We start from the raw sequence: 46,391 nt of genomic DNA on the forward strand, positions 1-46,391 counted from the left end.
AGCACCATCTGTCCCTTTTCAGCAAGAATGATCCTGTCGCCGCCGCCACTCTGGTGATCAAAGATCATCACCTGGTGAATGGTCTGGTTGTCCTTATCTTTCTGCGCTACCTTGATGGTATAACCGGGAATATCTTTATAAAACACGCCGGCCTTGATATTAAAGGCGGGTTTGGAATTGGTAATGTCGTAAAGCAGTGATTTGGCCTGGAGGTTGGCCACCGGGATCACATAGTTGGCAAACAGGAAAGCGAGGAAAGCAATAATAGAGCATACTACCAGCAACGGGCGTATGAAACGTAACAGGGAAATACCGGAAGATTTTAATGCTACCAGCTCAAAGCTCTCTCCCAGGTTACCAAAGGTCATGATAGACGACAGCAGCACTGCGAGCGGCAGGGCCAGCGTTACCAGCGTGGCGCTGGTATAGGCAATGAGCTGGATAATGACACCCGTATCAAGGCCTTTACCCACCAGGTCGTCCACATATTTCCAGAGGAACTGCATTACCAGTACAAATAAGGTAACAAAGAAAGTGGCTACAAAGGGACCCAGAAAGGTTTTTATAATTAGCTTGTCGAGTTTTTTCACTGATAATGCGGTATTAAAAAAATGGAATCCCGATCTTCGTATTCTACTGGTCAGGATACTCCTAAACGGTAAAGTTAGTACGATTTCACAAAGGAGTGTTAAGGAGAACCTGAAAATACCGTTAAAATTATATGGAAAGTTTTGAATTAACGCCGGAAGAAGCAGCCGTTATAGCAAGTACTCATTTTATTCTCCTGAAAAACAGTGCAATAGAAAAGGTGATGGGATTAATGGGTGAACTGCAGGAAGCGCTGGCTGCGTACGACCGTGACAGTGACTTTCCCTTTAAACCGGAATGGTTGCTGCAGGGAGGGAAAATATCGAAGGGAGAACAGTATAAAGGGTTACCCTGGGTAATGCTCGACTATCCGCGTTACTTCAGTAAAACAGGCGTTTTTGCTTTCCGCACCATGTTCTGGTGGGGACATTACTTCAGCGCTACCCTGCACCTGGGCGGCAATGTAAAGCAACATTACGAAGCAGTGCTGGAAAGCAGTTTCACGAAGCTGGCGCAGACCGGATTTCAGGTGTATGTTCAGGAAGATCCCTGGGAGCACGATTTCGAAAATGGAAACTATCGTTTCATAGATACCCTACATTTAGATGAGTGGAAAACGCTGATCAGCCGGAACGATTTTGTTAAAATAGCTAAACCTTTCGTGATCGGTCATTGGGGCAGAATCATAACTGAGGTAGTGGACGCTTATGCTACGCTACTCAATGTACTTGATAAAAAGGCTTAACTGCCTATGCGGTGGAAGAGGTCTTTCACCTGGTATTCCCAGAGCTGACTTTGGTCCTTCACTTCTTTCTTCTCTGCGAAATCTTTTACTACCAGGATAGTTTCATTCGTTACTTCAGAAATTTGTATGCGGAACTCAAAATATTCGTCTTTGGGAGCATGCGTCCAGTGCAGCCGGATGTACTCATCTTCCTCCTGTTCCAGCACTTCCGCTTCTTCAGCAGTACCGTTCCATGAAAAGGAGAAAACATTATCCCTGAAATCAACCCTATCGGCAAACCACTCCTGTAAACCAGCAGGGGTCGATAAGAATTCATACAGGATACCGGGCGAGCACCTTACCGGAAATTCTAACTCATAAAGCACTTTCTTAGACATCTCTCAAATAATTAGTAAATCAATATCATCCAGTTGCAATTATAGAAAATATTTTACTCTGTCAAAATAATTTATGGTTTTTTTTTATAGAATAGATAAAAACTTTAATACGCCTTAATAAAACCATATATATTACATTTATAATAAATATTAAAATGGTGCATGTGATAGCGCCGGCTGCTTCGCCCCCATAGTGGCGAATTTCCGCGACAATTGCAAGCCCTTAATGATCAATCGATTTTATTTGGAAATGATTTAAAAAGAACAGATTTTTTTTGGTCGCTTTCTAAAAAAAGTTATTTTTGTCAGGCATTCATCAAATCTTAACTTTTTATTAACCTGTAACTGTTCCGACTCTATGTCAATGCGCCAACTTAAAATCACTAAATCCATTACCAACAGGGAATCACAATCCCTGGAGAAGTATCTGCAGGAGATTGGGAAAGTGGATTTAATTACGCCGGAAGAAGAGGTAAACCTCGCTATCCGGATCAAGCAGGGCGATCAGAGAGCGTTGGAGAAGCTTACCAAAGCAAACCTCCGCTTTGTGGTATCCGTTGCGAAACAGTACCAGAACCAGGGCCTGTCGCTCAGTGACCTGATCAACGAGGGGAACCTCGGGTTAATTAAAGCTGCTCAACGTTTTGATGAAACGCGCGGTTTTAAATTCATTTCCTATGCCGTTTGGTGGATCCGCCAGTCTATCCTGCAGGCGCTGGCAGAGCAATCCAGGATTGTTCGCCTCCCGCTGAATAAGGTAGGCCTGAGCAACAAGATCAGCAAGGCGTATTCCCAGCTGGAACAGGAATATGAAAGAGAGCCATCTCCCGACGAACTGGCTACCATCCTGGAAATCAATACGGAAGAAGTGGAAGCAACCCTCGGTGTTGCTGCCCGTCACGTATCAATGGATGCGCCGTTTATTGACGGGGAAGACAACTCCCTGCTGGATGTGCTTGAAAATCCCAACGCGGTAAGCGCCGACGAGGAACTGGATCATCACGATTCCCTCCGCCGCGAGATCGAGCGCTCCCTCTCCACGTTAACAGACCGTCAGAAAGATGTGATCATGCTGTACTTCGGCATCGCCGTTGAACACCCCATGTCGCTCGAAGATATCGGCGAAAAATTTGGCCTGACCCGCGAACGCGTACGCCAGATCAAAGACAAAGCCATTACCAAATTAAGAACTACCTCCCGGAGCAAGTTGCTGCGCAACTACCTCGGATAGACCGCGAATGTTGTCTTACTCAGGATGACGGAATTATGCTGATCTCCTGGGTTTTTAGTTGATTTTGTAAAGATTTTTAAAGATTAGCGAAGCATGTTGTGGTAACACCCGCAACGTTCTTCGCTGATTTTTTTTACGCGGATTTTGTCTGACTCAGGATTCCCGGGATTTTACTGATTTATCTGATTGGATCACTTTTGATTTTTAAAGGATTGATAAAAGATTCAGGGAGATATAAACGAGTATCCGCTTATATCTCCCCGAATCAATTTAAATCAAACATTATCCAATCAGATAAATCAGTAAAATCCCGGGAATCCTGAGTCAGACAATTTCCACGTTAATCCGCAAAAAAATATACTTTTGCAGTCCGTTTAAAATACCAACAATGTTTGAATCATTATCAGAGAGACTAGACTCCGCGTTTAAACAGCTTAAAGGGGAAGGCCGGATTTCCGAAATAAATATAGCCTCTACCGTTAAAGAGATCCGTCGTGCATTGGTGGATGCGGATGTGAACTATAAAATAGCGAAGGAATTTACAGATAAAGTAAAGGATAAAGCGCTGGGAGAGAAGGTGTTGACATCTATTTCCCCCGGACAGCTCATGGTGAAGATCGTAAAAGACGAACTGGCCGAACTGATGGGCGGAACAGAAGCCGAATTCGATGTCAAATCCAATCTCTCCATCGTACTGATCGCAGGTTTGCAGGGTTCCGGTAAAACTACCTTTTCCGGTAAGCTCGGTAACTTCCTGAAATCAAAGAAAAATAAGAAACCCCTGCTGGTAGCGGCAGATATTTACCGCCCTGCAGCGATAGACCAGCTGAAAGTACTGGGAGAACAGATAGGAGTGGAGGTTTACAGTGAACCGGAAAATAAAAATGCGGTCCAGATCGCTGAAAATGCCATCAAACACGCCAAAGCCAATAACTTCAACGTTATTATCATCGATACCGCCGGCCGCCTGGCCGTGGATGAGGCCATGATGACAGAAGTAGCCGCTGTGAAAGCCGCTGTGAAGCCACAGGAAATCCTTTTCGTGGTAGATTCCATGACCGGCCAGGATGCGGTAAACACCGCCAAAGCCTTCAACGAACGCCTCGACTTTACCGGGGTAGTGCTTACCAAACTGGACGGCGATACCCGCGGCGGTGCTGCACTTACCATCAAATACTCGGTGGAAAAACCCATCAAGTTCGTAAGTATGGGCGAAAAACTCGATACACTCGATGTTTTCTACCCTGAACGTATGGCACAGCGTATCCTCGGGATGGGTGATATCACCACCCTCGTGGAACGGGCCCAGGCGCAGTTCAACGAGGAACAGGCCAAAAAGCTCGAAAAGAAGATCCGCCAGAACCAGTTCGATTTCGACGATTTCAAGGAACAACTCCAGCAGATCAAGAAAATGGGTAACCTGAAAGACCTGATGGGCATGATCCCGGGTGTTGGAAAAGCAGTGAAAGACCTGGACATCAGCGATGATGCTTTTAAGGGCATTGAAGCCATGATCAACTCCATGACGAAGGCTGAACGGGCCGACCCGGATATGATCGATGGAAGCCGCCGCAAACGCATTGCAAAGGGCGCCGGGAAAACCATACAGGACGTAAACCAGTTCATGAAGCAGTTTGAGCAAATGCGCCAGATGATGAAAATGATGAATAAATTTGGCGGCGGTGGCAAGGGTTTGAAAGGAATGGTGAGATAAACCGATCAGATTGACATAAATATATTTTGCAAATATCAACTTACTGATTACATTTGCATCCCTAATTAAACAATATTTCCTAACTCGCAAAAAATAACTCGACTTATTTATGCCAGTAAAAATCAGACTGCAGAGACATGGCGCGAAAAAAAGGCCCTTCTATTTTATCGTAGTAGCCGACGCCCGCGCACCAAGGGATGGTAAATTCATCCAGAAAATTGGTACCTACAATCCTTTAACAGTTCCGGCTTCCATCAACATTGATACCGAAAAGGCATTACGTTGGTTGCAGAAAGGTGCACAACCTACCGACACTGTTAGAAGAATCTTGTCATTCAAAGGTGTATTGTATTTGAAACACCTGTTAAGAGGTGTTACTTTGAACCTGTTCGACGAACCTACTGCTTACCAGAAGTTCGCTCAATGGCAGGCTGAACACGAACAAAAAGTATCTGCCCGCCGCGACGGTCACAAGAAAGCAAGAGTTGCTGCGCCTATCGTAAGAAAGGTAGAAGACACTCCGGCTGCTCCTGCAACTGAAGCTCCGGCAGCAGAAGAAGGTAACGAAGCATAAAACGGCAACGTTTTAACAATACCTGAAAAAGGAAATATTTGCAGCCGCAAATATTTCCTTTTTTAATTTTTGTGAACAGCCCGCCGGTAACCAGTCCCGGCCTCACTAAATTATATGAGTAATTATTTTAGCATAGGTAAGCTCGCTTCTGCCCATGGTTTGCAGGGCGACCTGGTGCTAAGGCACAGCCTGGGCAAAAGGTCTGCCCTGAAAGGAGTAACCGTTATATTCCTGGAAGAACGCAGGAACAGCTTTATTCCCTACTTTGTTCAGCAGGTATCTGTAAAAGACAGCGAGAGTGTATATATCAAACTGGAAGGAATAGATACAAAAGAAGCCGCACACAAACTGATGCCGGCACAGGTATACCTGCAGGAAGAAGACTTTAAACAGCAAACCGCCTCCTCCGCCCCCCTGGCTTTACTGGGATTTATGGCGGAAGACCAGCAGTATGGCCCCCTTGGCACCGTGGAAGAAGTGATTGAAATGCCTATGCAGGTGCTCATAAAAGTATTCATAAAGGGGAAGGAAGCACTGCTGCCGGTGAATGAACAATCACTGGTAAAAATAGACAGGAAAAAACAGACCGTATTCCTTAACCTGCCGGATGGCCTGATTGAATTATACACCGGTTAAGCTACCTGATAATCATGCGAATAGATATAATAACCGTATTGCCGGAACTGCTCGAAAGCCCGCTGTCACATTCTATCATGAAAAGGGCACAGGCCAAAGGATTGCTGGAAATACACGTGCATCCGCTCAGGCAGTATTCCAACCTGAAACACAGCCAGGTCGACGATTACCAGTTTGGCGGTGGCGCAGGCATGGTAATGATGCTGGAGCCCATTGTAAATGCTATTGAGTCGCTCCAGGCAAAAGTGCAGTACGATGAGGTGATTTACCTCACCCCCGACGGTGAAACGCTGAACCAGAAAATGGCCAACCAGTTATCGCTGAAAGGGAACCTGCTCCTGCTCTGCGGCCACTATAAGGGTATTGATCAGCGTATCCGCGATCACTTTATCACAAAGGAGATTTCCATTGGCGACTATGTGCTGAGCGGAGGAGAGCTGGGCGCTGCCGTACTGGTAGACGCCATCGGCCGCCTGTTGCCAGGTGTGCTGAATAATGAAACCAGCGCCCTTACAGACTCCTTCCAGGATAATTTACTGGCGCCCCCGGTATATACCCGCCCGGAAGAGTTCCGCGGCTGGAAGGTACCGGAAATCCTCCTCAGCGGCGATCACAAGAAAATTGAGGAATGGCGGCACCAGGAATCAATAGAAAGAACAAAACAACGCAGGCCCGACCTGTTATAACTGAATGATATATAGGTCATATAGATCGCTTTACTATTTGAAAGAGATAATTTCTTGGTTTTTAATTTGGTAAATGCTATTTCTTGACTTACTTTTGCACTCCCATAAATATTTGAAAGATGAACGCAATTTCGTTTGTTCACGAACAACTGACAGCTAACAAACAGTACCCGAAGTTTAAAGCAGGCGACAACGTCACTGTCAACTATAAAATCGTGGAAGGTAATAAAGAAAGGATCCAGTCCTTTAAAGGTGATGTGTTGAAAATCCAGGGTACAGGATCAACAATGTCTTTCACTGTTAGAAAAATTTCTGATGGCATTGGTGTGGAAAGACTGTTTCCGCTTTACTCTCCTCATATCGATGGTATCGTGTTGAACAAGGTGGGTAAGGTAAGAAGAGCTAAGCTTTACTACCTGCGCGAACGTGCTGGTAAGAAAGCCCGTATCAAAGAAAAAAGGGTTTAGTATACATACAGGGAAATTTGTTAAAAGCGGGACCATCACCGGTGCCGCTTTTTTCGTGTGCTTAAAATGGTATTAAAACTACAGCAGGATAGCCTGTAAACGGTAAAAAAGCCGATTATATCTGCTATCTTTGTTGACTGAACTTATAAATACTTGAGAAGATGACTGCTGTTTTTTTTAAATCATCATTTTTGATCCTTCAGGATATTGGTATGTCTGAACTGTTGCTGATTGCCGTAGTGGTACTGCTGCTTTTCGGAGGAAAAAAGATCCCCGAATTAATGCGTGGCCTCGGTAAAGGTATCCGCGAGTTCAACGACGCAAAGAACAATGTGCGCCAGGAAATCGAAGAAGGAATGAGGGAAAAACCTGTTCAGGCAGCGCCAGCTACTACAGATGCACCTCATACCAGCACTGAAGACGCAACACTGCCCAAAGCATAAACTGTAGCCAACTCCCTGGGGAGTTATCCTGATTAATTTTAATTTTAACTGGTTTAGTCTTGTCTGAATTCAGCAGTATAATCACTTTCCATAAAGCATTATACGCCGGCAGCACAAGCTGTACGGAGAGAGTACGCTATTACCTCAACCGTATAGCTCAGTTAAAACATTTGAATGCCTTCCTGGAAGTGTATGAAGAGGAAGCCCTGGAAAAAGCACGCGAGCTTGATACCCGACTTAAAAACGGGGAAAGGCTGGGCGCGCTTGCAGGCGTGGTGGTAGGCATTAAAGATGTGATCTGCTATAAAGGCCATAATGTAAGTGCCGCTTCCCATATACTGGAAGGGTTTAATTCCCTGTTTTCTGCCACTGCTGTTGAAAGACTGCTGGCGGAAGATGCCATTATCATCGGTAATCTCAACTGCGATGAATTCGCAATGGGATCAACCAACGAGAACTCTGCCTATGGCCCCACCCTGAACGCACTGGATAATACCCGCGTTCCCGGTGGCTCTTCCGGCGGCTCAGCCGTTGCTGTACAGGCCGATCTTTGTCAGGTAAGCCTCGGCAGTGATACCGGCGGCTCCGTTCGCCAGCCGGCAGACTTCTGCGGAATCGTTGGCCTGAAACCCACCTATGGCCGGATCTCACGCTACGGGCTCATCGCTTATGCGTCTTCCTTTGACCAGATTGGCATTTTTGGCAAGGATATTGCCGATGTGGCGGCTGTTCTACAGGTAATTGCTGGTCCGGATGAGTTCGACAGTACCGCATCCCAGAAAGAAGTACCGGATTATAAAGCGCTCCTGGAAGACAATAAAACATTCAAATTTGCGTATTTAAGGGATGCACAGTACCACGAGGGACTGGACGCAGAAATGAAGAACGGCTATATTGATTTCTTTGAAAATTTACAATCCCTCGGTCATACGGTATCAGGAAAAAGTTTTGAATACCTTGACCATGTAGTGCCGGCATATTATGTACTCACTACAGCAGAAGCCTCCTCTAATTTATCCCGTTATGATGGGGTAAAATTTGGACACAGAACCTCCCAAAAAAACCTGGATCTGACAGAATTTTACAAAAAAAGTAGATCAGAAGGGTTCGGAAAAGAGGTAAAACGTCGTATATTACTGGGGACTTTTGTGCTGAGTGCAGGCTATTATGACGCCTACTATACTAAGGCACAACAGGTTAGGCGTCTTGTAACCGAAAAACTCAACGATATATTAGAAGAATACGACGCCATTTTAATGCCAACTGTGCCAACCACAGCATTTAAACTAGGGGAGAAAACAGACGACCCTATTGCCATGTACCTGGCTGATATTTATACAGTACTGGCAAATCTGGCAGGGGTTCCGGCCATATCCGTTCCCTTGTACCGGCATTCAAACGGAATGCCATATGGTGTACAGATCATCACAAAGAAGTTTAGCGAAGCAAACTTGTTACACATAGCGCATCAGTTGATGGCTAAGGAACAGGTTACTGTTGTTTAAAATAAATTGTATGAGAAAAATCTTTTTACTACTGCTGTTGCCAGCAACAAGTTTAGTGAGTGTGAGTGCAATGGGAGGCAATAGCAATCCTAAAGAGATGGCGTATCCGCCGGTATTTTCCCCGGATACCTCTGTAGTAAAGCTGAATCACAAGGTACGCTTACCAAAAGATACAGCTGTACTGCCATCACCAACATCCGTGGCAGTGAAAAAAGCCGCTCAAAGCCTGCCTAATACCATTCGCAGCGCGAAGGTGTATGAACAGATCAACAATAACCTGGTTGCCGGTTACGTGAGTAACTATGCCACCCGGTATAGCCAGCATCTGCAAATCATGATCGATAAAGGACAACCTTATTTCAATATGATTGAAAAGGTGTTCCGCGATAATGGTATCCCGGAGGAAATGAAATACCTCGCCGTCATCGAATCCAGCTTTAATACCAATGCCCGTTCAAGGGTAGGTGCAGTAGGCGCCTGGCAGTTTATGGCAGGAACCGCCCGCATTTTTGGTTTAAGCGTAGGTAAGAAAATAGACGAAAGAAAGGATTTCTATAAATCTACCCTGGCTGCCGCCCAGTTCCTCAACCAGTTGTATGCACAGTTCGACGACTGGTTACTGGTAGTAGCTGCTTATAACTGCGGCGCAGGTGGCGTACAACGCGCTATCAAAGCCAGCGGACGTACCGATTTCTGGGGCATGCAATATTTCCTGCCGGCAGAATCACGTAATCATGTGTATAAATTCATCGCTACCGGTTATATTCTCGACAGGTTCAATAACTTCTTTGGTGTAAGCGACGATAACTCCATCACCGTAAACGTACCTGTAGCAGATAACCTTTCCGCCCCTGTTGCAAGAGGCCCGTTAACAGAAGATGAAATTTTCAGCACGGTTGAAATCAATGTAACCGGCAAATACCGCCTGGAAGCCATTGCAAAGAAACTGGACATGAACCTGGCCGAGTTGGACCGTTTCAACCCGGGCTTTGCCAAAGCAATGGCCAGTGCCGAAAATAATTACGACCTGCGCATCCCAAAAGAAAAGATGAAGCAGTTCATGGCAGAAAAAGACGAAATGCTGAAAGAATCAGTACAGATGACACTGGACGATAAAGCAGTGGGTGTGGATAAATCCAAATTCCCGCCACCGGTGAAAATGGCTGATAAGAGCGCTGCTGCAAAGAAAACCACTACTACCAGCGCCAAAAAGCATTATACTTCCAAAAAGCACCATTATACTGCTAAGAAGAAGACTGCTGCTAAGAAAAGAACTACCAAAAAATAATCACCCCCAAGGGTATACGAAATAAAAAAGAGACCGCTGATCATCAGCGGTCTCTTTTTTTAATGATATCTCAGGTAGTGAGCAAGCCCCTCCGTTTTTCACTGAGAGCGACCAGGTCGAGCAACGGCCCCGTCATAAAGGTGGTAGCCAGCGCCATCAATACCAGCATAGCAAATATTTCCGGGGATAAAATGCCAAGATCAAACCCTATATTCAATACCACCAGCTCCATGAGCCCGCGGGTATTCATCAATGCTCCTATGGAAACAGACTGTCGCCAGCTCTGGCCCATTAACCGCGCTGTAATAGTGCTGCCGCCAAGTTTCCCCGCTACCGCTACCAACATGATCATTCCGGCTACTATCCACAGATCTCCCTGGTTCAGCAACCCGATATGTGTTCTTAAACCGGTAAATACAAAAAATATAGGCAGTAACAGCAGCACGCTTACATCTTCCAGTCTATCTGTCAGCAATTGCCTGATAGGAGTATCATGAGGCATGATCACTCCTGCAAGGAAAGCGCCAAACAAAGCGTGTATACCAATCACTTCCGCTATCCAGGCAGATATCAGCAGGATGAAGAATACCAGCGATACCGCTGCCTTCTGGTTGCCTTTCGCCATCTGCAGCTGTATAACCCGGTTCATCCAGGGCCTCACCAGCACCAGCATCACGGTTACAAATACAATCGCCAGCAAAATGGTGGCCAATGCACTGATAATGCCGCCTGCATTTACGATGGCTACCACCACGGCCAGGATGCACCATGCGGTAACATCATCTGCTGCTGCGCAGGTAATGGCCATAATGCCAAGAGGGGTATGGGTCAGTTTGCGTTCCTGTACAATGCGTGCCAGCACCGGGAAAGCGGTGATACTCATTGCAATGCCCATAAACAATGCGAAAGATAAAAAGCTCACATTGGCAGGCGCAAAGCGGGTGAAGAGGAAATAGGCCAGCCAAACGCCAAGGAAAAACGGAATGATAATACTTGCATGACTGATCATTACGGCATCGTGCGCTTTATTCCTGATTTTACTCAGATCAAGCTCCATCCCTACAATAAACATAAAGAAGGCAAGCCCTATCTGGCTAAGGAATTGCAGGCTTTTCAACGATTCTGCCGGGAATAAAAAGCCGGAAAAAGAAGGGGCTACCCAACCCAGCAGGGAAGGGCCCAGTAATACACCGGCAATGATTTCACCTACTACTGCAGGCTGCCTCAGCTTATTGGCCAGGATCCCGAATGCGCGTGCAGCCAGCATGATCAGGATGATTTGCAGCAACAACAACCCCAGCGGGTGCTTCAGGTTGTCGAGATAGCGCCACCAGCTGTCAGCCACCGTACCCACCGCTGTTGGCGCAGGCTGAACAACAGCATGCGTGGTCATCGGCAGTGATTGCCCCTTCTGCAGTATCAGCCAGATCAGGGCCCCGAAAACGCCAATGATTGCCGGGTACCATAAAAAGCGTTTATTCATGACAGGAAATATGAATGGTTAACTGCAAGATATAAAAAAGCAAAAAGCTATTACAGGGATGGCCCGCTGTGGCAGTTAAATCTTCGCACGCGATAGCCGCTGTAATAGCTTTTTTAATAAATATCAGCTGGTTGCTTAACCGATAGCTGCAATACCAGGCAGTTCTTTTCCTTCAAAGAACTCCAGTAATGCGCCACCACCGGTAGAAACATAACTTACTTTATCTGCAATGCCAAACTGGTTTACAGCAGCAACGGAGTCGCCGCCGCCTACCAGGGAAAACGCGCCCTGGGCAGTGGCTGTTACAATGGCTTCAGCTACGCCTTTGGTACCTGACTGGAATGCAGCCATTTCAAATACGCCCATAGGTCCGTTCCATAAAATAGTTTTGGAAGCGGCAATGGTTTCTCCAAAAAGCGCTACAGACTTAGGTCCTATGTCCAGGCCCATCCATCCCGCGGGGATATTGTCGTTGGAAACCACCTGTGTATTGGCATCAGCGGCGAATTTATCTGCAGCCACAGAGTCTACAGGCAGCAACAATTGCACGCCCTTTTCTTTGGCTTTGGCCACCAGTTCATTGGCCAGGTCCAGTTTATCATTTTCGCAGAGGGAGCTACCGATTTCCTTGCCCTGGGCTTTCAGGAAAGTGTAAGCCATACCACCGCCAATGATCAGGTTATTGGCACGGTCCATCAGGGTTTCGATGATCAGGATCTTATCGCTCACTTTAGCGCCGCCCAGTATAGCGGTAAACGGAGAGGCGGCATCGTTGAGCACCTTCTGTGCGCTGTTTACTTCCGCTTCCATCAGCAAACCGAACATACGGTTTTCAGGAGCAAAATATTGTGCGATTACGGCGGTAGAAGCGTGGGCGCGGTGGGCCGTACCAAAAGCGTCGTTTACATAAACATCGCCCAGTTTTGACAGTTGTTCTGCAAATGCAGCGTCGCCTTTTTCTTCCGCTTTATGGAAACGAAGGTTTTCCAGCAGCAATACTTCTCCCATTTGCAGGTCGGCCGCCGCTTTTTCAGCCACAGGGCCAACGCAGTCTTCCGCAAACTTCACGGTAGCGCCGTTCAGTAAGGAAATGAGGTGGTATACCAGGTGTTTTAAGGAATATTTATCGGTAGGACCGTCTTTCGGGCGGCCCAGGTGCGACATGAGGATAACGGCGCCGCCATCTTTCAGGATTTTCTGGATAGTAGGCACGGCAGCGCGCATGCGGGTATCATCGGTGATTTCGAACTTATCGTTCAGGGGAACGTTGAAATCCACGCGGATCAAGGCTTTGCGGCCATTGAAGTTATAGTCGGAAAATTTACTCATAATGTATCGATTTAAGATAACGGGGAGTGGTAAATTAAAAAACCGCGGTCCAACAGCACAAAGCGGGTATATAGCCGGATAACCTGGCCAATCGCTGCTATGGTGTAGTTCCGCGGAATTAAAGACTCCCGGCCTGCACCGGGAGTACTGTATATAATTATTTGCTGATCAAACCGGCAAAGTACTTCACAGTACGAACCAGCTGAGATACATAGCTCATTTCGTTATCGTACCAGGAAACGGTTTTAACCATCTGGTGATCGCCTACAGTGAGAACCCTGGTTTGAGTGGCATCAAACAGGGAACCGAAATGGATACCGATGATGTCGGAGCTTACAATTTCATCTTCGGTATAACCGAAAGATTCGTTGGAAGCAGCTTTCATAGCAGCGTTCACTTCGTCGGCAGTTACTTTTTTATTGAGAATGGTAGTCAGCTCAGTTAAGGAACCAGTGATGGTAGGAACACGCTGTGCGCTACCATCCAGTTTGCCTTTCAGTTCAGGCAATACCAGGCCGATGGCTTTTGCAGCACCGGTACTGTTAGGTACGATGTTGGCCGCAGCAGCACGTGCACGGCGCAGGTCACCTTTCGGATGAGGAGCATCCAGGGTGTTCTGGTCGTTGGTGTAAGCGTGAACAGTGGTCATTAAACCGGTAGCAATACCGAATTTGTCCTGCAGTACCTTAGCCATAGGAGCCAGGCAGTTAGTGGTGCAGGAAGCGCAGGAGATAACAGTTTCGCTGCCATCCAGGATTTCGTGGTTAACGTTGAAAACGATCGTTTTCAGATCACCGGTAGCCGGAGCGGAAATAACAACACGTTTAGCGCCTGCGGTCAGGTGGGCTGAAGCTTTATCCTTGTCAGCAAAGAATCCTGTACATTCGATCACCACATCAATGTCGTGCTCTTTCCAGGGAATTTGAGACGGATCTCTCTGTGCATATATTTTCACATCTTCACCGTTCACATTGATTGCGTTTTCAGAATGCTTAACGTCTGCATCGAATCTACCCTGTGCTGAATCATATTTCAGCAAATGCGCCAGCACATTGGGGCTGGTGAGGTCATTGATAGCTACCACATCAATGCCGGGCATTTTGTAAATCTGGCGGTATACCAAACGGCCGATACGACCGAAACCATTAATACCAATTTTGAGAGTAGTTCCCATTTTACATCGTGATTTGAGTATGAAAAAATCGAGAGCGAATTTACAATCAATACCCTTATTAATCAATATAATTTTAGGTTATGAAAATATTTTTTGGAAATATCAAATAAGATCCTACTTTTGCAATCCCAAAATGATGCGCCGCGTTGGTCAAGGGGTTAAGACGCCTCCCTTTCACGGAGGAGTCACGGGTTCGATTCCCGTACGTGGTACAAGGCAAAAAGCCGTAATAATTTTCCAGGGTTCATCGATTTCGATGAACCCTTATTTTTTGAGCCTCAAGGTATTAGGCTTTAATGTGGGTCATGCGCTACCTATGTGCCAACATATAGTTTATATGGATTAGCGCAACAATAGGTGGCCGGGAATTATCAATTCACTTTTATTAATTCCACCCGGCGGTTTTTTGCTTTGTTTGCTTCATTATCGTTAGCTACCAAAGGTCGTTCGGCTCCAAATCCTTTAGCAGTCAGGCGTGATTTTTCTATTCCGTCTGCAATCAGTGCATTCATTACCGCATTGGCCCTATCGTCCGACAATTTCTTATTATGAGCACCATCGCCGGTATTATCAGTATGGCCTTCAATAAGGATTTTCAAACTTGTTTCCCTTTTTAAAGCAGCAGCAATTTGCTCAACAACTTCTTTGCCCGCTGTGGTAACAGTAGACTTATCAGTATCGAAATTGATATATAAAATGGACTTTCCATTTTCCGTAAGGTCTTTGGCAATTTTATCGGCTGTAACTTTAGTAATGGTTTGCTGGAAACCCTTTTCCTGGAGAATATTTAATTTGCCGGAAGCATTGTTCGCGGAAAATTGGATATAAATATTGCCTTTATCTTTTGAACGGATCACATAAAATTTGATGACTTCGTCGGCATAACCAATATCACCTTCGCCTCCTTTATTAGGATCTTGTTTGTTATAGCGATCGTATTCTTCCTGGGTGATCTCTCCATCGAACACTTTAACAGCCCCAATAGATTGCAGATAATCCTCCAGACTTTTTTCAAAATAACGTTGGGAGAATTCCTCTCCGGTTTCTGCTACTACGTTTGTTTTATATAACTTGCCTTCGACAGGTATCATGATCCCTTTAACAGGAAAAAAGCAAACATCAAAATTCTTTTGTAAAGGTTTATTCTGTTCCTTTAATCCCTTGGGTAAGGTAAAGAAAGGGAAATCACCCAGATTGGCTTCTGAAAATGGAATGTTCTCTATTTTAAAATTAACAGAGGTATCACCAGTGGGCTTTTGAGCGTTATTTGTTTGTTCAGGAATTTCAGTTGAAGTGTCGGCTTTTTCAGGCTGTTTTACTTTTGGGTTACACGAGACAGCCAGGATCACTGTTGCAAATAAAAGGGTTGTTTTCTTCATATTCTTAGAAGTATTGTAATAGTAAAGATAGGTTGTAAAGGTCCTAAAAACAACTTTTAGAGGGGTTACCAGTTAGTTAAAAAGAATTGGTTCCCACTGTAATAACATTTTCTTACCCCCCTTTCCTGTAAAAATCTTAAATTAATAGCAGACTTTGACCATCATCCTCATGAGCCACTACAAACTGGTATCCCTGTTCATCTTATCCCTGTTCTTCTGCTCTCTGGGAAACAGTGCACTGGCACAATCCTCAACAATCAGGAAAGAACAGGGCGATTTGCTTGCTATCAAAGACAGTGCTGCGTTTGCCGACAAGCTTAATCGCATAGGTATTCTTTTTTATCTGAAAGATGTTGACAGTTGCTTTTATTATGGTACAAAGGCAAAAGCGCTCTCGGCCCGGTTACGATACACCAGGGGCGAAACCGATGCCGATAACGTAATCGCCGCTGCGCTCTATTTTAAAGGGCTTTATAAGGAAGCGCTGGAACTGTTCAGTAAGTGCCTTACTGCGTACCGGGAATTGGGAGATTCCGCCAATGTTGCCCAGGTGCTCTCTAATATGTCAACCGTGTACACTGATATGGCCGACACCGAAAAAGCCGTCAGCTTTGCCCGTCAGGGTTTTGAACTGGGGCAGCAACTGGAGGGCGACAGCATCCAGACCCTGCTCTATCTTAACTATTGTTTAGATCATCCGGAACTGCCGGAAGATACCATCAGGCATTACCTGGCCAAAGCAAGGGCCATTGCAGACAAATATAACGACCGGCCCATGCAGTCGCTGGCCATGCTCATGCTTCCCACCTACATGGTGGCCAATAACCGCAGGCGGGAAGCGCTACCGCTGATCAGGGCTGCACTTGAGCACTCCCGCAGTACCGGAATGGAATACATGGAAATCAGCACACTGATGTTATATGGAGATTGCATGGAGAATATGCCGGATAGCGCATTGGCATACTACACGCTTGCACACAAAATTGCAGAGAAAAATGGCTATAAAAACTTCAACCTGCAATTGCTGGATGTTATCCTGAAAAATACAGAAAAGACTGGTAACAAAGATCAGATCATACGTGTGCAAAAAATGTTGACATCCGCGCTGGCGGCAGACAACAGCAACCTGAAGAAGTTTATCGGCGACTATACCGTTTACAATGCCATCAGGGAAAAAAACGATTTGCTGGAAGCCGGCAACCAGAGCAAACTAGCCAAAATATGGATGCTGGCAGGCATCTGTTTCGCTACTATACTGTTGCTCGCTTTCATTTATTACCAGTACCGGCGATCCCGCCAGAAGAATGAAATTATTTCAGACCAGAACCATCAGTTGCAAAACACACTGGCCGCACTTGAACAAAGCCAGGCAGACAATACCCAGATGCTCAGAGTAGTGGCGCATGACCTCCGTAGCCCCATAGGCGCCATGACGTCTATCGCCAACCTGATGCTGGGCGAAGGACCACGTAACGACAATGACCGCGTGTTGCTGGACCTGCTCAAAACCTCGGGGGAAAATTCCCTCGAGCTGGTGAATGACCTGTTGCTCATGCATACCCGCGCGGAAGAGCTTACAAAGGAGCCTGTAGACATGCACCAGTTACTCCAATATTGTGTGGAGCTACTGCATTTCAAAGCAAAGGAAAAAATGCAACAGATATCCCTGATGGCAGCGCACGTGATTGTTCATGTTAACCGGGAAAAGATCTGGCGCGTGATGAGCAACCTTATTACCAATGCCATCAAGTTCAGCCCCATAGGCGCCCACATCACGGTGCGGCTGGAAGAAAAGGACGGCAAGGTGCAAATCAGCGTGGAGGACCAGGGAATCGGTATACCCGAAGATATTAAAGACAATATCTTCGATATGTTTACCGTGTCCCGAAGGGCAGGTACAGCCGGGGAGCAGTCATTTGGTCTCGGGTTATCCATTTCCCGGCAGATTGTAGAAGCTCATGGTGGCGCTATCTGGTATAAAAGCACTCCCGGCAACGGCAGTACATTCTTTGTTGAACTGGAAGCGGTTTGAATGCCTCGCCAGGCCTTTCTGTGTTGATTGCGCAGCTGTTGTCTCCCTGCAACAGCGAATGCCTCCTATTTATACCCCGGTTCATCTTCTACCAGCCAACTCAGGCTACTTACTATCACCGGTTTTTAATGCCAGTTTTCACGGATAATATTGAATATATTTCAATAATAATATGTATTTTATTTCATGTAAAATATTTATCCCGTATTATTCATTTTGTGCATTTTTTATCACCTTTTCTTCCTGTTCATTTTATTCATTCCTCCCTGGAATCCGCCAGAACACTGATTATTACAATACTTTAGCCATACCGAACCAGAATCCCGATATACTAAGCGACTAAGTATCCTTATGCGAATCCCTTTGCGTGCCTTGTATGCAGTTATCAATTCCCTGTTACCTGGATCTTCCGGACGGATATGGTATGCTACACTGATATGCTTGCTTTATTTCCCCCTTCAGTTACATGCACAAACGGGATGCCCCGCGCCCAAAATAAGAAAGTATGCTTCCGGCCAGAGAACAGCTGCATTACTGGGATGGGTAGACAATGAAACACTGGCAGTAGATGGAGCACCCGCAACCTTCTCTACACTCAATGCACCTGTTCCCCTGCTCGGGCTTACTTTTGCCACACAATACCTCAGTTTCGATGCACAGGTAACCGCCGGTACACCGCTCAGCATAAAGATCATTTATCCCACCAGCCTCCTGGGAGTGGGATCTTCCGCTTTAGTACAGCCTTTCATATATGATAAAGGCGTTGAAAAAGCAGCAGGGATATCCTTTCCTGTGGGCGACCTGTTATCACTCATCAATGGCGCCGGCGATATGGAACTTAACCTCACGCCGAAAGATGCCTCCGGCAACCCTGTAGCCTACGATGGCGTGTGGATAAGGCTTTCCGGCGTAGCCGGGCTGGCGCTGAGCATGAGCGTATACGATGCATGGATCATGCAGGACCCTCCGGGCAATATTAACTGCAACCAGGCTATCGATGTACTGGCAGGTGTTCGTGCCGGTGGTATCAGTCTCCTTAACGCCACCGGTGGCGTAGTAAATAAATGGAATGCCATCGACAATGACCCTTCACTTACTACTTACGCACAACTAAATACCGGCGTACAGGTACTGAGCCAGGTGTTTGAAACCGTGGTATTCAATACGCCGGCAAAAGCAGGTGATTCTGTATACCTCGTATTGCAGGACCCCGGCAGCGCCCTGCTGGATCTCAGCCTGCTTACAGGTTTTACTATACAAGGTTACATGGGAACAACCCCTGTGGGAAGCCCCATTACCAATACAGGCACATTACTTAATCTCCGACTGTTAAGCGGACCGGGAAATAAGTATGTGCTCAGTGCCGCTATCCCCGCGGCTTTCGACCGGATAGATATCCAGATGGGCGGCCTCGTGGGCGCACTCTCTTCCCTGCGCATCTATGATGTAAAAGTAGTAACACCTGCGCCTGCGTATTCACTGACCATCGATGGTAATCTTACTGCTGGTCCTGTTTGCATTAAAGACGCAGGCAAACTGAAGTTCAATATTACCAATGCGGATCCCTGCGCTGTATATAACTGGTACGATACCAACAACACATTGCTGCATACCGGTACCGGTTATACGCCTGCAATTACCAGTGCAGGAAATTATACCTGGTATGTGGAAGCGGTAAGGAACGGGTGCAACGGCGTTGTAAGCAATCGTGTGCCCGTACACGTTATAGTGGAACCACGTCCTGGAAAACCATTGCTCACCATTCAATTAAACCCTTGACATATGAAAATTGCTACTTTCGGAATGCGCCGGCCTTTCCATCCAGTTTTAATGATCCCTGTTTTACGCCATCCCGCTATGAAATACCTGCTGGCAGCGTTTTTATTGCTATGTGCCATCGGGGTTCATGCACAAACCACCACACTCATCAAAACGCCGGCACAATTGTCTGATAACGATGACCCGTCAAAAGGTACTTCTACCTCCACTGGTACTACCTTGTTCTGCACTGATCAATCTGCATTCAGGCTCACTTCCAGTTTAACGGATCCTACTGCTACGGGAACACCAGTACCCTATACCAGCTGGAAGTGGGAGGAGATCGATGAAAACGGTACCCCCGGCCCGCTGCCGGCAACGGCAGTTCCTGATAAGGAAAAACTGAACGTGGCTTCTGCCACACCGGGATGGCATACCTACCAGGTAACTGCTGCCACCGGCGTTTCTGAGTGCCCGGCCGATCCGGTTATTTTCACAGTATACGTATTGCCAAACCTTACCATCAAGGCAGATGTAGATCCTGCAAATAATCCTGATCTCACTTATTGCGCCGCCAATGGTGCGCCAACAGGCCCTAAGGCTATCAACCTGAAAAGCACGGTTACCTTTACTATCCCGCCCCGCAAGATCGCAGGCATGAAAGATTATGCAGTGAGCGATTTTGAATTGAAATATGTGTGGTCTAAAGAAGAAGTAGGTGTGCCTGCCTCAAAAACAGATGTGGGCACAGGCGCTGATTACACGATAGTGGAGCCTGCTGTAACCACGGCAGGTGTGGAGAAAAAGTATAACTACAGCGTGAAAGTAGTGTACACGGTAAAATCATGTGGCGACTATACCGCTATTGCACAATCCGGTGGTCAGAACGCTGTGATCACAGTTACGCCTAAACCAGGTAAACCGGTTATTACTATCCAGTAAAGGATATGGGTAAAAAAATAACTGTTATCATCTTATTCCTCGGCTGGTGGGCGACTTTCGCGTTGGCGCAGTCCCCGCCGGTCAGGTATATCATGCCCGGTCAGCAGGTGAAACTCACAGCTGCCGCCGTCAATGCGCTGCACTACCTGTGGTACCGCGATGGCATGCCCATTGCAGGGGCAACACAGGCGGAGTACATCACCGCCACACCGGGCAGGTATACCGTAGAGGCATATAACGGTAACGACTGTATGTCGGAACTGTCAGATCCGGTTATTATTGCTGAAATAACCGGTAGGGGCCCGGATGCGGATATGCAGATCGGCAAAACCGCCGATAAGGGAACTATTCGTTTGAACACTTCTTTCAACTACTATCTGACAGTGGTCAACAACGGCCCTGCAAATGCTACCGGTATCGTAATAACCGATAAGCTGCCCCGTTACCTGGCAATGGACCTGTTGTCCGTACCTACTACAGGTACTGCCACCTATGAAGCAAATGCTCATACTGTATTATGGAAAATGAATAGCCTGCAAACAGGCGCCACCGCTTCTTTATCTATCAGGGTGAAAGTGCTGGAACCCGGGCTGATCACCAATACGGCCACTGTTACCGCCAATGAAAATGATAACGTATTGCAGAACAATACCAGTACGCATCAGCTGAAAGTATTGGCGCTGCACATTCCTAACGCTATCACCCCTAACGGCGATGGTGTGAATGAAACATTTATTATCGGCGGCTTAGAGCTTTACCCCGAAAATGAACTTACTATCCTCAACAGGTGGGGCAATCATGTATTTGAACAAAAAGGATATACACAAAACTGGAGCGGGAAAGGATTGAATGCAGGCACCTACTTTTATTTACTGCGGGTGAAGGATGAAAACGGCCACTGGCAGGAATTTAAAGGTTATATCACTTTACTGAAGCCATAACCAATTACTATGTGTATAAAGAGATATTTTGTTTTCCTGGTAAGTTTTCTTTGCGGCCTGCAATCTTTGCAGGCGCAACAGGATGCGCAATTCAGCCAGTATATCTTTAACGGCATCTATATAAATCCCGCGTATGCCGGCTACCGGCAGGAACTGAATGCACATGCTTTTTACAGGAACCAGTGGGTAGGCGTTCCAGGCGCGCCGGAAACCATGTCGCTGGCAATTGATGGCAATGTAAATAACGACCGGGTAGGATTGGCACTGCAGGTATCGCACGATAAAATCGGTGCACAGAGCCAGTTGGCAGCTTATGGTAATTATGCATACCGTATACCGCTGGGGGGTGAAACCGGCCGGCTGGCGCTTGGTATAGGCGCTGGTATTGTACAACAGGGGCTCAATCCCAATGAGCTGGAATTCACCAATCCCAATGAGCCTAACCTGGGTGGCGCTGCACAGCACATGTTGCTGTTCGATATTCGCGCGGGCGCTTATTATACTACTGAAAACTGGTTTGTTGGTTTTTCGGCAGATAATCTGACGGCGCAGTACCAGGCAAAAAATAAACCATTGGGTCATTTTATCCCGGCGCCCAAACCACACTTTTATTTCACCGGGGGGGCATTGCTCAGGATGAATGACGACGTATTCCTGAAACCGTCTTTCCTGTTGAAAGACGATAGGGCAGGGCCTACCAGCCTGGATCTGAATATGTTTGTACTACTAAAGGAACTGGTATGGCTAGGTGGTGGATACCGCACCGCAGTAAACCTGTACAACAAACCGGCGCTACAGGCGGGGCTTACCAGGTCGAGCGCGGTAGTAGCAATGGCCGAGGTATTTGTGCTCCCGGAATTGAGGATAGGATATGCATTTGACTATGCGTTAAATAAATATCGCAATTACAACAACGGTACACACGAAATATCTGTTGGATTTTATTTTAAAAAAATGGATGATGCAAGACGTACATCCCTTCGCCAGGTAAGATGTTCCTATTTTTAATTCAGGTAAATACATGAACTAAACAGGGAATAATTTTAAAATGAGACAATTACTCAAGGGGGCTCTTCAACTAATGAGGGTATGCTGAAACAGATAAATAGAATGACCTGAATAAATAATTTCCGATCGGGATAAGGATGCTTTGAAAATGAAGGGTATCTTTAATAATAAGTCTTCTTGTATGAGAAAAAAGAAAGTTGCTTCCCTGTTTGTGCGTATGCACCCTTTACAGCGCGTATTAGTGAGTTTGGGATTTACCGTTTTGATATATATAGTACTTCTATTACTGAAGATAGAAGTACATCCGCTGGTGTTATCTGCCATGCTATGGGATATCTTCGCTATTTCCTACATTGCTACCGGCTGGATTGTATTTTTTAACCGAACTACAGACGAGATCCGCACCTGGGCAAGAATAGATGATGGCAGCCGTACTTTTGTTACGCTTACAGTGGTCGTAGCTTCTGTGGCAAGCCTGGTACTGGTGTTGCTAATGATGTTGTCTAAAGAGCTGACGGGGCTTTCAAAAGTCCTGTATCTGCCGGTAGCTGTTTCGGGGATGCTGGCCTCATGGACAATGGTACATACTATTCTCACTTTTCATTATACCCATCTCTATTACGACGATGATGAAAATGATAGTACCAAACATGCAGGCGGTCTGGAATTTCCACAGGAAAAGAAACCTGATTATATTGATTTCGCTTATTTTGCCTTCGTGATCGGTATGACCTTCCAGGTATCGGATGTGGATATCACCGGCAGGATGATCCGCCGTACCGCATTAGCGCATGGTTTACTCTCCTTTTTGCTGAATACATTTGTAGTGGCATTAACTATCAACCTGATCGCTGGTCTGAAGGAGTAGACCGTCTCAACAGCAGTTTTTTTTCATAATCTTCTTACCTTTGGTAAAGATTCGAAAAAAAGTTTTGGTTTGTAAAACATTTTCCTATCTTTGCAATCCCAAACGAAACGCCGCGTTGGTCAAGGGGTTAAGACGCCTCCCTTTCACGGAGGAATCACGGGTTCGAATCCCGTACGTGGTACAAAGAAATACTTCTATTTTCATTAAGCTGCTCTTCCCAGAGCAGCTTTTTTTATGGGTTGAAATGCACCCCCCTGTAGTTTTAAACCAACAGGGGACGCAGCACCATATGAATTTATAACAACAGGGAGTGCACATACCCTCGGTTGTTGATTACTTTAATGACATGGATTGATTTATAACATCCGGGAGTACACCTACTCCCTGTTATTGATTTCTTTAAAGATATCACTAACGAAGTGGGCGCGGCGTAATAAGCATCCCCTTTCTCTGTAAAAAATTGATGCTGTCCTTTGTGAAAAGAGTCGCCCCAACCATAAATCCGGAGCTGGCATACATCACCCGTAAAACAGCGTTCCGATCGGGGGTAAAATAAAAGTCTGTGGGAAATCCCGGAAATCCATCAGTATCACAAACGCCTGCTAACTGAAGACGGTCGTATGCAACCAGTGGTTTCCAGCCATCTGCCCTGAGATGGATAGCGGAATTTACTGGTTACGCAATATAACCCGGTTGGCGGTAACGATCTTACAAAAATGAATGCTCCCCCTTTTATCACCCCTCCTGCATCAAATTCACAACAACATTTAGTACATTTATCTGACAGCACTACTTCCCCTGAACTTGAAATGAGTAATAGTCATATAAAGGCACATGCCCAACAATGGCAAACTGTAGCCAGGTATGGTTTTTACCTGCTGTGGATATTGTTATCCCTTACCACGGCTACTGCCCAGAAAAGGGAAACACCTACCTATAATTTCTCCCATCTCGATATCAGCAACGGATTGGCCAGTAACCACGTATCAGCTATACTGCAAGACAGGAAAGGATTTATATGGATCGCCAGCACCGCCCTGCAACGCTATGATGGCGCTAACCTGGTAACGGTGGCCAGCTTCGACAGGGTGCCAGGCTCCATTTATTACGACGATATCTGCCTCTGCGAAGATAAAAAAGGCCGTATCTGGATGGGCACTCCGGATAACATTCGTGTGTACGACCCCATTACAGATAAGGTAAAAGCCCTTCTGGTGGCCGATCGCAACGTTCGCCCCGAAGGATTGCAGTGCAGCCAGATCCTCGAAGACCACGAAGGCGTGATCTGGGCCACCACCCACGACGGCCTCCTGCGGTTCAACGAAAAAGACCTTAACTTCCGGAAAGCAGACGTTATCCCGGAAGCAGACCGCATCCAGATGATGGATGCCATCATGGAAGATGAAAGCGGGAACCTCTGGATCAGTGGTAAACACGGTGTATACATACTGGACCGCCAACGAAAAAATCTGTACAACTCTTCCAACAACCCGCAACAACTGCCGGTGCTCAACATCGATAACACCTTCAGAAAAATATTTACAGACAGTGAACACCAGATATGGATGGCCGGCCGTCACGGTATCCTGTACAATTATGATCCCCGTTCCCGGCAACTTGCCCACTATACCTTTGAACCACCCGGCGGAAAAGAAAGCGATGAAGATTATGACGCCATCTTCGACCTGGTAACCGACAGCGACAAAAATCTATGGATAGCCACAGAAAAAGGAGGAATACTACGTTTTAACCGCGCCCTGAAAAAATTTGATCTGAATATCATTGCTAATAACGCAGACGAAAAAGGGTTTCATTACACCTACGAAGCCAATTGCTTCCTGAGCGACCGTGAAGGCCACCTCTGGATAGGCACCGACCTCGGTGTGAATATCCTCAGCCTCCATAACAAAACATTCCGCCTCCTCGATAACAGAACCGTTTTCCCCAATACTTCCCAACACCTGCCTGCAACGGAAGTAACGGGCATCTTCCAGTCGTCCGGGGGCGATGTGTATGTAGGCTACTGGGGAAAAGGCTTCAGCCGCTTAAACAAAAACCTGGAACTGGTCCGCAACTATGTACACGACAACGGGGAACCGGCATATACACTTCCCGAAGAGCGCGGACTGGTATGGACTTTCGCAGAACTGAAAAATGGAGATATCCTCGTGGGGCAGGAAAACGCCTATATCTCAGTGTTTAATCCGGCCACCGGGAAATTTATCAAACATCTCACCTCTCCCGTTCTCTATGAACAAACAATCCTGAACCTGCATCCGCAAAACGATACTGCCGTTTGGATAGGCTTATACAAAAGAGGGCTGGCCCGCTGGAACCCACAACAAAATACTTTTCAACACTATCATGAAATAATAGATTCATTAAAACGCCCGGTTTCGGTAATGGATATTGTGCCCGATGGAGATTCCCTGCTGTGGCTCGGTTCCAGCAGCGCCGGCCTTATTCAGTTCAACATCCGTTCCCGGCGTATTGTACACCGGCAAACATTTGAATGGAATACAAAGGTATACAGCAATATCACCAGTCTTCACCGCTTTAATGATACGACTTTACTGGCAGGTACCGATCACGGTTTGTGGATCTGTAATCCACGCATGCATACCTATAAGCCGCTTCTCACCAACACCAAATTGTTTGATCAATGGGTGCTGAGTATGGAAGAAGACGGCCCCGGCAGGATATGGTTCACCACACAATACGGATTTTACCGCTATCACGTAGCGGATAACCGGCTGGAAACCTTTATCCAGGGAGATGATATTATTGATAATACCCGCAAGGTGAGACGCCGGATCGTGAAACTGGCAGATGGAAACCTGGTCGTAGGCGCCTCCGATCATATTGTTGCTTTCGATCCCGCCAGCCTTAGCGCCGCACCGCCACCGCCGGATGTAACCATCCTGAACCTGAAAGCGCTCGACAGTATCATCCTGATCCAATCAGCGCTGCGCGACAGTACGCCGGTTACCCTCAGCCACAAACAGAATTTTATCAGCATTGAATTCAAAAGCCTGCAGTACCACGACGAAAGGATCCGCTACTATTACCAGCTGGAAGGGGTAGACGAGAACTGGGTGCTCACAGATAATATCCTGATGGCAAAATATACTAACCTGCCCCCGGGAAATTATACATTCCGCGTGCGCGCTGTAAACACTGCCGGTACCTTTTCACAACACATCAGCACGCTGAAGATCTTTATTAAACCCGCCTTCTGGCAAACTACCTGGTTCCGGCTGTTATGCCTGCTGCTGGCTGCTTCCCTGGTATATCTCTACTACCGCCTCCGTATTGCCGGTATTAAAAAAGAAGCAAAACAACGCGAAGCCATACAGCAACAAATTGCCCAGCTGGAAATGAAAGCGCTGCGTGCACAAATGAACCCGCATTTTATTTTCAACGCGCTGAACTCTATACAAACCTTCATGATGAAAAGTGAAACGGAACAGGCGCTGGCCTACCTGAGCCGCTTTGCAAAACTGATCCGCAATGTGCTGGATAATTCACAACTCAATAATACTACAGTGGCACAGGAAATCGGTGTGTTGGAAAACTACATGGAACTTGAAAAACTCCGCTTCACTGATGAATTTGAATACGAGATCATTGTTGATCCTTCTCTTGACGCCCATATGGTAGATGTGCCCACCATGGTAATTCAACCCTTCGTGGAAAACGCCATCTGGCACGGGTTGCTGCACGATAAAGGAAAAGGGAAGGTTACCATTACCTTTAAAAAGGTAGATGACCGCATCCTGTGCACGATTGAAGATAACGGTATAGGCCGGGAAAAATCAGCAGCCATGAAAAGGATGAATAAACCCCGTCACCAGTCGCGCGGACTGCAGATTACCCGCGATCGTCTTTCGCTGTACAACAGCCGCTTTAATGTAGATGCCAGCTTTGATATTGAAGACCTGGTAGATGAAGAAGGGAAAGCGCTGGGAACAAGGGTGAACTTATGGTTCCCGTTTGTGGAAGAGTAGCAAATGGAAAGACCATGCCCGGCCTCTCCATTTGCGGGAATATTATTTATGCAAGGCCAATCTCATAATGACGGTCCGGGATCTCAATATCCAGGAAACCTTTTTTAAACAGCCATGCCTTAAAGATCTGCTGCACATCGTATTCGCCATGTACCAGGAAAAGTTTTTTTATTTCTTTGGGATCCTGGCAGGCAAGCCACTGGCTCAGGTCTTCATAGTCGCCATGCGCGCTCATGGAACGGATCACGCCTACCTCCGCATTTACATGAAAGCGGGTGCCGTAAATAGATACCTCTTTCGCACCGCGCATCAGCTTACCGCCCAGCGACTGTGGTTCGCAATAACCCACAATCAGGATGGTATTGCGGGCATTATCGATGTTATTTGCAATATGATGTTTCACACGTCCTGCTTCGGCCATGCCTGATGCAGAAATGATCACGCAGGGCTCCTGTCGGAAGTTCAGCGCTTTGGATTCATCTACTGTTTTGATATAACGTAAACCGGGAAAGTCGAACGGATCATCATCCTTTTTCAGGATATTGGCTACATCCCGGTTAAATACTTCAGGATGCGCTTTGGTAACCGCCGTAGCTTCCGTGGAAAGAGGGCTGTCTACAAAAATATCCACCTTTGGCAGCTTACCCGCCAGTTGTGCGTTGTTCAGTGCATACAACAGCTCCTGTGTACGTCCTACGCTGAAGGCAGGAATGATCAGTTTCCCTTTTTTTCCTACGCAGGTTTCCCGGATATGCCGTAGCAGCTCATCGTCGGCAGGAGCGGCATCTGCATGCAGGGTACTGCCATAGGTGGATTCTATCAGGATATAATCCGCCTGCGGAAATACCTGCGGCGATTTCAGGATCGCATCGTTATAACGGCCAATATCGCCGCTGAAAGAAACCTGTTCTGTTTTACCGTTCTCGGTGATGCGCAGGTGCACGGATGCCGCGCCCACAATGTGCCCCGCGTCGGTAAACATCAGTTGTATATCCGGGTCAATATTGGTCCAGGTATTATACCCCATCGGTTTCAAACGGTCAATAGCCAGTTTGGCATCGTCTATAGTGTACAACGGCTCTATAAAAGGCAGCCCTTCTTTGGCCATTTTTTTATTGGTGAATTTCGCATCATCGCGTTGTATTTCCGCGGAATCGAGCAGCAGTATCTCCGCCAGGTCGCGGGTAGCAGGCGTGCAGAAAATACTGCCCCTGAAACCCAGTTTCACCAGTCGCGGTATAAGACCGGAGTGGTCAATATGCGCGTGGGATAACACCATGTACGTTACTTCCTGCGGGTCAAACCCAAACTCCCTGTTAAGGGAATCTGTTTCATGGCCCATGCCCTGGAACATACCGCAATCCAATAAAACCTTTTTGCCATTCTTAAGTGTGATCAGGTGTTTTGATCCTGTAACAGTGCGCGCAGCGCCATGAAATGCAATTTTCATATCTGAAATTTAGGGCGAACATGGTTCACCATTTTACGATTTACATTTAAACGACCAGGTGATGGCGAAAGAGGCAATTAATATGCCGTCTTTATCCCTGCCTTCACTATGAAGGGTAACTGTTTCTGCGGAATTATCGTTCAGTGCACGTTCTATGGCGGCTCTCAGCAGTGGCAGCTCAGCGCAGGTGAAGATGGTAATACCGGTAGCCTTCTTTACAAAAGAAGATTCCATCCCGGTAACAAGCATGGATACACGACGCGGCGCACTGCGCACATACATCATGGCGGGCAAACCGGTGCTTAACTCAGCGGCCATGGCCAGGCAGGCGAAGTACGTGGAACGGAAAGGGTTTTGCGATAACCAGCGGAAGGGAACAGTGGTTACACAGGTATTGGTTTCCAGCGATTTTAACCGCACGCCCGAAAGCCACGCTGCCGGTAGCTTCCAGAACAGGTAGGCTGAAAACTTAAACGGATGCCGTGCAAACTTTTGAAAAGATTGCACAGCATCCGTGTTGAAAGTGGTAATGCCGTTATCCATAACGAGTTTATTCGTTGATGTAATGGGAAGGCTGCAAGGCAGCGGGTGACCATTGTTTCAGGAATTCCTGCACTTTCTTCCTATCATAGGAATCCGCCGATTCCAGCAACCCTGAATTCTGCGTATGCAGCCGGTTGCCTTTGGCATCCAGTATCACCAGCACCGGGAACCCGAAACGCTGCGGATAGCCCAGCTCTTTCAGGATAGGCAGGTTCTTGTTTTCTTTGCTGTAGTTAAGATGATACACCACATAATTATCATTCAGTGTGGCTTTCAATTCAGCATCATCTTCTACAAACTTATATAGTCTTTTACACCAGATACACCAGTTGCCGCCGATCTGCAGCAATACGTGCTTGTTTTCTTTAGCAGCCTTTTTTTCTGCAGCAGCGATATCTGCCTTCGCATCGGCAGATGGGTTGTAAATATGTTCCAGGTCATGTGTTTGCGCCTGTGTGGCAGGAATCGCAAAGACTATACTCAATAACAACGTCCAAACAAACTTCTTCATAAAAAACGATTAATCAGGATATCTAATTTACACTATATTTTGCACATACGCCTGGATGGCCAGCTGGGCTTTACCAGGGTCTTTCAGCTGTAACTGTACAATATCTTTCAGTTGTTGCTGAAGCACGGGATCATACACCGGCACACATACCTCTATCCTGCGGTGCAGGTTACGGTTCATCCAGTCGGCGGAGCCCATATATACTTCTTCCTGGTTATTATTATGGAAGATGAATACCCGCGCATGTTCCAGGTACCTGTCTACTATACGGGTAATGCGGATATTTTTGCTTTCAGGAATATCTGCCACCAGGCAGTTAATGCTGCGAACAACCAGGTCTATCTGTACCCCCGCCTGGCTGGCTTCATACAGCTTGCTGATCATTCCTCTTTCCTGCAGATTATTTATTTTGATGATGATCCTGCCCGGCTTCCCTTCTTTTACGTTCACAATTTCCCGGTTGATCAACCCGGCAAAGCGCTCCGTCATATTGAACTGCGCTACCAGCAAATGCTGGAACTGTAAAAACTGGTAACCAACCGGTTGTTCCCTGCTTTGCAGGTAAAGGAACAGCAGTTCCATCTCCCGGGTAATATCCTTATGACTGGTAAACAGTACATGATCGGTATAAAAACGCGCTGTGCTTTCGTTGAAATTACCTGTGGCAATCAGGCCGCAATAATCCCATTGATAGCCGCGGTTACGCTTTACCAGCGCTGTTTTGGCATGCACTTTCATACCGGGTATACTGTAAATGAGCTTTACGCCGGCATCCTTCATTTTCTTTGCCCAGCGGATATTATTGGCTTCGTCAAAACGGGCCTTCAGTTCTACGAACACCGTTACTTTTTTCCCGTTCTTCGCTGCACTGATCAGCGCCTGCGCTATCTGTGAGCCGGAAGCGATACGGTACAGTGTTACATATATCTCCGCAACATCAGGATCGGCAGCGGCTTCATTGAAAAAGCGAAGGATATAATCATAACGCTGGTAGGGAAGATGTACCAGCAGGTCCCGTTGCAGCACCAGGTCCAGCAACCGGTCGGTAGCAGCAATGGATTTGTTTTCCGACGGAATAACTTTTGGATAATCCACCTGCTGTAATCCCGCCGGCGCCGGCAGGTTAGCCAGGTCTTTCAGGTTGTGGTAACGGCCGCCCATCACCTGTTCGTCTTCCTGCACATCAAACTGGATAGCCAGGAAATGCAGTAGCGACCGGGGAATGGTGGCATCGTAAAGGAAACGGGTAGGTACGCCCAGTTCCCGTTTGCGGATCAGCGTTTCCACTTCTTCCAGGATATCGCCTTTCATTTCATCCATATCCATTTCGGCGTTACGGGTAAGCTTTATGCTATGGCAGCTTTCCACGGTATAGCCGGGGAACAGGTAGGAGAGATGGGCGCGTATAATATCGTCGAGGAAAGCAATGTAATGCACTCCATCCAGCGAGGGCAGCTGTTGAAAACGCGGGAGTGCGGAAGGTATATTTACAATCACGTACTCCTGTATACCGGTATTTTGTTCCGGTACCAGTGTTACGGCGAGGTATAACTGGTTGTTTTCAAGAAACAGCTTTCCCTGTTTCCCGTTGAGCCATACCGGTTGCAGGTAGGCCAGCAGGGTAGTAAGAAAATAGTTTTTGGTAAAGGGTAGATGGGCGGCTTGAAAGGGCTGGTTATAATACAATTGCACGCCCCGGGCCTGCAGATCCGGTAACACGCTACCGGTAAAGATCTGCCCGTATTCCTGCTGCTGCCGGTTTATTTCCTGCAACACCTGTTGTAATGTATCACTGCTGATGGATTCATTTTCGCCGGCATCCGGATCATTCTCCAGCACTCTATTGATAGTAAGAATGGCTGGCATCCTTACCCGGAAAAATTCATCCAGGTTGGAAGAAAAAATGGAAAGGAATTTAATCCTTTCGTATAGCGGTACCTGTTTGTCGGCCGCCATCAACAACACCCGGTAATTAAACGATAACCAGCTCAGATCGCGGTTATATAAAGGAACACCCATGAATCATTATGCTTTTACCGGGAAGAAAATGGCTGCGATCAGGAAAGCAAATACTGAAATGATCAGGCCAAACATGAAAATGTTATAGGAAATACGCAGCAGTTTATATTTATGGCCAAGCACTACGCCGAGGTAGTAAATGTCTCTGGTCATGCTGCTGTACAGGAAATCTGAATCGTCCATCATCTGTTTTATTCCCCACTGGTATTCTTCCAGGTGCATCTTATAAAAGTTGCCAAAGAACAAAAGGTTGGCATCTTTCTTTTCAATATCTGCTTTGGTAAAAATACCACTGGTTACATTCGGGCGGGTGGCCAGTACGGAGAAGATGACGGTGAGCACCGCGGTGAACAGGAAAATAATGGAAGGGATCACCATATTGGGATAATCTTCCAGCCGCCTTACCAGCACGCTCAATATCACTGATATGATAATGGAATTCACCGAAATCATGATATGCGCTTTGCTGTCGGCCATGGAACTGAGCCTGATATGATTGGTGGAAGTGGTTCTGAACATGGTTTCCACGCCGCGTTCCGATTTGCCGCTTTTCTCTTTGTCCTTGTTTTTTTTCTTTTTCTCCGTGGCAGTTGCGGGAACGCCTTCGGCGCCTGGTGTAACCGCGGCGGCGGCAACAGAAGTAAGATGTTCTTCGTCAGCCTCTTTTGTTTTCTTCTCCAGCTTCTTTTTCAGCTTTTCCAGGTTATCATCCTTCTGTTGCTTGAACAGGGTTTGAGCGTAGTCGGTCCAGTAATGATGCTCCGTCAGGAACTTGATATTGTTGTTCAGCCATTTGATACCGGGGATGTCTATCTGGTAGGTAAGCTCCATTTCCTGCCGGAGCAATTTGTTCCGGTCGGTAAATTCTTTGGAGCCCAGGTGGGAGAGGTCGGCATCACAAACAATCTGTTCTACCAGGTTCTGGGGCGACTGTGGCATTTTGGTAGCCAGGATAGCGCCCTTTACCATCAACTGAACATTTTCAGGCACCTGTTGTTGCTGTAAGAACTGCAATGCCTCTTTGGCGCCGTTTTCTTCGTGCGCGCTGCCTTCGCCCAGCAGGTAGCCGGCATCATGGAACCAGGCAGCTACATAAACGGCCGCTAATTCATCGTCCTGCAAACGGTAATGGGCAGCAATCTGCCCCGCAGCCTGCACTACCTGTTGTGTATGTACGAGATTATGATAAACCAGGTTAGGGCGCGGATGTTGCTGATACTGGGCTATAACATAGTCCCGGGCTGCATCTATAATAGCATTGTTTTGCATAAGGAAGACGAAAATTAAGATAAGGAACTGCGAAATACGTTTTATTACTTTGCACTTTATGGTACTAATAACGGTATGTTCGCTATTTCGCGTATTACAAATCGCAAATTGAACCTAAGTTACTGCATTTTTGAGTTAAATTTATGCTATAAAGTTACACTATGGATGTCCGGATCGGGTTAATCTTTCTCCTTTTCTTACTGTCATGTAATCTGAGCGACAGGGAACAAAAAGTATATGCTTCCCCCCAGGGATATGACCTGAAAGAGCCGGTACGCTACCGGGTCAGGGAATCCATGCAGGAAATTTCCGGCATCGAATTATTCCCCGATGAGCACAAAATTATGGCCATCAACGATGAGGAAGGCCGCATTTACCAGTTGGATGTACTGGCAAAAGAACCTTATCCCCATTTTAAATTTGCAAAGGATGGCGATTATGAAGATATATGCCATACCGACAGCGGATGGTTTGTGCTTAAAAGTAATGGCTCCCTGTTCCATGTGCACGGCCTGTTCACCGACAGCGTATACAGCGATCATTATAAAATGGAAAAGCCGGGGAAAAAGGAGTTTGAAACCACTTATTACGACCGCGACAACAACGGTATTGTAATGATCTGTAAGAATTGTGAAGATGATAAAAAGCTGGGTGTTACCAGCGCCTACCGCTTCAACCTGGCCAGCAAAACATTTGATACCACGGCCATCTACCGGTTCAGTAACCAGGAAATTGCCCGCCTGGCCGGATCAGATATGCGCTTTTTCAAACCATCGGCAGCAGCCATTCACCCTATCGAAAAACGGTTGTATATCGTTGCTTCGGTAAACGGGCTGCTCGTGATCGCCGATCTCCAGGGCCACGTACAGGAAGCCTACAACCTGAAACACCGCTTGTTCCTTCAGCCGGAAGGCCTGGCCTTTGCTCCGAACGGCGATATGTATATTTCCAATGAAGGCGGCTACGACGGTACTGCCAATATTCTTAAATTTAGTTATAAGTCCAGATGATCAGATCAACCATAATCTATATTGCCTTACTCATTTTTGCCTGCACCACCGGTTATGCACAGTCGCCACAGGTAGTGAAACGCGTGATCCTTATCGGTGATGCCGGGGAGCTGCACGATAATGGCAAAAATTCCGTTGTGGACGCTGTCCGCAATACTTTCGACCTGCAGGACAACCGGAATACCATCCTGTTCCTGGGCGATAACGTATACCCGAGAGGGTTACCCGACTCCGGCAGCAGCAAATTTCCCAAAGCAAAGGAAATCATCGATTACCAGATCAACCTGGTACGCGGCACCAATGCAGAGGGGTATATTATTCCCGGTAACCACGACTGGGACAAAAGTAAACCCGATGGATGGGACATTATCCGTAACCAGCAACATTACGTGGATTCCCAGCACCTGGCCAATGTGCACTTTGAGCCAAAGGAAGGTTGCCCCGGCCCTACGGAAGTAAAGATCTCCGATAATATTACCCTCATCATCATGGACAGTGAATGGTGGGTGTTCCCCTATCAGAAACCGGGCATCGAATCGTCCTGCGATTGTAAAGACAACGACGAGGTGCTCAACAGGCTGTCGGAAATAGTAGCCATGAACCGCAACAAGCTGATCATATTTGCTACCCACCATCCTTTCCGCAGTTATGGCATCCATGGCGGATATTATACTATCAAACAACATATCTTCCCGCTTACCGACCTGCGCCCGGCCCTGTTTATACCATTGCCGGTGATAGGCTCTATCTATCCCATTGCCCGTGGTGTTTTTGGTACCCCGGAAGATATCCCCAACCCTAAATACCAGCAGATGATCAAAGGAGTGGAAACAGCCCTGAAGCCACATGGCCCCGTGGTATTTGTTTCCGGCCATGATCATACGCTCCAGCTCATAAAAGATAACCAGAACGCCTATGTGGTAAGTGGCAGCGGCGCAAAAAATAACCGCGTAAAGAAAGGGGCCAAATCATTGTTCGCCAGCACCGCCAACGGTTTCAGCGCTATTGAGCTGATGTCTGACAGTACCGTGCGGGTACAGTATTATATTGCAGACAACGGCGCACAGCCGGTGTTCACCAATACGTTGTTCCGCCTGCAGGATATCCCTCAACAGGCGCTTGCTTATCATCCGCCGGCATCATTGCCGCCGGCTATCAAAGTAGCTGCCGATACACAGTATATCCATGTCTCCAATTTTCATAAAAAATTATTGGGCGAAAACTATCGCCAGGTGTGGGCTACCCCGCTGAACTTCCCGGTACTGGACCTGAAAACCGCCAAAGGCGGCCTGAAGATCCTGCAACGCGGTGGCGGAAAACAAACACATTCACTCCGCCTGGAAGACAGTACCGGCACCGAATGGTCTATGCGCTCCCTGAAAAAGTTCCCCCTGGCGGCCATTCCTGAAATGCTGCGAGAAACCATTGCCCGCGAAGTAGTACAGGACCAGATCTCTGCCGCCAATCCTTACGCCCCGCTGGCAGTAAGCGTACTGGCCGAAGCCGCCGGCGTGCCGCATACCAATCCTACTTTTGTATACCTGCCGGCAGACAGCTCCCTCGGCATTTATGCAAACGACTACGGCAACGAAGTGTTCCTCTTTGAAGAAAGGGAGCCCGTTACCGGCAGCAACGATAAAACATACAACACACCAAAGGTACTGGCTAAGATCTGGGGAGATAATGATGTGCACATCGACCAGAAATCCGTGCTCCGCGCCCGTATCTTTGATATGTATATCATGGATTTTGATCGGCACGATGACCAGTGGCGTTGGTATAAAGAGAAACATAAAGGAGAGGAATATTATTACCCTGTGCCACGCGACCGCGATCAGGCATTTTTCCTGAACGGCGGTTTTATTCCCCGCCTGGCAGCCCGTCCCTGGTTTATGCCGGCCATACAAGGCTTCCGGAATGATATCCCGGATATCAACGGCTTTAACTTCAGCACCCGTTATTTCGACCGCTCTTTCCTCAATGAAATGGATGAAAGCGACTGGAAGAAACAAACAGATAAGTTGTTAAAGAAGATGACCGACAGCGTGATCGACGCTGCTGTAAAAGCTTTCCCCGATACTATCCGGTCGCTGGTAGGCCCAATGATGATAGAGAAATTATCCGCCCGTCGAAACATCCTGGAAAAGAATACCCTCAAATATTACCGCTTCCTCGCCAAAGGGGTGGATGTGCCGGCCACAGAAAAGAATGAGCTTATCACCGTTGAAAAGCAGGCTGGTGGCAAGGTAGCGCTGGATATCTTCAAAATCAGCAGGAAAGGAGCCGTTCAGCAAAACATCTACTCCCGTACTTTCGATCCTTCGGTTACCAGGGAAGTAAATGTATACGGCATGGGAGGCAACGACCGCTTCGTGGTAAAAGGAGATCATGCAACCCCGATCCGTATCCGCCTGGTAGGAGGCAAGGACGCCGATACTTATATAGACAGCACCTCGGTAAAGGCAGGCAAACGGGTACGCATATACGATCAGCGCACTGGTAAAGATACCTTTGCACTCACCGGTAATGAGCAACGCCGCCTGTCGAACGATCCGGCCAATATCAAATATAACCGCAGCGCCTTCCAGTATGAAAAAGCAATGCCGTTACTGGCTGGTGGCTATAACCGCGATGATGGCGTTTTACTCGGTTTAGGCTTTTCGCTTACCCGCCATTCCTGGCGCCGGGAACCATTTTCCACCAGGCACCTGTTCACAGCCACCCATTCGCTGGCCACCCGCGCCTGGAACTTCCGTTACGAAGGAGAGTATACAGATGTGATCGGGAAAACAGACCTGCTGTTGTTCGCCAGGGCAAAGGCGCCAAACAACACCATCAACTTCTTTGGTTATGGAAATGAAACAGTGTTCGATAAGTCGGATAACAAAACCATTTCCTGGTACCGGGCACGGTATAATTTCTATACAGCAGAAGCATTGCTGAAAACAAGTATAGGCAATCATATGACCATTGCATATGGACCTTCTTTTAATAATTACGCATTTAATAAAGATGAAAACCACGACCGTTTCATTACTGATTTTAAAAATAACGGGTTGGATTCTGCAGGCATCTATGCCAATAAAGCATATGCAGGAGGTAAAATAGTAGCCACTATCGATACCCGTAACAACAAGATCATTCCTACCCGTGGTATCCTGTGGACCACTACATATGCCGGTAACTTCGGAGTGAACAGCAACAGCTATAACACCACATCGCTGCAATCGGATCTGAGCCTCTATATGAGCTTCCGTATCCCGGCCAATTTTGTGATCGTAAGCCGCTTTGGCGGTGGTAAATTATGGGGCAATTACGAATACTTCCAGGCGCTTACTGTGGGTGGGGTACAAAACCTCCGCGGTTATCGTAACTACCGCTTTGCCGGCGATGCCAGTGTATATAACAATACGGAAATACGCGTGAAGCTATTTGATCTGAAAACGTATATCCTGCCGGCCGGTGTGGGACTTATTGCCTTTAATGATGTGGGTCGCATATGGAGAGAAAATGAAACTTCGCATGTTTGGCACGACGGATACGGAGGAGGCGTTTATATAGCGCCTATCAATGCGTTGATCATCACAGCGGTGGTAGGGCATTCCAAAGAAGAAACAGTGCCTTATATCACCTTCGGGTTTAAATTTTAGGAAGAAAAGCATGTATCAAAAACTGAGCAGGCGCCTTAATAAAAAGAGGAGGGGTATCAATTTTGATACCCCTCCTCTTTTGCCAGGGATATATCATATCAGTAATTCGGGTTACCGTTGATACATCCTCTTTTTTATATTGTAGCTTCCATATTTACTTTTACGCGGAGCGCTTTCAGGCCGCTCACTCCCTGCAATTCTTCCAGGTCCAGCATTTCAATTTCCGGGAGCAGTATTTTCTTGCTTTGCAGGAAAGTGATATACTTTTTCAGTTCTTCCATTTCCCTTACATAAGAATATACCATAGCAATGGTACCAGGTTGCGTTAAGCGTTCGCCCGTATCTTTTACATGTACTTTATCGATACGTTTTTTGATGATCTCGTAACGCACATTATAGGCGCCTTCCACATCAAACCGGCGTTCATCGCTACGGAAACTGATCGTGATAGGAGCGCTGTGCATCAGGATCATCTGCGTGGTTTGCAGCGGCACTTTTAATTTAGGTCCCAGTTTATGCGTAAGCCTTGCAATATGCGCCATAGAGGAAAGTTGCCACAGGCGGAGGTTTCGCAGGTATAGCTGGTCAAATTTCTTCTCCTGCGCTATAGACTGGCCAATATAAATAGTGTATTCTACGCCATCGGTACGGTACTTTTCAAAATAGCATGGGAACGATTGCTGTATGTACTGCCGCTCTTTCTCCAGGTACTGGCTGATAGCCATGTTAATGTTGGCAAGGCTCTCTTCGTACTCTCTCCGGTGATGGTAAACACGCCCTTCCGATTTGTCCATCTGGGTAAAGTAGCTATTCAGCAACGGCTTCAGGTCTTCATTGTCTTCACACAAATGTTCCAGTACCGGCTTAATTTCCTGGTCCATGAATTCGTTCACTTTCAGGTCTTCACCTGCCTGCAGGCTGTTGCTGAGGTTCTCCAGCAAATCGTTTGTTTTAAACTGCAGTTCTTCCAGCAATGGCAGGTGAATAGTTTTACCGATGGTTTCCAGGGTATCCCTGATCAGTTCCAGTTGTTCCTGCAGATCTTCCCGGATGGCGGCGCCCTGTTGTATAGAGGAATTGCGGATATCCACAGCGCCGTAAAGCGGGTATACTTCATCAAAGCTGATGCTTTCAATATCTTTCCTTTCTTCCTCTGGTGTGAGCAGGTAGTTCCATGCGGCATCCACAAACTTCCATTCCACAGCGGGCTGTAATGCGGTGAACTGGTCTTTGATCACTTCGTTCAGCCGGCTTTCCAGGATGTTCATGCTGCGGTTCAGCATCAGTACCAGCAGCGGATAGGTGTTTTGCAGTTTCCACAGCGGGTCGGCCGATAATCCGTTGGGGGTGGAAGAAGCCAGTTCCAGTACACCCAGTATTTCTTTTTTATGGGTGATGGGGAATATCACGAAGCTCCGGATATTCTTAATGGGTAAATATTTCAGGAACGCATGCGGTGCAATGGAATTTTCATTCACATCGGGAACAATCAGCGGTACCGGCTTTTGCTGCAGGTGATCCAGCAGGAGCTGGAAGAAATGTTGCTGTTGTTTTTTGTTGCCTACGCCAAGTATCGGGTCAGTAATGGAGAATTGTTCTTCCAGTACATTTTTGCCGTTCACTTTGGGGAAGGGTACCAGGTGGGCAGTTACATCAGGCAGGCCCAGGATCACCGGTATCATTTTTTCTACCGTCCGGTAGCTTTCCACTTCGTTGCTGGTGCGCATGTTCATCACCAGGCTCTTGATGTTATTGAGCGATTCCGATTGGGTTACATCCTTTACGGTCCATATTACAAAGCCTTCCAGGGAAAACATGCTGGTAGGCAGCAGCTGTTGCAGGGCTTCCGGCGTGATCTGCTTGGAACAGAACATGTCGTAGTTCAGGTTCGGCAGTTCACCGTTCACTTTTACATCCACAAACCTGGGATCTATATTCACTTTCACGTAACGCTTACCTCCACCGGGTGTTTCCACGGTATGGATAATCTCGTTCTTATAGTTCATCGGGAAATGGAACACTTTTTCCAGGATCAGTTTATACAGCCAGGTGATCTTGTCTTTTTTCACCTGTGCTATGGAAATGCCGTCCGGAACAGCAGCTAATTCAGAACCGTTGTCTGTGAACAGTTGTTTAAAGACATCAGAATAATGGAAGATGGCGAACTTAAACGGAACGCCTATGCCATAGATGTCCTTGCTGGAGTCTGTAGTAACCGGGAAAATAGCGGCTATCAGCAGGTCCAGGTATTCTTTATAAGGCGTAAGATCCGCATCGCTGGGAATAGGCTTGAGTACCGCCGGGTTGCTTTCAAACTTGTCAATGATCAGTTTATAGAAAGAAGAGCGGGCTTCTCCTTCATGGGATACCTTTTCCTTCAGATAGTTCAGGAATGGTACGAATGATATATTGGACTCAATTACTTTATCATCGTTAAATACGCCGGGGTGTGCAGTTAAAACTTTCATATTGTCGTACAATTATAACCAAAGGCTGTCCTTTTAGTGCCAGTAATAAACTTCTTATTACAATTTACAGTAAAACATTGCAGGAATAACAGAGGAGGGTACTATTGTAGACGCAAAGGTAGGGGAAATATTGTATCAATTTTGAATTCCGGGATTCAGGTATTTGTCAAAAGATGCTATGCATTTGATAATCAAATACCTGAATCTGTCGAAATCCGGAAGATTTATTGCAATTCGATCTGGTTTTTAAGCAGATCTTCCAAAGTATCACGTTTACGGATCAGGTGCGGCTTACCGTCTTTTACCAGTACTTCCGCCGGTTTCAGGCGGGAGTTGAAATTAGACGACATTTCAAAGCCATAGGCGCCGGCATTGTAAAACACCAGGTAATCGCCTTCCCGTACTTCGTTGATCTTACGGTCCCAGCCAAAAGTGTCTGTTTCACAAATATTACCCACTACGGTATAGATCCGTTCCGTGCCCTTAGGGTTGGAAATGTTGCGGATCAGGTGGAAAGCATCGTAGAACATCGGCCTGATCAGGTGATTGAAGCCGGAGTTCACCCCTACAAATACGTTGGCGGTGGTTTGTTTGATCACGTTTGCTTTCACCACGAAATAACCGCTCTGGCTTACCAGGAACTTTCCTGGTTCAAACCACAGCTGCAGCGGGCGTACATAAGATTTAGCAAAGTTGTTGAAGGCTTCGCTCAGTTTTTTACCCAGCAGGTCAATATCCGTTTCGGGATCTCCCTGTTGATAAGCCACCTTAAAGCCGCTGCCCAGGTCAATAGATTCCAGGTCGGGGAAGTGCTGTACCATTTCAAACATTACTTCCACACCGCGCAGGAACACATCCACGTCTTTGATTTCGGAGCCGGTGTGCATATGCAGGCCCGTTACCTTCAGTTTAGTGGAATTGATAATGCGTTCAATATGGCGCATCTGGTGAATGGAAATACCAAATTTGCTGTCGATATGCCCGGTGGAGATCTTAAAGTTGCCCCCTGCCATAATATGCGGGTTCAAACGTATACAGATCGGGTAGCTGCCACCGAACTTATTGCCAAACTGCTCCAGGATGGAGAGGTTGTCTATATTAATGATTACGCCCAGGTCTTTCGCTGCAATGATTTCCTGCAGGTCCACACAATTGGGGGTAAAAATGATATTCTTCGGATCAAAACCCGCGCGGAGGCCCAGTTGTACTTCCTGGATGGACACGGTATCCAGGCCACAGCCAATGGAATTGATGTACTTAAGGATATTGATGTTGGTCAATGCCTTACAGGCGTAGAAAAAGCGGGTGTCTGCCTTGTGAAACGCTTTCTGCAGCTTTTCATACTGGGTCTTAATCTTTTCTGCATGGTAGATGTATACCGGGGTACCAAATTCTTCTGCTACTTTCACAAGGAAATCGGCAGCAAGTACGTCGCTTTGTTTAGGCATTGAAAATCCTTAGTTTAAGAATGAGGATGCAAAATTACTACGCAAAAGTGAGAAATTGTAGAAAAAAGGGAGAATCCCTTTAGCGGAGACGTATTATTAAAATCAGGTATTTATATGGAATTGTACAAATTTGACAGAACAGCTTTCAAGATCAAGACATTTGCTGAGGCGGATGCAGATAATTGGATTTAAGCCTTTCGCTGGAAGAGCGGGTACGCCAGGCATGGTATCTTATCTCAAAAGCGTATGGTTTTGATCCGGATAATCCGCCACGGATGGATAAGACTGTCTTTTCATGTTGGAAAATAAATCAATAATGGGGTCGATTCAATGATGATTTCAGAGATTTCATCAGGGCTTTAAATAATAATCAGGTTGAATATATTCTGGTAGGAGATATTAAGAAGGGGCAACCCGGAACAGGTTGCCCCTTCTTAATAGTATAATCCCGCCGCTCATTGCAGATTATATTTATCCACCTGTGTCAGCTACAGAATGGCAGCAGTATCACCATAATATTTATTGACAGGCACAACAGCTTCCCACAATGGCTGACGACCAGCTTTGGAAAAGATACTATCGGCAGCAATATAATCAACGCTTTCATAAAGCGTAACTCCATCCCCATTAAAGGATTTAACCCCGGTAATGGCTATTTTACTGCTTTGCCTGAGCAACACCGTATATGACTCCCCGGTAGGAACAAAGTTGTGGCGGGCATTTACATTGTTAATATTTACCTGGGTCGACTGTAACACCTGGATTAATCCAGTCGCCGCCTGTATCGTGTTAGTGCCAACCTGAACAACAATTAAGTTCAGATCAGATAGGGTCACATCAGTGCCAGATAGCAGCATGATCTCATCATTAGACCTGGCAGCCTGGCTTCTTGAACTAAAACTGCAATCTCTTATTACCACACCGGTAAGTTGCGGATTAGTACCAGCACTGGCCCTTAATAAAATATGCCTGCTACCTGTAGCATATTGCAGCCTTTCAAAGTTGCTCGAAGCAATCATAATATTGTTGGGCACAGAGAGATTATTCTCAATACAGGAAATGGCAGTTCTGCCATAAAATAGCTTCGAATCAGAAAGACTAAAACCAGGTGCATCGCTGATACTGATACCATCTATCCCTGCATTGTCTAAAGTAGTAATACTACAATCTGAAATACACACGTCCGGTGCATTCTTAATGCGGATAAACGGGGTTTGCTCTGTTTGCTGAACTATCCTGCAATCCATAACAGCCAGGTGATCACAGGCAATTGCTCCACTACTTGTTTCGATATTGAGGAACCTGCCGCAGGCAATGTCTGAACCACCGATGCTGATGTTGGCACTATTGTCCAAAATCTGGAATGCGGTAGTTACATTGCTGGGCGCCAACGTACTGATGTTATGAAAACGGATATCCTTACTGCCCCGTGAATACATAAGATAGGTGCAGGTCCCGTTGTATAAAACATTGCTGATAAGTGCAGTTTTTACCGGTTGCAGGCGAAAAGCCCCGATCAGCGGGGTCGTTGTCATTTTTTCTGTTGAAATAACGGAATTGCTGATGATCAGTCCATTGAAATTGGAAGCCTTGACACAGGATTTTTGGATGTCAATAAACCTGTTTTGATCTATCAATATGTTATGGCAGATATCAAAACGGTCGTCATAGTCATCTATAGTGATTCGGATAGCATCCGCGTCCGTGTCAAGGGGGCCTGTATTCGAGGGATGTTTTATGGTATAGATATTCTTGAAAATGCAGTTGGTTATACTTACGTTGGACGGCTTGCTATAAACAGTTTTATAATAAGTAGGCAAGGAGGGATTATCATAAGTTATATCCTGGCTGGCTAATATAAATATTCCACCACAAAAGCCGGCATTTTCCTCAGCACCATTGGCATCTCCCATGGCGGAAATGTTTTCAAATCTGACATTATCCAATACAATATTGCAGTTCGCCATATCTGCAATAATTGCATATTGATTCCTGTTTTCAGTTGAAGGAACTGGAGGAGCGGATGTTTTAATATTTTTAAAAACGCAGTTGTTAGCTATAATACCACCTCCAGGGGAAACATAGAGAATGGCTGTTCTGACTGTCTGGTCTAACGCATCAAATATTACTTTCTCCAGGTTCAGGTTGGCCAGTACTGAAATCCGCGAAAGAGGAAACAAGGAAATTGTTCCATTTCTTAGAGATGTAGCTCTTGCTGACGTCATATCAGCTACCTTATAGTTACAGTCAACGAGGTCCACTTCATCAAAGTTATTCATACAAATGGATACCGGAGTAGTGTCGTTGGAAGCGCCATCTCCTTTGGCGCCAAACCACTTTGGAGTTACGGCCCCGCTGAAGATCCTCAGCCAGCTCCCGGTATGACCTGCCACTTTAATAATTGTACCGCCATTATCTGCCGCTGTTGAAGTGGCGTCCCAATAAAATTCACCACTACCTCCATCTCCCGGAGCGTAGTATCCCAACAGGTGGCAATGTTCATTGGTTACAGTACCGGCAGTGAGCCTCAAATCATTCATAGTTGCTACTATCATGTCTTTTCTTTTAGGGTTAACAATGAGTAGCAAATATCTGATCCGGGTACGCATGGAACGTGCGTGAGGAGAAAGCAAAGTGGTTCAAATAAAAAAAGGCGCCTCTCAAATACAAAAAGGCACCTTTTCCAAACAATTCACCCCATCACTCTTCTTCCTCTCCTTCCATAAACCCTTCAATACTTCGGCGGTCTTTCTTCGTGGGCCTTCCTATCTTACTCTGGCGTTTACCGGTCTGGAATACGGATGGAATGTACGCTGGCGCCAGTTTGTCTTCATCCGGGGTATTATCGATGTAATACTTAATAGCTTCGGAATAGGCCACCCTGTTCGAGATCAGCCCTGTTACCTCTATCACCCATTTCCGGGCTTCACCTCTGATTTCAAACTTATCGCCTATACTTACTGGTTTAGCGGCTTTTACAGAAGCGCCGTTCATCTTTACTTTACCGCCGTCGCAGGCATCTGCAGCCTGGCTGCGGGTTTTAAACACCCTGATAGACCAGAGGTATTTATCTACGCGTACTTTTTCGGTATTGCTCATATTCAAAACTTTAAGCTGGCGGCAGCCGCAGCTGCCGCCAGTAATGCTATTTACTCAGTTCCGCAAAAAATTTGTGGAAATAAGGAATGGTTTCAATGCCTTTGTAATAATTGGCTAAACCATACTTCTCGTTGGGAGAATGCAGGTTGTCGCTATCCAGTCCAAAGCCCATCAGTACTGTTTTTAGCCCCAGTTCCTTTTCAAACAGTGCTACAATGGGAATACTGCCCCCACCGCGCACGGGGATAGGATCTTTGCCAAAAGTAGTATGGATGGCCTGGTGGGCAGCCTTGAATGCTACAGAATCAGTAGGGGTAACATACGGGCTGCCGCCATGATGCTTCGTTACTTTCACCTTTACGCTCTTGGGCGCAATGGCTTCAATGTGTTTGGTGAACAGGTCTGATATCTCGTGCCAGTCCTGGTTAGGCACCAGCCGCATGGAAATTTTGGCAAAAGCCTTAGACGGCAATACGGTTTTGGAGCCTTCGCCGGTATAGCCACCCCAGATACCGTTTACCTCCAGCGTTGGCCGGATACCGGTTCTTTCAATGGTAGAATATCCTTTCTCTCCCCAAACATCATCTATACCAAGATCTTTTTTATATTCTTCTTCATCAAAAGGCGCGGCGTTCAGTGCTGCTCTTTCTTCTGCGCTCAGTTCCTGTACTTTATCATAGAAGCCGGGAATAGTGATGTGGTTATTTTCGTCATGCAGGGAGGCGATCATTTTGGCCAGGATGGTAGCGGGGTTAGCCACTGCGCCGCCATATACGCCACTGTGCAGGTCGCGGTTAGGACCGGTTACTTCCACTTCCATATAGGCCAGTCCACGTAAACCGGTATCAATAGACGGGTTGTCGAGGCTGATCATGGAAGTATCTGAAATCAGTACCACATCAGCTTTCAGCCGTTCTTTGTTTTCTTTCAGGAAGATGCCCAGGTTAGCAGAGCCAACTTCTTCTTCCCCTTCTATCATGAACTTGATATTGCAGGGAATAGTGTTGGTTTTGTGCATGGTTTCAAAAGCCTTTACATGCATGTAAAATTGGCCTTTATCATCCGCGCTGCCGCGGGCATATATGTTACCGTCTTTGATCACGGGCTCAAACGGGCCGCTGTGCCACAGTTCCAGCGGATCTGCAGGTTGCACGTCGTAGTGGCCGTATACCAGTACGGTGGGTAAGGAAGGATCTATGATCTTTTCGCCATAAACGATGGGGTGACCAGCCGTTTGACAAACTTCCACTTTATCAGCGCCGGCTTCTTCCAAACGTACTTTTACTGCTTCCGCACACTGTTGGGTATCTTGATTGTGACGGGAATCCGCACTCACTGAAGGAATGCGTAACAGCGCCAGTAATTCTTCCAGGAAACGATCTTTATTCTCTGCCTGGTAATCTTTCCAAACTTGCATGATGCTATGAAATTAAGTTCACAATGTGGTGCAAGTTAAAGGAAAATCAACATTTGCAGATTTAGATAGTTTCAAAGGGGAGAGCATTACGCTTTAGAGAAATGGCAACAGCGGTCCCTCTCTGTTTGGATAACCTCCAATGTCCGATACTCTCCCGTTTGTGATTTACTAAAATCCAGGCTGATAAGCACTCGCGGCTTTACCGTATTTTTAATAAAAACGTTAACCCAAATGGCAAAACAAACAGGAATAAACACTTTTACAGGCAAACTGGGTAACCTGATCGGTTACCGGAGGAACGGACAATACTTCCTCCGCTCCATGCCTGAAGC

Annotated in this window: 34 protein-coding genes, 2 tRNA genes and 1 pseudogene; 21 read left to right on the top strand and 16 right to left on the bottom strand. The window is 46.6% G+C overall.

Annotated elements, in window-relative coordinates; translation table 11 throughout:
- Positions 1-590 (bottom strand): LptF/LptG family permease (locus tag VIM72_RS17040; RefSeq protein WP_332004033.1); only part of this gene is annotated, 590 nt, incomplete at its 3' end.
- Between the two features lie 131 nt (positions 591-721).
- Between VIM72_RS17040 and VIM72_RS17045 the strand changes: the two genes are divergently transcribed.
- Positions 722-1,333, top strand: a complete 612-nt coding sequence (locus tag VIM72_RS17045) for a hypothetical protein (protein ID WP_332004034.1) — start codon at positions 722-724, stop codon at positions 1,331-1,333.
- Here the strand turns inward: VIM72_RS17045 and VIM72_RS17050 are convergent.
- Entirely contained in the window at positions 1,330-1,710 is a 381-nt protein-coding gene (locus VIM72_RS17050; protein WP_142685716.1) for an START-like domain-containing protein, read from the bottom strand. The two genes, VIM72_RS17045 and VIM72_RS17050, sit on opposite strands and share 4 nt — an antisense overlap.
- Positions 1,711-2,074: 364 nt before the next feature.
- Here VIM72_RS17050 and VIM72_RS17055 point away from each other — a divergent pair, with 364 nt between their 5' ends.
- The 9 genes and pseudogenes from VIM72_RS17055 (at position 2,075) to VIM72_RS17095 (ending at position 10,254) form a co-directional block, all read left to right on the top strand.
- Entirely contained in the window at positions 2,075-2,941 is an 867-nt protein-coding gene (locus VIM72_RS17055; protein ID WP_079473598.1) for a sigma-70 family RNA polymerase sigma factor, read from the top strand.
- A gap of 388 nt (positions 2,942-3,329) precedes the next feature.
- On the top strand, positions 3,330-4,655 hold the full coding sequence (gene ffh, locus VIM72_RS17060; protein ID WP_332004035.1) for a signal recognition particle protein: 1,326 nt from the start codon (positions 3,330-3,332) through the stop codon (positions 4,653-4,655).
- Between the two features lie 109 nt (positions 4,656-4,764).
- A pseudogene (gene rpsP / locus VIM72_RS32425) lies at positions 4,765-5,016 on the top strand (30S ribosomal protein S16); the annotation flags it as partial.
- A gap of 327 nt (positions 5,017-5,343) precedes the next feature.
- Positions 5,344-5,865 carry a ribosome maturation factor RimM gene (gene rimM, locus VIM72_RS17070; RefSeq protein WP_332004036.1) on the top strand — a complete coding sequence of 174 codons (522 nt, stop codon included), beginning with the start codon at positions 5,344-5,346 and terminating at the stop codon, positions 5,863-5,865.
- A 14-nt stretch (positions 5,866-5,879) separates the two neighbouring features.
- Positions 5,880-6,551: a tRNA (guanosine(37)-N1)-methyltransferase TrmD gene (gene trmD, locus VIM72_RS17075; RefSeq protein WP_332004037.1), complete on the top strand. Its 672-nt coding sequence runs from the start codon at positions 5,880-5,882 to the stop codon at positions 6,549-6,551.
- A 119-nt stretch (positions 6,552-6,670) separates the two neighbouring features.
- A complete protein-coding gene (rplS, locus tag VIM72_RS17080) occupies positions 6,671-7,018 on the top strand; it encodes a 50S ribosomal protein L19 (RefSeq protein WP_079473603.1) in 348 nt (115 codons plus the stop codon).
- Positions 7,019-7,209: 191 nt separating this feature from the next.
- Positions 7,210-7,461 carry a Sec-independent protein translocase subunit TatA/TatB gene (locus VIM72_RS17085; RefSeq protein WP_260607465.1) on the top strand — a complete coding sequence of 84 codons (252 nt, stop codon included), beginning with the start codon at positions 7,210-7,212 and terminating at the stop codon, positions 7,459-7,461.
- Positions 7,462-7,520: 59 nt separating this feature from the next.
- Positions 7,521-8,966 carry an Asp-tRNA(Asn)/Glu-tRNA(Gln) amidotransferase subunit GatA gene (gene gatA / locus VIM72_RS17090; RefSeq protein ID WP_332004038.1) on the top strand — a complete coding sequence of 482 codons (1,446 nt, stop codon included), beginning with the start codon at positions 7,521-7,523 and terminating at the stop codon, positions 8,964-8,966.
- Positions 8,967-8,976: 10 nt separating this feature from the next.
- The gene (locus tag VIM72_RS17095) at positions 8,977-10,254 is read left to right on the top strand and encodes a lytic transglycosylase domain-containing protein (RefSeq protein WP_332004039.1); all 1,278 of its coding nucleotides are present in this window, start codon (positions 8,977-8,979) and stop codon (positions 10,252-10,254) included.
- Positions 10,255-10,324: 70 nt separating this feature from the next.
- On the opposite strand, the gene VIM72_RS17100 is transcribed toward VIM72_RS17095, so the two are convergent.
- The 3 genes from VIM72_RS17100 to gap form a co-directional block, all read right to left on the bottom strand.
- Entirely contained in the window at positions 10,325-11,737 is a 1,413-nt protein-coding gene (locus tag VIM72_RS17100) for a cation:proton antiporter (protein WP_332004040.1), read from the bottom strand.
- A 135-nt stretch (positions 11,738-11,872) separates the two neighbouring features.
- Positions 11,873-13,066 (bottom strand): phosphoglycerate kinase, encoded by a 1,194-nt coding sequence (locus VIM72_RS17105; protein ID WP_332004041.1) that lies wholly within the window; start codon positions 13,064-13,066, stop codon positions 11,873-11,875.
- Between the two features lie 157 nt (positions 13,067-13,223).
- A complete protein-coding gene (gene gap, locus VIM72_RS17110; protein ID WP_332004043.1) occupies positions 13,224-14,240 on the bottom strand; it encodes a type I glyceraldehyde-3-phosphate dehydrogenase in 1,017 nt (338 codons plus the stop codon).
- Between the two features lie 140 nt (positions 14,241-14,380).
- On the opposite strand from gap, the gene VIM72_RS17115 reads away from it, so the two are divergent.
- Positions 14,381-14,452: transfer RNA gene (locus VIM72_RS17115), tRNA-Glu, on the top strand.
- A gap of 159 nt (positions 14,453-14,611) precedes the next feature.
- Here VIM72_RS17115 and VIM72_RS17120 read toward each other — a convergent pair.
- On the bottom strand, positions 14,612-15,619 hold the full coding sequence (locus VIM72_RS17120; protein WP_332004044.1) for an OmpA family protein: 1,008 nt from the start codon (positions 15,617-15,619) through the stop codon (positions 14,612-14,614).
- Positions 15,620-15,773: 154 nt separating this feature from the next.
- Between VIM72_RS17120 and VIM72_RS17125 the strand changes: the two genes are divergently transcribed.
- From VIM72_RS17125 to VIM72_RS17160, 8 genes are all read left to right on the top strand, one after another.
- Entirely contained in the window at positions 15,774-17,651 is a 1,878-nt protein-coding gene (locus VIM72_RS17125; RefSeq protein ID WP_332004045.1) for a tetratricopeptide repeat-containing sensor histidine kinase, read from the top strand.
- 351 nt (positions 17,652-18,002) lie between these two features.
- Complete coding sequence (locus VIM72_RS17130; protein WP_332004046.1) at positions 18,003-19,430, top strand: hypothetical protein; 1,428 nt, start codon at positions 18,003-18,005, stop codon at positions 19,428-19,430.
- Positions 19,431-19,433: 3 nt separating this feature from the next.
- The gene (locus tag VIM72_RS17135) at positions 19,434-20,351 is read left to right on the top strand and encodes a hypothetical protein (protein ID WP_332004047.1); all 918 of its coding nucleotides are present in this window, start codon (positions 19,434-19,436) and stop codon (positions 20,349-20,351) included.
- A gap of 5 nt (positions 20,352-20,356) precedes the next feature.
- Positions 20,357-21,292, top strand: a complete 936-nt coding sequence (locus VIM72_RS17140; protein ID WP_332004048.1) for a gliding motility-associated C-terminal domain-containing protein — start codon at positions 20,357-20,359, stop codon at positions 21,290-21,292.
- A gap of 9 nt (positions 21,293-21,301) precedes the next feature.
- The gene (locus VIM72_RS17145) at positions 21,302-22,300 is read left to right on the top strand and encodes a type IX secretion system membrane protein PorP/SprF (protein WP_332004049.1); all 999 of its coding nucleotides are present in this window, start codon (positions 21,302-21,304) and stop codon (positions 22,298-22,300) included.
- Positions 22,301-22,481: 181 nt separating this feature from the next.
- Entirely contained in the window at positions 22,482-23,168 is a 687-nt protein-coding gene (locus tag VIM72_RS17150; RefSeq protein ID WP_332004050.1) for a DUF1345 domain-containing protein, read from the top strand.
- 109 nt (positions 23,169-23,277) lie between these two features.
- A tRNA-Glu gene (locus VIM72_RS17155) sits at positions 23,278-23,349 on the top strand.
- 628 nt (positions 23,350-23,977) lie between these two features.
- Positions 23,978-27,175 (top strand): ligand-binding sensor domain-containing protein, encoded by a 3,198-nt coding sequence (locus VIM72_RS17160; RefSeq protein ID WP_332004051.1) that lies wholly within the window; start codon positions 23,978-23,980, stop codon positions 27,173-27,175.
- A 46-nt stretch (positions 27,176-27,221) separates the two neighbouring features.
- Here VIM72_RS17160 and VIM72_RS17165 read toward each other — a convergent pair whose 3' ends face one another.
- The 5 genes from VIM72_RS17165 to VIM72_RS17185 are packed head-to-tail and all read right to left on the bottom strand — an operon-like array spanning position 27,222 to position 32,967.
- Positions 27,222-28,625: an MBL fold metallo-hydrolase RNA specificity domain-containing protein gene (locus VIM72_RS17165; protein ID WP_332004052.1), complete on the bottom strand. Its 1,404-nt coding sequence runs from the start codon at positions 28,623-28,625 to the stop codon at positions 27,222-27,224.
- Positions 28,626-28,658: 33 nt separating this feature from the next.
- Entirely contained in the window at positions 28,659-29,168 is a 510-nt protein-coding gene (locus tag VIM72_RS17170; RefSeq protein ID WP_332004053.1) for a DUF4442 domain-containing protein, read from the bottom strand.
- 7 nt (positions 29,169-29,175) lie between these two features.
- Complete coding sequence (locus VIM72_RS17175) at positions 29,176-29,679, bottom strand: thioredoxin family protein (protein ID WP_332004054.1); 504 nt, start codon at positions 29,677-29,679, stop codon at positions 29,176-29,178.
- Between the two features lie 27 nt (positions 29,680-29,706).
- Complete coding sequence (gene ppk1, locus VIM72_RS17180; RefSeq protein ID WP_332004055.1) at positions 29,707-31,698, bottom strand: polyphosphate kinase 1; 1,992 nt, start codon at positions 31,696-31,698, stop codon at positions 29,707-29,709.
- A gap of 6 nt (positions 31,699-31,704) precedes the next feature.
- Positions 31,705-32,967, bottom strand: coding sequence for a Pycsar system effector family protein (locus VIM72_RS17185; RefSeq protein WP_332004056.1), 1,263 nt, complete (start codon positions 32,965-32,967; stop codon positions 31,705-31,707).
- Positions 32,968-33,128: 161 nt separating this feature from the next.
- Between VIM72_RS17185 and VIM72_RS17190 the strand changes: the two genes are divergently transcribed.
- The gene (locus tag VIM72_RS17190) at positions 33,129-33,977 is read left to right on the top strand and encodes a hypothetical protein (RefSeq protein WP_332004057.1); all 849 of its coding nucleotides are present in this window, start codon (positions 33,129-33,131) and stop codon (positions 33,975-33,977) included.
- Positions 33,974-37,627: a BamA/TamA family outer membrane protein gene (locus tag VIM72_RS17195; RefSeq protein WP_332004058.1), complete on the top strand. Its 3,654-nt coding sequence runs from the start codon at positions 33,974-33,976 to the stop codon at positions 37,625-37,627. The genes VIM72_RS17190 and VIM72_RS17195 overlap by 4 nt, the downstream gene beginning before the upstream one ends.
- A gap of 134 nt (positions 37,628-37,761) precedes the next feature.
- Here the strand turns inward: VIM72_RS17195 and VIM72_RS17200 are convergent, their stop codons facing one another.
- The 5 genes from VIM72_RS17200 to VIM72_RS17220 all read right to left on the bottom strand — a co-directional run bounded on the left by VIM72_RS17200 (position 37,762) and on the right by VIM72_RS17220 (position 46,059).
- Entirely contained in the window at positions 37,762-40,095 is a 2,334-nt protein-coding gene (locus tag VIM72_RS17200; RefSeq protein ID WP_332004059.1) for a GAF domain-containing protein, read from the bottom strand.
- 224 nt (positions 40,096-40,319) lie between these two features.
- Positions 40,320-41,543 carry a diaminopimelate decarboxylase gene (gene lysA / locus VIM72_RS17205; RefSeq protein WP_332004060.1) on the bottom strand — a complete coding sequence of 408 codons (1,224 nt, stop codon included), beginning with the start codon at positions 41,541-41,543 and terminating at the stop codon, positions 40,320-40,322.
- A 488-nt stretch (positions 41,544-42,031) separates the two neighbouring features.
- On the bottom strand, positions 42,032-44,098 hold the full coding sequence (locus VIM72_RS17210; protein ID WP_332004061.1) for a hypothetical protein: 2,067 nt from the start codon (positions 44,096-44,098) through the stop codon (positions 42,032-42,034).
- A 145-nt stretch (positions 44,099-44,243) separates the two neighbouring features.
- A complete protein-coding gene (locus VIM72_RS17215; protein WP_332004062.1) occupies positions 44,244-44,642 on the bottom strand; it encodes an RNA-binding S4 domain-containing protein in 399 nt (132 codons plus the stop codon).
- Positions 44,643-44,688: 46 nt separating this feature from the next.
- A complete protein-coding gene (locus VIM72_RS17220) occupies positions 44,689-46,059 on the bottom strand; it encodes a dipeptidase (RefSeq protein WP_332004063.1) in 1,371 nt (456 codons plus the stop codon).
- Between the last annotated feature and the right edge of the window lie 332 nt (positions 46,060-46,391).

Origin of the sequence: Chitinophaga sp. (genome assembly GCF_036569185.1) — a bacterium.
GTDB lineage: Bacteria > Bacteroidota > Bacteroidia > Chitinophagales > Chitinophagaceae > Chitinophaga.

Bases quoted from the DNA above. Each gene is read 5' to 3' on its own strand.
- VIM72_RS17200 (WP_332004059.1), bottom strand. From the start codon at position 40,095: ATGAAAGTTTTAACTGCACACCCCGGCGTATTTAACGATGATAAAGTA.
- VIM72_RS17210 (WP_332004061.1), bottom strand. From the start codon at position 44,098: ATGATAGTAGCAACTATGAATGATTTGAGGCTCACTGCCGGTACTGTA.
- ppk1 (WP_332004055.1), bottom strand. From the start codon at position 31,698: ATGGGTGTTCCTTTATATAACCGCGATCTGAGCTGGTTATCGTTTAAT.
- trmD (WP_332004037.1), top strand. From the start codon at position 5,880: ATGCGAATAGATATAATAACCGTATTGCCGGAACTGCTCGAAAGCCCG.
- VIM72_RS17195 (WP_332004058.1), top strand. From the start codon at position 33,974: ATGATCAGATCAACCATAATCTATATTGCCTTACTCATTTTTGCCTGC.
- VIM72_RS17160 (WP_332004051.1), top strand. From the start codon at position 23,978: ATGAGTAATAGTCATATAAAGGCACATGCCCAACAATGGCAAACTGTA.
- VIM72_RS17145 (WP_332004049.1), top strand. From the start codon at position 21,302: ATGTGTATAAAGAGATATTTTGTTTTCCTGGTAAGTTTTCTTTGCGGC.
- VIM72_RS17130 (WP_332004046.1), top strand. From the start codon at position 18,003: ATGCGAATCCCTTTGCGTGCCTTGTATGCAGTTATCAATTCCCTGTTA.
- ffh (WP_332004035.1), top strand. From the start codon at position 3,330: ATGTTTGAATCATTATCAGAGAGACTAGACTCCGCGTTTAAACAGCTT.
- VIM72_RS17095 (WP_332004039.1), top strand. From the start codon at position 8,977: ATGAGAAAAATCTTTTTACTACTGCTGTTGCCAGCAACAAGTTTAGTG.
- VIM72_RS17050 (WP_142685716.1), bottom strand. From the start codon at position 1,710: ATGTCTAAGAAAGTGCTTTATGAGTTAGAATTTCCGGTAAGGTGCTCG.
- VIM72_RS17045 (WP_332004034.1), top strand. From the start codon at position 722: ATGGAAAGTTTTGAATTAACGCCGGAAGAAGCAGCCGTTATAGCAAGT.
- VIM72_RS17120 (WP_332004044.1), bottom strand. From the start codon at position 15,619: ATGAAGAAAACAACCCTTTTATTTGCAACAGTGATCCTGGCTGTCTCG.
- gap (WP_332004043.1), bottom strand. From the start codon at position 14,240: ATGGGAACTACTCTCAAAATTGGTATTAATGGTTTCGGTCGTATCGGC.
- lysA (WP_332004060.1), bottom strand. From the start codon at position 41,543: ATGCCTAAACAAAGCGACGTACTTGCTGCCGATTTCCTTGTGAAAGTA.
- rplS (WP_079473603.1), top strand. From the start codon at position 6,671: ATGAACGCAATTTCGTTTGTTCACGAACAACTGACAGCTAACAAACAG.
- VIM72_RS17215 (WP_332004062.1), bottom strand. From the start codon at position 44,642: ATGAGCAATACCGAAAAAGTACGCGTAGATAAATACCTCTGGTCTATC.
- VIM72_RS17190 (WP_332004057.1), top strand. From the start codon at position 33,129: ATGGATGTCCGGATCGGGTTAATCTTTCTCCTTTTCTTACTGTCATGT.
- VIM72_RS17055 (WP_079473598.1), top strand. From the start codon at position 2,075: ATGCGCCAACTTAAAATCACTAAATCCATTACCAACAGGGAATCACAA.
- VIM72_RS17185 (WP_332004056.1), bottom strand. From the start codon at position 32,967: ATGCAAAACAATGCTATTATAGATGCAGCCCGGGACTATGTTATAGCC.
- rimM (WP_332004036.1), top strand. From the start codon at position 5,344: ATGAGTAATTATTTTAGCATAGGTAAGCTCGCTTCTGCCCATGGTTTG.
- VIM72_RS17220 (WP_332004063.1), bottom strand. From the start codon at position 46,059: ATGCAAGTTTGGAAAGATTACCAGGCAGAGAATAAAGATCGTTTCCTG.
- VIM72_RS17170 (WP_332004053.1), bottom strand. From the start codon at position 29,168: ATGGATAACGGCATTACCACTTTCAACACGGATGCTGTGCAATCTTTT.
- VIM72_RS17140 (WP_332004048.1), top strand. From the start codon at position 20,357: ATGGGTAAAAAAATAACTGTTATCATCTTATTCCTCGGCTGGTGGGCG.
- VIM72_RS17100 (WP_332004040.1), bottom strand. From the start codon at position 11,737: ATGAATAAACGCTTTTTATGGTACCCGGCAATCATTGGCGTTTTCGGG.
- VIM72_RS17165 (WP_332004052.1), bottom strand. From the start codon at position 28,625: ATGAAAATTGCATTTCATGGCGCTGCGCGCACTGTTACAGGATCAAAA.
- VIM72_RS17105 (WP_332004041.1), bottom strand. From the start codon at position 13,066: ATGAGTAAATTTTCCGACTATAACTTCAATGGCCGCAAAGCCTTGATC.
- VIM72_RS17135 (WP_332004047.1), top strand. From the start codon at position 19,434: ATGAAAATTGCTACTTTCGGAATGCGCCGGCCTTTCCATCCAGTTTTA.
- VIM72_RS17175 (WP_332004054.1), bottom strand. From the start codon at position 29,679: ATGAAGAAGTTTGTTTGGACGTTGTTATTGAGTATAGTCTTTGCGATT.
- VIM72_RS17150 (WP_332004050.1), top strand. From the start codon at position 22,482: ATGAGAAAAAAGAAAGTTGCTTCCCTGTTTGTGCGTATGCACCCTTTA.